This is a genomic window from Alkalibacillus aidingensis (genome assembly GCF_014595945.1).
GTDB classification, from domain to species: domain Bacteria; phylum Bacillota; class Bacilli; order Bacillales; family Alkalibacillaceae; genus Alkalibacillus; species Alkalibacillus aidingensis.
On record NZ_JABXWU010000002.1, the window covers coordinates 1 to 57322 of the forward strand.

The window sequence follows — 57322 nt, forward strand, 5'->3', positions numbered from 1 at the left end:
AAAGTTTGTCGCCTCAAAAAAGCGACCTCTTAAATATAACAAGTTTCGACATGAATGTCAATAACTTTTTTGTTTCGTTTTTTAATTAAACAAAACTAAATTCTTTTGCAAGATTGCTAAAAAATTGTAACTTAATTCAACACGAATGTCAATTTTTTAACTAATAAATATTCAGCGTCGCGCAAAAGCGTTTTTTGCGCAACGTTGAATATCATACCGTGTTTAAAATCAAAAGTCAATAACTTATTTAAAATTCTTTTTCTCCAGTCCAGTCTAGCATTCCACCTTTTAAATTATAGGTGTTATACCCTTGTTCATTTAAAAATAAACAAGCATTATGACTTCTTCGACCAGACCTGCATACCATCACGTAGTCTTGATCTTTTGGTAATTCATCTAAACGTTCAGGTAAGGTTTGTAACGCGATATGTTTTGCACCAGGAATAATCCCCGTTGCAACTTCCTCATCTTCGCGAACATCTACTATAACATATTTTTGTTCTGATTCAAGGTCTTTTTCTAATTCCTCAGGTAAGATCTCTTTCACTTCATCAGACATAACATGCAACTCCTTCACCTTGGTTTTTATAATTAAGCTCTGCTATTTAATGATTCGTTTCCAATGGACAGTTTCTGAAGACCTGGACGGTCAAATGTCGATGTTGGTCACAGGAACAGACTAATCATAACCTATATTTCCACATCAAACGTTTTAATTAGCTACTATATTAACTAACTTCCCAGGTACAGCTATAACTTTTCTAATGGTCTTTCCTTCAATCCACTCTTTAATGATTTCATTTTCAAGTGCAATGGTTTCTAATTCTTCCTTACTTGCTTCTTTAGGGACTTGTGCTTTAGCGCGAACTTTCCCCATCACCTGTAGAACAACCTCTACTGTATCTTCTTCTAATTTAGACTCATCATATGTTGGCCATGATTCATACGTAATACTTTCTTCATAACCAAGGATTGACCAAAGTTCTTCTCCTAGATGTGGAGCTATTGGTGCTAATAGCTTAACAAAGCCTTCTGCATAGTTACGTGGAACAGTATCTGTCTTATAGCACTCATTAACAAATACCATCATTTGTGATATAGCCGTATTAAAACGTAGGTCTTCAAAGTATTCAGTTACCTTTTTAACTGTTTCATGATAGACCTTATCTAAATCCTGGTTTTGATTATTAGTAATCGCATCGGATAAGCTTCCATCATCTTGGACAAATAGTCGCCACACACGATCTAGGAAACGTCGTGCACCATCAAGTCCGTTGGTACTCCACGCTACCGAAGCTTCAAGAGGTCCCATGAACATTTCATATAGCCTTAATGTGTCTGCTCCGTGTGTATTAACAATATCGTCTGGATTTACGACATTCCCTTTAGACTTACTCATCTTTTCATTACCTTCGCCAAGAATCATACCTTGGTTAAATAGCTTTTGAAACGGCTCTTTAGTTGGGACAACTCCTAGGTCATACAATACTTTGTGCCAGAACCTTGCATAAAGTAGGTGAAGTACAGCATGTTCAGCTCCACCAATATAGATATCAACGGGTAGCCACTTTTTAAGTTTTTCAGGATCTGCAAGTGCTTCATCGTTATCTGGGTCAATGTAACGCAGGTAATACCAACAGCTTCCGGCCCACTGTGGCATCGTATTAGTTTCAATACGCCCTTTCTTACCTGTTTCAGGGTCAGTGACCTCAACCCATTCTTTAATATTAGCTAATGGTGATTCCCCAGTGCCAGATGGTTTGATCTCATCAGTCTTAGGTAGTTCAAGTGGTAGATCTACTTCATTAATTGCTGACATCGTACCATCTTCCCAATGAATAATTGGAATCGGTTCACCCCAATAGCGTTGGCGACTGAATAACCAATCACGTAGACGATATGTCGTTTTACGTGTTCCTCGCCCTTGTTCTTCTAACCAATCAATAGCTTTAGTAATGGCTTCTTCTTTCTGAAGACCATTTAAGAAATCCGAGTTTACGTGTTCACCATCTTCAGTATATGCTTCTTCTTCAATGTTACCACCGGCTACGACCTCAACAATTGGCAAGTCAAATTGCTGAGCAAATTCATAGTCACGCTCATCATGTGCTGGAACTGCCATAATCGCTCCTGTACCATATGACATTAGAACATAATCAGCAATCCAGATTGGCATTTTCGCCTCACTTACAGGGTTAATAGCATATGCTCCTGTAAATACGCCTGTTTTCTCCTTTGCTAAGTCAGTTCTTTCAAGGTCACTTTTCTTCTGAACCTCTTCAATATACTGATTAACTGCTTCTTGTTGTTCTGTAGTAACAATTTGTTGTACCAATGGATGTTCAGGTGATAGCACAGCATAAGTAGCTCCAAAGATCGTATCTGGCCTAGTCGTGAACGCTTTGAAGTTCTTATCTGTTCCATCAATGTCAAAAGTGATTTCTGCACCTTCTGATTTTCCAATCCAATTGCGTTGCATGTCTTTTAGGCTTTCAGGCCAATCTAACTCTTCAAGATCCTCAAGAAGCCGATCTGCATATTCGGTAATCTTAAGGATCCATTGTCTCATCGGCTTACGGATAACAGGATGACCACCGCGTTCGCTTTTTCCATCAATCACTTCCTCATTAGCAAGGACTGTTCCTAGCGCTGGGCACCAGTTAACTGGAACTTCATCAATGTATGCAAGACCTTTTTCATAAAGTTTAATAAAAATCCATTGTGTCCACTTATAATAATTCGGATCTGTTGTATTAATTTCACGATCCCAATCATATGAGAAACCTAGCGATTTAATCTGACGCTTGAAGATTTCGATATTTTGTTGAGTAAACTCTGCTGGATCATTACCTGTATCAATTGCATACTGTTCAGCAGGAAGCCCAAATGCATCCCAGCCCATTGGGTGTAACACTTCATACCCTTGCATACGTTTCGTACGTGACAGGATATCTGTTGCGGTATAACCTTCCGGGTGACCGACATGAAGTCCTGCTCCTGAAGGATACGGAAACATATCTAACGCATAAAACTTAGGTTTCTCGGATTCCGTATTGGTTTTAAATGTTTTATTGTCTTCCCAGTACTTTTGCCATTTGGCCTCGATCTGTCGATGGTTAAATGCCATCTTTCATTTCCTCCTTTATTAACTCTTTCTATATGAAAGTCGGCTGTTCACAAGATTACACGCGAAAGCCTGGATTTCAAAAAATTACACTCTGTTAAAGTCCGTTGTTGTTATGGTGCTTCGCTTTCGGTGGACGCTTTCCGCGCACTGAACTTTAAAAGAGCCAAAAAATTAAAAAACTCCCGCCCCAAAAGATTGGGACGAGAGTTTTAACCCGTGGTACCACCCAAATTAGTACACTCATACATGTACTCACTCGAGTTCCTTAACGCGGAGAACGATGTGTACTACTAATAAGTTCATACACATAACTAAAAGGCGAGTTCAGAAGTGGCAAAAGTAACTTACACCAACCGTTACCTCTCTGGATTTGCCAGTTTTCCTACTACTCCTTTATCATTGTTAATTTTTTATTGTTTATTTCACTTTTTATTCAGTAACATTTTCATTGTGTTAGTCATTTTCAATGTTAAAATTTAGTTTAATCAAAGCGTTTTCTTTTGTCAAGTCACAACAGCCCAATAATTACGAAACCGTGCCTTGCTCGACTTCGATTCCTAAAATTTCGCCAACCTGCATTAAAGAAAACAACTCATAAACCTCTGATCGAACATTCTCTAATTTGACCTTGGTCTCCAAAGCTTTCAACTCTTCAACAAAGTGAATTAGCAAGCCAACACCTGTCGAATCAACAAAAGGAACCTCAGATAGATCTAGTTTAACACCATGTATATTAACGACTTCTTTGACTTTAGGAATTAACTCTTCTTCAAATAACTCAGTAGCTTCTAGGTCAAGGTCACCAATAAAGCTAATCTGAATCAAATCTTGTTGATGGTCAATATGAAATTTCATTATCTGCCCCCCTAGTTAAGAACGATTTCCCCATCTAAGACAATCGCGCGCACCCATCTATAGTCTTGATGAAGCTGTCTACGAAGGTTTCCGATTTGTAGAATTGTGTCTTGCCATGCGTAGTCAATCTTTATTTCTTGATTAAATGGCACGGACACCAATGTGGCTTGTCCACTTTTAGAGCCAGTCTCCTCAATATAAATATTCGACTGAGCAAAAGCCTCACCACCGATTAGTGCTCCTTTTATCGTTATAGAACCACCTGAGTAAAATTCAGTATGATAACTCCCATTCCTAATTACTTCTATATCACCTGAACAATAAATTTTACTATTCATAGCATATGGAATAATAATTTTAGAATTAGGTTCCGGTGGCATATGACTAATTGCACGTAATTGTTCAATCAGGTCTCTTAAGTTATTTAAGTCTCTAGGTTCTGAGAACGTGTCGGATGATACAAACTGGACAATCTCCTTCAAGTAATTGGCAAGTGTTAACCACTCATCTTCAAGAAGCTCCTTGTTCTCCTCAACCTTATCTACATAATTCTTCATTAATGGCTTTGCGCCTTTAAATTTTTTCTCGAGTAATATGTTAAGTAGTGGTAATATACCTTTTTGATCAAAGTCTGAACTCTTAAAGGCTCGAGCTCGAATGATTTGTTGAATAGCATGAATGATCTTATGAATATACTCAGATAGTTCCTCTAAAATACGCCCTAAATTTGAAATAAGCAAATTACTTCTACCTGCTGTTAACTCGGAATTAATTACATTCTGACTTATATAAATCCCATTTCCGGACTTAATATCTGCATGATCAACCCTTCCTGCAATCTTCACATTACCAATAGCGTCTACCTTCATCTCTTCTTCAACATTGCCGTGAACTTCTACATCACCAGTAAATGTGATGTTACCAGTCTCGATATTGACATCACCTGGATGAGTTAATGTTGGGAGAATCTGTATTTTGTAGAGTGAACCTCTTGTTTGAATCTGTGGCTTTCCTGATTCAGCTGCGACAATTTGGTCATCAATCACCTCTACACCTTTACCTGCTTTAATATTAGCTGGAAAACTTTTAGCAGGTGGAATTAATTCACCTAATACGGTTTTACCTGGCTTTCCAGGAATAGGTTCGACGATTGTGCCTAAAACTTCTCCTTGATCTACAGAAGGGATATAAGCAGTCTCACGAAAATCAACCGTTCCATCTTCATTAATTTTCGGTTTGCCTTTTTGACTAACAATATCAATATTAAAGTCGACCTTTCCGTTCTCACCAGGTTGTGGCTTTGTTCCTTCAGCAATAACTATTCGTTCTTCCTTTAATGTCTGACAGGCTTGGCGAATGTTCGCATGGTTAATTCCATGAACAACCTTTAACTGATCTAGTTTACTAATTAATGCGTTTGGTTCTAGGTGGTTTTGTATCGTTTCTGTCGGACTACCGTGGATTTCTAAAAAACGTTCTGCCTCTTGATCGACTAAGTGATATTCTTTTACTTTCTCCGGTGTAATATGGCAGACCACGGACAGATAATCATCATCAAAAGTTACATTCCATTCCATAGAATGAGTTTCCTTATCTAACTCGTATGTAAGTTCATCCTTTTCAGTAAAGATGGTTGATGTTAAAAATTGTTCACCATTCTTAAATAGTTTAACCCCAACTCCTGGCTTAATTGTTGCATAATGTTGATCACCTTCTAGTATGGTCACCTTCCCGTCTCTAATGACAATCAAATGATCATCTGGCTCCATTAAAGGATGATCGTGATTCACACTCACTTCTTCTGAATCATTAACTGACCAATCAACTACAGCCTCATCTATTAGGCTTTCGTAATCAGTAGAGGTAGGTGGTGAATCATTAGTCAAAATAGAATCCTTCTTTTCACTAACGGTTAACTTGACTTTAGCATCCTTTCCACCAACTAGTAGAATACCTTTTTTGCCGTTATCTAAAATCTCTATATCAACTTCTTCAATTGTCTTACTCAAGATATTTAACCCATTCTGGATGGCTTCATCGACATCTTTTCCTCTAGAAATTAATGTTTGGCTAATCATAATCACCTCCTCAGGTATTCATTGGGGAGTTAAACCCTTTTAAAGAGGCATTCTCAGCATCATTTTGTAAGATTACCATCGTGATATCATCTTTTTGTGGTTGGTTTTTCGTAAAGCCGAAAATATGATCAACGACGGCTTCCTCTAATTCATCGGCCGAGGAATGATAATTATTTAACAAGGTTTCTTTTAATCGGTCAAGTTTATAAAATTCACCGTGTTCGTTCTGAGCTTCAATAATACCATCTGTATAAAAGAATAAAACATCTGAATGTTCAATCTTAAAACTCTTCTCGGGATAGATTTGATCAGGTAACCCCCCGAGCATTACACCTTCAACGCTTTCAATCGGGTTAACTCGACCATTTTGAACATGCAAAGGTAACACGTGACCTGCATTAGCGTAGGTTAGGGTATTTTCCTCAGCATCCCAATCACAGCAGAAAATAGTGACAAACGATCTCAATTTTTTTAGGTCTTCATATATAGCATTGTTCATAGCAGTTAACGTTTCACCCGGTCCACTAGTACTCTCAGCAGCCGACCGAAATGCGCCCCTTGTCAATATCATCAACATGGCTGCAGGAATTCCTTTTCCCATGACATCTCCAATTACAATTCTGATTTTACCATTAGGTAGCTTATAAAAATCGTAATAGTCTCCCCCAATTAAACGAGCAGGGATTGATGAGCCTGTCAGACGTCCATTGTCTATCTCCAAATTACAACTATTTAATAACTGCATCTGAATGTTTCTAGCTAAACGGATCTCTCTTTGTAATGAGCGTTGATCTTCATCTATTTTAGTATCGGTAGAATAATAGGATTTGCTATAGTCACGGCTCACGTACGACACCTCTCTACTTGTAAACTTTCCATTATTTTAAACATCCCGAGCGTATTAAAAATTTCCTCTATTTCTAAGTTCATATTGTTGATGCTTAATTTAAATGATTGTTCTTGTGAAGCGAATATGATATCCATTATACCTCCAATACCTGTCGAATCGATAAATTCAAGATTTTTCAGATCAATCTCTAACTTATCAATTGATTCCATTTGTTGAAAAGCTTGGTCAAAAGCTGACCTAGTCGAGATATCTAAAATACCCTCAATAATGAGTTCAAAGTGAGTCGAATTGTGCTCAATTTGTTTAATCTTTAGGCTCATGGGCCATTACCTCCTGATGGTCTGGTCTTTGGTTAAAACTATCCATTTGTTCGATCATCTTCTCAGCCACATCTGATAACTCAGTTGCTTGTTGTTCAATCGTCTCTACTAAATCAGATAAGGTTAAGGTGATCGTCGTCACTTCTTCTTGCTTTTCATTAGCAAGTTCTTTTACTTTTTTTAGTTTGTATTCGATTAATTTCGTATCACCTGTTGCCTGAAACTGTAAATGAGATTCAAACGAAGCTAAAAAATCTTCGAATAACTCAAGGTCTCTACGTGTATTTTCAGTTAGTTCAATAGATACATCATAAAGTTGTTGCACGGTCTTTTCGGCATCTTCATTCATCAAAAAAGAAAGCCTTTGAACTTGATTCACATAATCATAAAACTCATTTGAACTGTTTTGAAGGTTACGTGCAAGTTGATTTATTTCTTTAATCACTTTATCAAAATAATCATTTGATCCGTATAACCGATGACTAAAAATCCCTTGATTCAATGCCTCTAATTGACCAGCAATGTTGTCCAACTGGTTAATTGAAGATTTCCAGCCATTATGAAATTTAGATAATAGCACGATAGCCACAATTATTCCGAGGACTAGAGCTAGGTTTATAATAACCATGAATTCAGTGTTACTCGAAAAAATGATTGGTTGCAGTAATAGGGTTAAGCTAACTAACCCTAACAAAATCAGGATCATGGTATAATTTTTTTGAAAACGCTTTGCTTTAGAATTCATCGACTCACCCATAACTTTTTATAATTTCATCACTAAAACCATTGAAGATCCATTTAAATCAGTATATAGCCTAATTTGATCTACTATTTTTAACATTAAAGTGAACCCCTGTCCTAATGATTGTTTAGAGGAATATCCAGATAACAGCACTAAATTTGGTAAATCTCTGATTGGGAAGCCATTTCCGTTATCTTTAATGATCACACGAACTTCCTGCTCTTCTTTAATAACCATCATACTTCCGGAATGTGCATGTTTGATCACATTAGTAACAGCTTCAGATACGACCAATAACCAGCTTTTCAATTTAGTAGTTGACACACCTAATTGCTCAAACGTATTCATCATTTTTTGCCTGCAGATAGGGATATCGTGTCTTTCCAAGATGGTATGACCAGTTAGTATAGAGCCATTATAATTTTCATCAAGTTTATAGCGATCGATTAATAAGAACTTTTCCTGTGAGGAAGCATACATAGCATCACGATAGATTTCCCATTCTTTTTGGCTAATAGCTGGTGCTTTGGGCTTACTAAGGTTAATAAGCCTCTCAATATCCTGCTGATGTTTTTGATATACATTTGTTATCGCTCTTTTCATCTGCTCAGAAGCGTCTAATTGATCGATTTCTTGACTAATATCTTGCTCATTTTCACACCACTCAAGAAGTTTAAATGTATAGTGAAAAAACAAACCATCATTTTTAGAGAATTGCTCAGTTGATGATATAGCCGTGTAAAACAAAACGTGCGATGCATCTGTTGAAAGATTCATTTCTTCTCCCATTTCTTTTGCCAGAAACCCGACTAATGCTTTATGCAACAGCTCAAATAACTTGGCGTTTGAATCTATTTCAACCAATTGTTGTTTTGAACTACTGTTAGTTTTCTTAAGTTTATTTAAAATGGATTTCATTCACCCAATCACCATCTTTCGGTAAACACCTTTTACTGTTTTAATGAAAAATTTAACATAAGCTCATTTTTACTTTTTATATCGGAATATCTAATCAAATATGAATACGACTATTAGACTATGTTTATATTATCTCATAAATCTTATCAAAAACTAGAAGGAATTGTTTTTTTCTTCCTGGAGCTTTTGTATTCTTTATCCCCCATCGCTTAAGTGTCATTATTTACCCTCATACAATTATTTCATTCTATAAGCCGATCATGATAAAATTGATTAATCGCTAATGAAGAAGGAGTTATTAAATTGGAAAATCCATTCCCTTATTCGTTCGATCACAAACGTTATCACTCATGGAATTATCATTTGAAAAGTACATTTGGTCATAAAGTCTTTAAAGTTGCCCTAGATGGTGGCTTTGATTGTCCCAATCGTGACGGTACGGTAGCTTATGGGGGATGTACTTTCTGCTCAGCAGCTGGTAGTGGTGATTTTGCTGGTGACCGAACAGAGGATATCGAAGTACAATTTCATAAAATAAAAGATAAAATGCACGATAAATGGAAAAACGGAAAGTATATGGCTTATTTCCAAGCGTTCACCAATACTCATGCACCGGTTAGTGAGTTACGTGCAAAGTTTGAAAAAGTTTTAAAACAAGATGGGGTTGTCGGCTTATCCATTGCAACTCGCCCCGATTGTTTACCGGATGATGTCGTTGAGTATCTAGCAGAGTTAAATGAACGAACTTACCTTTGGGTGGAATTAGGCTTACAAACGGCACACGATCAAACAAGTCAACTAATTAATAGAGCTCATGATTTAGATTGCTATTATGAAGGAGTTCGTAAGTTAAGGGCACACAATATTCGCGTTTGTTCCCATATTATTAATGGATTACCTGAAGAAGATTACGACATGATGCTAGAAACAGCCAAGGTTGTTTCGGCAATGGACGTTCAAGGAATTAAAATCCACCTGCTTCACCTGTTAAAAAACACACCCATGATTAAACAATACGAGAAAGGAATGGTGAAGTTTCTTACACGCGATGAATATGTTCAACTAGTCGTCGATCAATTAGAAATTTTACCAGCAGAGATGATTGTCCACCGAATTACTGGGGATGGTCCAATTGAATTAATGGTAGGACCGATGTGGAGTATGGATAAATTTGATGTCTTAAATGCGATCGATGCAGAGTTTAAACGACGGTTTAGTTGGCAAGGGAAATACTATCAACCAGTAGGAGTGACGAACTAACATGAAACAAATCATCCCATTCGCTCATCAATTGTTAAAAGATTCTATCCAACCTGGTGATACGGTAGTTGATGCAACTTTAGGAAATGGCCATGACAGTCTTTTCCTAAGCTCGTTAGTTGCAGAACATGGACAAGTGTTCTCATTTGATATCCAAGAGAATGCGCTAAATCAGGCAAAAAAACTTCTAGAGCAACATAACATCAATCAAGTAGAAATGATTCATAGAGGACACGAACATGTTTATGAAGAGCTAAGTGATCGTAACATTGGAGGTGTTGGTGGTGCAATCTTTAACTTAGGTTATTTACCGGGAAGCGACCATACGATTACCACCACAGCTGACACGACGATACCAGCGATCAATGGTCTTCTAAGGTTATTAAAACCCGAACGATACATCATATTAGTTATTTACCCGGGACATAAAACAGGAGCTGAAGAAAAAGTTGAACTACTAAACTACCTTAAGACTTTACCAGCAAATGAAGTCGACGTGGCAAGGTATCAAATGGTCAACAGAAGTGACAAAGCCCCGTTTGTGATGGCAATCTATAAAAAATAATATTTTAGTGAGAAGAAAAGGCAGAACTCATCTAATGACTATGATCGTAAAAAGATTACGATCATATAACTTAAAAATGACCTGCCCCCAAGCAGCAATTTTTTAGAACTCTAATAAAAGGAGCTGACATATTATATTTTTTAAAGAAATGTGGTGAGCTCCTCATTTATCACTTAATCCCCTTTTGCTGTATGATCTTTAAATCATGATCCTTTAAACTTTCGATAAGCTTTACCGTTCCAGTAAATAACCTTCGCGCGCCAACCCGCACGATTTAAGATTTGAGAAAAACTCCGTTTAGAAGACTTTAACTGTTTCACTTTTGGATCTGATAAATATAAACCGACTAATCCATCGACAATGAGCTGATGGAAGCGATGGTTAGGTAAATTCTCCAGTTCATATTTAGCCCTGGTAATAAAATTTGAAATTCTATTGGTTTTTTCCTGTTCATCTTGATAATATGAACAAAAATTTAAGTCGCCTTCAACTTGATCTTCATACTGATCAATAAAGTAATCAAGTAAAATATGTAACCCCTGTAATGCTGGAAAAAAAGCTTTCCAAACTTCCTCCCCCCGATGTTGATTAGCTAATCCGTATGAGATAAGGCAAAACACACCAAGGGTCGATCCAGTGGCAGCAGAAAATTCATACCACCTTAGTTGATCATCCTCATTCTCCTTATTAAACCATTCAGTTAATCTCGGTACACGTTCACTTACGGTCACATGCTTATGGACTTGCAAGTCTGCATACAAAGAAGCTAATCGATAGACATAAGGGTAAATTTGCTCATAACCTTCAATTTGTTGAACAATACCCTGACACTCACGGACTAAACTTTTTAAATAATCAGCATCATCCTGTTCCATTCGATATTGATAGTAATTAATATCACTTCCGATTTTATCAAGGGAAATGGCATCTAATAAGGACTGATGAAGCTGTCTAAAGTCTTTAGGATCTAAAGATGTACTACGATCACATAAATTATCAAGGTAATCACTAATGGATTGATAAGCAACCACAAACGAAATCGCCTCACGCCACCTTTCTTTCGCTAAGGTTGCATAAATCGCACCTCCTTCACAATGAAACGTTTTATCTTTAATACTAGCAAGTGCTTGTTTTTTTAATTCATCATTAGGAATTTGGTTCGCATGATCAATCCAATTTGTTAATTCCTTATTAACGGTTGGAAATATGTAGCGATAACTAACTGACAGTACTTGTGACAATGTACTAGGAATCTTCATATAATTTGTATTGCCCTCCTACTTCAATTCGTTTAATCGGCGTTCTATAAAGGCTAATGCATAATCTAGTACCTCTTTGCGCTCCGGCTCATTAAATACTTCATGATATAATCCTTGCCATATTTTAAGTTCTTGATCACCAATTTTTAATTGATTGAACCAATTTTCTACATTTACTACAGGAACTAATAGATCTTCGCCAGCTTGTAAGATCAAAGTCGGAATATCAGGGTACTGTCCGACCTTATTAAAAGCAATCGAAATCGCTTTTTCAAACTCGTGGTACCATCTAACAGATACTTTTTTTAAATATAATGGGTCTGAAGAATCACGAGTATAAAATGCTTTATTTCTAGTTGCCATTTCCGATTGAATATTGGAATTAAGCAGCATTGATGGAGTTAATATATTTAACAGCTTTGAAAGATAGTACAGGGGTTTACCAGGACGGTTGGAAATACCTAAAGCAGGAGATGATAAAATGACACCTTGGATTGGTGGATTTTTCTCTTGAAGTAGTCTAATTGCAGTTAGCCCTCCCATACTGTGGCCTATTAGGAAAACAGGAAGATGATACATCATTGCTTGATCTATCCACTGACTAACCACTTCAATATACTGATCAAACGCCTGGATAACCCCTTTTTTTCCTTCAGATTGCCCTTGTCCAGGTAAATCACCGTAAACAACGTGGTAACCTCGTTCACTTAGTTGGGCTGATAACCAATCATAACGACCAGCATGTTCAAAAGCACCATGAACTAAGACGATAACAGCATTTGGAGACCCACTTTCTTTAATCAGCATTCATTACTCCTCCTATTAAACCATCTGAATAATCTGTTATAATAATATTACCATAATATACAAACAGGGAGTGAAGATAATACTCTTTGTAATTCTATGAACTTTTTCGTAAACTATATTGATGATCATTAAGAAACTAAGGAGGCCAACTATGCTACTCCCTTATAAAGGACAGTATCCACAAATTGACGAAACCGCGTACATATCTGAAGATGTAGTGATTTCTGGGGACGTAACAATCGGGGCAAGAAGCAGCATTTGGTTTAAGACGGTTATCCGTGGTGATGTTTCACCGACTAAAATAGGTAACGACGTTAATATTCAAGATCAAAGCATGCTCCACCAAAGTCCTAACCAACCACTCATCATTGAAGATGGTGTAACTGCCGGTCACCAAGTTATGTTACACTCATGTACTATTCGAAAAAACGCACTTATCGGTATGGGGTCAACTATATTAGATGGCGCTGAAATTGGTGAAAATGCATTTATAGGAGCTGGGACTTTAGTTCCTCCAGGCAAAAAAATTCCCCCTAACACCCTGGTATTTGGTAGACCAGCAAAAGTGATAAGGGATATTAATGAAGAGGATCTTAAAGAGATGGATCGGATTCGCCAAAGTTATGTTGATAAAGGTCAAGTCTATAAGCACGAGCAACAAAATAGAAAGTAACATTTGGTAGATAGCTTACTATATAAGATCTTTATACTCATTAATCTAAAAAGCGTGTTTGATCAGTGCAGATCAAACACGCTTTTTCAAACCATTAGAGTTGGTTAATATATTCTTTCAACTGTTCAATTCGATCAGTTCTTTCCCAAGTGAAGTCTTCATCAGTACGGCCAAAATGACCATATGATGCGGTTTTCTTAAAGATTGGTCGTCTCAAATCTAACATGTTGATGATGCCAGCAGGTCGTAAGTCAAAAGTTTCCCGTACAGCTTCAACTAAACGGTCTTCCGATACAACTCCTGTTCCAAATGTGTTAACAGAAATTGATACAGGTTGAGCAACACCGATCGCATATGCAAGTTGGACTTCACATTTATCAGCTAAACCTGCTGCAACAATGTTTTTAGCAACATACCTAGCAGCATAAGCAGCTGAACGGTCCACTTTTGTTGCATCCTTACCACTAAATGCACCTCCACCGTGACGTGCATAGCCACCGTAGGTATCAACTATAATTTTACGTCCAGTCAGACCAGCATCACCTTGTGGCCCTCCGATCACAAAGCGACCTGTCGGGTTAATGAAAAATTTAGTTTGATCATTGATTAACTCAGATGGAACAACTGGGCGAATCACCTTTTCCATTAAATCGGATTTTATCTGCTCTAAGTCGATTTCTGGATGATGCTGAGTAGAAATGACAATCGTATCTACACGTTCAGGATGACCTTCATCGTCATACTCAATCGTAACTTGTGTCTTCCCATCAGGGCGAAGATATGGCACGACTTCTGATTTACGAACGTCAGCTAACCGTTTGGATAACTTATGAGATAAAGAGATTGGCAGGGGCATTAGTTCTTCGGTTTCATTAGAAGCAAAACCGAACATCAGCCCTTGGTCACCTGCCCCAATAGCCTCAATTTCATCATCAGACATTTGTCCTTCACGCTTTTCATAAGCTTCATCCACGCCTTGTGCAATGTCCGGTGATTGTTCGTCAATCGATGTAAGGACTGCGCAAGTTTCATAATCAAAACCATACTTTGCTCTTGTATAACCGATTTCTTTAACCGTGCTCCTTATAATAGCTGGAATATCAACGTAAGTCGTCGTTGATATTTCACCAGATACTAGCACTAGTCCTGTAGTAATAGTTGTTTCACAAGCTACACGAGCATTTGGATCTCGTGTTAAAATTTCGTCTAAAATAGCATCTGAGATTTGGTCACACATTTTATCAGGATGACCTTCTGTTACTGACTCAGAAGTGAATAGGCGACGTTGATTCGTCATATCATTTATCCTCCCCAACATATTGATCAAACGGATCTTAATCTCATATCCTAGTGAAAAGCCTTTCACTGACAATGTATAAAAATTATTAACGATTTATTTTGATGCGTGATTATAGTTTAATCAAGTTCATCATGGTCAAACGTTTATCTTTCTTCTATAATTAAATGGATTAGAGCGTTATGTTCCTAAATAAAAAACCTTTCCCCATCATAGACAAGGGAAAGGTGATTTTAGCCTTTCACTCTTATCGTCCAAGGATTGCCTTGCATCAGGATAGCACCTGTCACTAATGTGTGATGGTTGCCGAGCTTCATAGGGCCTGTTCCCTCCACTTGCTCTGGATAAGAGAAATACCGTTTCTGCATAATAATAACGCGAAGCACAAAACGTGTCAACTCATGTCTATATGTGCATTTTGTGAATTTTTTATAAATAGTATGGTTTATTAAAATTAATGTGTTATACTATTAACCAAATCGTACTAATAAGAATAACAATACATACAAATGTAAAGGGTGATATCATATGAAAACCATAAATGTTGATACGCTAATCTCTCGCTTTTCCAGCAGCGATGCCTTACAAGAAAATTTATCCGTTGCTGAGTTAGTTGAAAAAATACTAGCTAGAGATGAAGGGATTTTAACCTCAACAGGTGCGATTCGTGCTACTACTGGTCATTATACAGGACGCTCACCAAAAGATAAATTTATTGTAGAAGATGAAGAAACCAAAGACCAAGTTGATTGGGGTACTGTTAATCAAGCAATTGGTGAAGATCAGTTTCTCAACCTTTTACAAAAGGTTACCGACTATTTAGACCAACAACAAGAACTTTACTCATTCCGTGGATTTGCTGGTGCTGATGAGAAGCATCGCCTTTCCATTAAAGTAGTTACTGAATTGGCTTGGCACAATTTATTTGCTAACCAATTATTTATTCGACCAGATGATGAAGAGCTTGCTAACCATCAAACTGATTTCACCGTAATTTCTGCGCCACATTTCAAAGCGAACCCTGAAGTTGATGGCACTAATTCAGAGACCTTTATTATTATATCATTTAAACATCGAATCGTCTTAATTGGTGGTACTGAGTATGCAGGAGAAATTAAAAAGTCTATTTTTTCAGTGATGAACTATATGTTACCACAAAAAAGCGATATTCTTTCCATGCATTGTTCGGCCAATGTTGGAGAAGAAGGTGATGTTGCTTTATTTTTCGGTTTATCTGGAACTGGAAAAACCACTTTATCAGCAGATGAAAACCGTCGTTTAATTGGTGATGACGAACATGGTTGGTCACAAAATGGTGTTTTCAATATTGAAGGTGGTTGCTACGCTAAATGCGTTAATTTGTCTGAAGAAAACGAACCTCAAATTTACCATGCTATTAAATTTGGGTCGGTGTTAGAAAACGTCGTCGTTAATGAACAAACAAGGTTACCTGATTACGATGATACAAGTCTAACTGAGAACACAAGAGCAGCTTATGCGATCAATCATATTGATAATATTATTGAACCTAGTATTGCCGGTCACCCAAATACGATTATCTTCTTAACAGCAGATGCTTTTGGAGTGTTACCTCCGATTAGTAAATTAACTAAAGAACAGGCAATGTATCACTTCTTAAGTGGTTATACGAGTAAGTTGGCAGGAACAGAGCGAGGAGTTACCGAACCAGAAGCTACTTTTTCTGCTTGTTTTGGATCACCATTCCTACCATTACCTGCAGCAACTTATGCCAAGATGCTCGGTGAGAAAATTGACCAACATAAGGCTCAAGTCTTCTTAGTCAATACCGGATGGACTGGTGGATCTTATGGTGAGGGAAGACGTATGAAATTAAGTCACACTCGCTCAATGGTTCATGCGGCATTAGAAGGTGAGCTTAATAACGTAGACTTTAAACAAGATGAATTCTTTGGATTACACATGCCAACGACTTGTCCAGGAGTTCCAAGTGATGTATTAAATCCGAAGAAAACTTGGGCTGACGGGAAAGCGTATGACACAAAAGCAATTGAATTAGCCAATAAGTTCCATGAGAACTTCCGAAAATTTGATCACGTGACTAAAGATATTAGTGAGGCAGGTCCAATTTACGGTCGATAATATTCACTAATTATCATGTCATGACTTCACTTAGCCTTTTAAACATAAAAAAGCCTAGAAAGGATATAGCTATCCTTTCTAGGCTTTTTGGTTTAAACGTTTATGCACTTCATTAATGGTCAGGTTTAACACCTGATCTTTCATCATAAAACTGAATTGCCCATTTTCTTTAATATTAGAAGGTAAACTATCTAATAAAACCGGCCCTTCCGTTTCGTAATAATGGGGTTGATCGCGCAACTCCTTTACCTTAGCAAAGTAGACATTTTTTATAATATCGCCACCTTTGCCATCAACATAATATTGACCAATAAACTCTAAGCTACTAACGACCCCACCTGTCTCTTCATATACTTCTCGCCTGGCTGCATCACGAGCGGTTTCTCCGGCCTCCACCTTGCCACCAGGAAATTCAATACCACGGTCTTTATGTTTCGTCAATAACCATTTACCGTGATGAATCGCAACAACCCATACGTGCTTTGGTTCCTTTGAGAAATATTGCTCATTCATCACAAACCTTACTGTATTGTGATAGTAATCTTTAAATACTTCCACTCCAACACGATCCTTTTCCTAGTTTAATTAAAGTTAGATGTAATGTACGTCTATTATAAACGGTTGGTTCCCATCATTCAATTGTATCTCAAAAACGATCGTATATTCACCATAAAATTCAGATTGATTATTTTGTTCAACTTTAAAAGTTTGATCAGAGGTTTCTGTGACTTCATACTCATTCTCCTCTTCAAACCATGGAGGTGTAGAAGTCGGAACAATATATAATCCATCACCTTTCTCTTCATAATAAAAATCTACAAACTTATTAGTAACCTTCTCCGAAGAAATAGAAGTGAAATCACCTTTAAGATCACTCATGGTATCAAAATCTTTTACACGATAATCATCATGAACATCCTGGACTAGCTTATCCATAAAATCTCTCATCACCGACGCAATCTGTTCATGTGTAATCTCTTCTTCCTCTCGTTCGAAATCTTCAGCTTTCTCCTTCGCCAATAAACCTACTAGGTGGTTTTCCTGAAATGAACCAGTCAATTGGTGAGGAGCAGCACTTAAAGTGATATATGAATAAGGAACCACAAGTAAAAAAGTTATTGACATGAACAAATAGATTAGTTGTTTCACTAGACAAACCACCTTTCCTTTTAATATATGACGAAGTTAAGAATTTGTTAGCCAATTTCTTAATCTCTACTAATATTATTACATTTATAGAGTGCATATAAACATAATACTTTGAAGATTTTGATTTTATGATAAATCTGTTAAGTAAAATAAAAAAACCTTGACCCCATTTCGTGGCCAAGGTTTCTACACGTTATTGTTCATCAGTAATTTTGTCGAATTCCTGAAAGAATGGCATGGATTCAATATGTCTTTTAGTTGTTTCATCACCTAATTCGTAAATCATCTTGTAGCTTTTCATAAAATAGTAATCATATAGGTCATTTTCATGATCATTATGATACTCTCTAAAAGGGACATTGGCTCTAAGCGCGGTGTCTAATTCAGCACTTTGCACACTATCTAGACACTCTCTTAACGCAATAATCTCTTCTGGATCACCATAGATGATAAAATCATCATTGTTTCCAGCCTTATATTCAGATATTTCGCCTCTTTCAACGCTGACATAAAATTTTTGTTTGTCCATCTTTCCCACCTCTTTATTTAATGTGGCGAGAAATACTCAATTTATACAAATGTTAAGTTGAAATGATGTGCTCAAACTGACGATAAGTTCGTTGTTCTAACCGTTTTTGATGGACATTCACACCAATTCCAGGCTTTTGTGGCACTTTAACCTTTCCTTTTTTCACTTTAAAAGGTTTTTCGATTATGTCTTCTTCCCAATATCGCTCAGACTCTGATAAATCGCCAGGTAGAGTAAATTGTTCCAACGAAGCTAGGATGACATTATGAGCACGACCAATCCCTGTTTCTAACATACCACCACACCATAATGGAACATTGGCCACTTTAGCAAAGTTATGGATAGCCATAGCAACTTGATATCCACCAACACGACCGAGCTTAACATTAATATAATCGGCTGCCTTTAGTTCGATCGCTTGAAAGGCATCATGCTCTGATTGGACTGATTCATCTAAACATATAGGGGTATCCATTTGTTCTCTTAATTGATGATGGTAGTAAAAGTCGTCTTGACGAAAAGGTTGTTCGATCATTTGTAAATTTAAATCATCCAAATTCTTCAAATGTAACATATCCTCTGGTCCATAGCTCCCGTTACCATCAAACATAACTGGCGTATCACCTATGTATTGTCGCGCTTTTTCAATTGTTTCTCTTTCTTTTCCTTTTTGAACCTTTAATTTATAGCGTTTGTAACCTTTATTGCTATACTCTTTCACTTGTTCTTCAATATCATCGGTTAGTGAAAGAACTACTCCACTTTCAACTTCATCATACTTACCACCTATAAGCTCTTTTAGACTTTTGTTCTGCTGTTTACCATAAAGGTCCCAGATTGCCGTTTCAACTCCAGCTTTAGCCATTTGATGACCCTGAACGCCTGAAAATATTTGATGAATGTCTTTAGGATGCTCAATTTCCTTCTTATCGAGTAGTGGCAATAAAAAATATTTTAGCATATTCCAAACCGTTGTGGTTGTTTCAGGAGTGTAAAATGGATCTGAAAAAGCAACACATTCCCCGTAACCTATATTTCCTTTGTGGTCATGGGCTTCAACAATTATAGTGTCACGAACAACAACTAGGCCATTAACCGTTTGAAATGGTTTTTTTAATTTCATGGATACTTGTCGCACAATGAGCTCTTTTAAGTTCACGTCTCCCCCTCCTTTTGGTTAACCTGCTCTGCTAATCGGTGTCTTAATAACTTCTTTGCAGCATTCCTTGGCAATTCTTTAACCACGTGCCAGTCTTTCGGGATTTTATACTTAGCTAGATGTTGATGACAAAATTGCTCAAATTCATCATTGTCTATCGAACGGTCTTTAACAACGATAAAGGCAACCGGTACTTGTCCCCAGCGATCATCCTCCTTACCTACAACACCTGCGTCCTTAATTTGTGGATGTGATTTCAAAATCCCTTCTATCTCAGCCGGGTAAATATTCTCACCACCAGAAATAATTAAATCTTTACGACGATCCACGACATATAAAAAGTGATCCTCATCTAAATAACCTAAATCCCCTGTTTTTAGCCAGCCGTCATTGATCGTTCTTTTATTTTCCTCTGGTCGATTGTAATAACCTTTAGTAACAGTCGGTCCTTTCACAACGATCTCACCAACTTCATGAACACCTGCTTCCTCACCATGATGACTCATGATCTTTAACCGGTTAGAAAATAACGGTTTACCAGCTGATCCAAGCTTGTTAAACGCGTTGTTCTCATCAAGAGTACAGAACTGTGAAGCAGTTTCTGTCATTCCATATGTTTGGTAAACTGGAACTTCCTTAGCGCGACACTTCTCTAATAGTGGTTTAGATGCAGGGCCACCTCCTAAAAGCATGCAGCGGAATGTATTTGGATAGAAGTTATCACCTAACTGTTCTAGTAATTGTTCTAACATGACACTGACTACTGAAACAATCGTGATCTCATTGTACATAATATCTTTATGTATCGCCTCAACGTCAAATGTTTCATGTAAGTGAATGGGCATCCCATAAATGACACTTCGATAAATGATTGATAGGCCACTAACATGGAACATAGGTACGCTTAAAAGCCAACGATCATGCTGGTTCAATCCGAGGTTTAAGGCCGAGTTAATAGCGCTCCACCAATGGTTTCCGTAGGTTAATTGAACACCTTTTGGCTTTCCCGTTGTACCGGATGTATATAAGATATGAGAAAGTTGAGAAAGGTCAACCTCTTCATCTAATTTTACTGGTTCAGATTCTTCCATCAATAAATGGTTGAGCTTAATACTAGTCAGACCTGTAATGTTTAATTCACTTACTACATTGGAGTAACCCTCACTATACAGTAGCCACTCAACTTCACCATCTTCTAATTGAAAACAAATCTCTTGAGACGTTAATCTTGTGTTAATTAAAAAACTCACCGCCCCCAAATAATTAAGAGCATGAATCAACACCAAAAAAGGGTAGCTATTATTTGCTAGTACTCCTACGTGACTGTTGGGATGAATTCCTTGTCGTCGTAAATTGGCCGCCATACTTTTAGCGTGGATCTCTAACTGTTTAAATGTGAAGGTGTCACCGTTCGTCAAAACAACTGCTTCAGTATTAGGTGAAAAATCAGCTCGTTTGCTGAGCCAATGTCGCATGGCTGTCATGAAACTATTCCTCCTTTAGGCGTGATTAAAGCTAGCTAATTAATAAAAAGAAATCGCACCAATCATCTGGTGCGACTTATCTTTTTATTTTAAGTATTGCTTATGGGAAGCGTGGGAATTGATCGAAGTCGGGTTTACGCTTTTCTTTAAATGCGTCACGACCTTCTTTAGCTTCATCGGTTGTGTAGTATAATAACGTCGCATCTCCACCCATTTGCTGTAAACCAGCAAGTCCATCTGTATCTGCATTGAATGACGCTTTTAGGAAGCGTAAGGCAGTTGGTGATTTTTCCAACATTTCCTGACACCATTGAACCGTTTCTTCTTCAAGCTTTTCAACTGGAACTACTGTATTGACTAATCCCATCTTCTCCGCTTCTTCAGCATTGTACTGACGGCATAGGTACCAGATTTCACGTGCTTTCTTATGGCCTACAATACGTGCGAGTAACCCCGCACCATAACCGGCATCAAAACTACCGACTTTAGGTCCAGTTTGTCCAAAGATCGCGTTATCAGCAGCTATTGTTAAGTCACATACGACATGAAGAACATGTCCACCACCAATAGCATAACCAGATACCATTGCCACCACTGGCTTAGGAATCACGCGAATTAAACGTTGTAAGTCCAAGACATTTAATCGTGGGATGTGGTCAGTACCAACATAACCCCCATGACCTCTTACAGACTGATCTCCTCCAGAACAGAAAGCTTCATCACCTGCACCCGCTAATACAATGACGCCGATTTTAGAGTCGTCACGTGCATAAGCGAACGCATCGATTAGCTCTTGTACCGTAAGAGGTGTAAACGCGTTTCGTTTGTGTGGACGGTTAATGGTAATCTTAGCGATGCCATTATATGTTTCATAAATGATCTCTTCGTATTCTCTTTCTTTAACCCATTCTACAGCCATTATAATCCTCCTCGAATCATTCTATTGTTTTAAAAAACTCAATACTATTTTACCAAAAATTTCGGGATTTTCTAGGTGAACAGCGTGACCGGCACCACTTACAATTTGATGTCCTGCGTTAGGAAGTAACTTGCACATTTTTTGATTTAAATTGGTAAACTTTTGATCAAGCTCACCAGTTATTAACAAGCTAGGTGTATCTATGTTCGTTAATTCACCCCACAAGGAAGGCTGAATACCCGTTCCCATTGTCCGAAGCGATAAGGCTAAGCCAGATGCTTTCTGATTTAGTCGCTCATGTCTAATTCGCTCTTTAGCGTCATTTGGTAAATGCTCTTGTGTTTCAAATAAAGGGATCTTCTCCCAGTAGTCAACGAACGTTTGTAAACCATTTTGTTCAATATAACAAGCTAACTTCTCGTCTTGTTGAACTCTTTTGTCTTGCTCTTCACCTTCTAACCCCGGGGATGCTCCGACCAATATTAGTTTATCAATGATATTCGGAAAAAGCCATGCAAATACTAATGCTGTCCTTCCTCCCATCGAATACCCTAATAAGTTAAATGTCGATATTCCCATTTGTTGGATAACAGCTCTAAGTTCATCACAAGCCTGATTCATCCCTTCTAAAGCATAAGTAATTGATAGGCCATGTCCTGGTAAGTCAATTAAAATTAACTGATAATGCTCCTTCAGTTGTTCTTTTAATTGATCCCACGTCGATGTAGTACCCGTAAATCCGTGAAATAAAACTAGAGGCTCACCTTGTCCCTCAGTCTCCACATAATACTTATTATTCCCCACTTGATAATACATTTATTGATCCTCTCTTAAACGGTGTTCTAAATAACTATTAACTTTAGCTCTCATAGCTCTATGCCAAGCAAGATTATCATCGCGATTGGTTTGTACTTCAATAATTTCTAGACCATCGACTGGCTTCTTGGCGATCTCTTTAAGTTCATTTTGTGTGGTCACTTGTTGATAATGATAACCTAAAGCTTCGACCATTTCCTTGATTGGTGGATCATAAGGTGTCCCAAACAAATACTCAAAATGTTTACCATATTCATGCTGTGGTAGAAAAGAAAAAATGCCACCACCGTTATTGTTTATAACGATAATTCGTATGGAAAGACCATTCTTTTGCCCGATTAATAAGGCGGTATAATCATGTAAAAAGGATAAATCACCAATCAGTAACGTTACTTCTTCTCCTGAAGCAGCAACACCAAACGCAGAAGAAATAATCCCATCTATCCCATTGACACCTCGATTAGCACGAATACGAACAGCTTTGTTACATGGCAGGAAGAAGGTATCCATATCACGTATAGGCATACTATTACCAACAAATATCGTTTGTTCACCAGGAAGATTTCTGGAAATGACTGATACCGTCGACCCTTCAGTTAATTCCTCACTTGAATAGTTAGTTAATAGCTCTTTAATCCCATGATCTAACGTCAACCATTCCTCAGTCCAGGCCTGATTTATAACAGGTGGTTCTTTCTTTAACATTTCCTTTATTAAACTAGCCGTGTCACTATAGATAAAGGTTGTCTCCATCCCTGTAGGCTCACGATAGCCTGTCTGTTGGTCAACAACGATGTGAAGTTCGGGTGGATTGTTAGTGAGCCACTGCAGGTACGGTTTAGAAACAGGCATAGATCCAAATCGAATAATAAAGTCAGGCTTATAAGAATTGGCAAATGCTTGGTTCTTTAATAAGGCGTCATATGTAGAAATCACATAAGGGTTGGTATCATAGGACTGTCGTCCGTGACTTAAGACATCTGTAAGTAATGGGACTTTCCAAGCTTTTGCTAGGGCTAAGACCGCATCACTTTCTTCTTGTGTCGTTAATTCACCACAAACAATTAATCCACGCTCTTTTCCCTTTAAAATAGAAAATACTTCCTCTAGTTGGTCAGGTGTGACCAGCTCAAAACCACTTACTGACTGTATGTGAGGAGTTTCCGATTTTCCCCATAAATCAGTAAGGTTTAAATCTGGTATCAAGGGATCTCTAAAGGGAAAGTTAACTTGAACAACTCCCTGATTAGGTTTATTAGCGATCTCATAGGCCCGACTCGCTTGTCTTCTAGCATAAGCTAACATCATATCACTTGATTCTGGCAAGGCCATTTCATAAAACTGTTTTGTATATTCACCATACATCTTGATTTGATCAATGGCCTGAGGGGCCCCGTTATCTCTTAACTCGTGTGGTCGGTCTGCCGTTAAAACGACTAAAGGGACCCGACTATAATATGCTTCGACAATTGCCGGATAATAATTGGCGGCAGCTGTGCCAGATGTACAAACAAGGGCGACAGGCTTTTGTTTTGCCTTAGCAATCCCTAAAGCGAAGAAAGCAGCTGAACGCTCATCAAAATGAAGCCAATCATTTAGATGGGGGTGCTCCGCAACTAGCATTGCTAAAGGGGTGGAGCGTGAACCTGGCGAGATCACAATATCCTCCATCCCTTTTTGATAAAGCTCATCTACAAAATATGAAACATAGTACGTTTTTGCTTCCATTGTCATGAGAGTGATCCTCCTAATGCATCTAACATAGGTGTAAATTTCAAATTGGTTTCTTCGTATTCTGCTCTCGGATCTGAATCAACAACAATGCCACACCCCGCAAACAAAGTAGCTTGATTTTCGCGAATTAAACCAGAACGAATGGCAACTGCAAACTCCCCGTCCAATTGATGATCTACCCAACCAATAGGTGCAGCATACCACCCACGTTTCATTGGCTCATGTTCTTTTATATAGTCCATCGCCAACTGTCTGGGTTCTCCTCCAAGTGCTGGCGTTGGGTGAAGTTTTTTAAGGGTATCAAATATGGTATAACGATCCTTTAAAACACCCTCAACAGGTGTAAACAAATGCTGAATCTTACTTAACTTACGAATAATAGGTTCACTAGGGATATCGATCGCATCACAATAAGGATTAATGGCATCATAAATCATTTTTACGACATAATGATGTTCTTGTAAATTCTTTTCATCATTTAATAATTGCCATGCTTTCATATCATCTTCATCTACCGTTGAACCACGTGAAGTCGTCCCAGCTAGACAAGCCGATTGTAATTTTTGATTTTTAACTTCCACTAAACGTTCAGGAGTCGCACCTATAAATGTATCTTGTCCATTCTCCATCACGAATAAATAACTTTGCTCTTGCTGATCATCCAGCGCTTGCATTACAGATTCAATTGAGATCGCTTGATCGAATTTAGCTTCTAACTGACGAGCTAATACGACTTTGCCAAGTTGACCAGACTTGATCGTTTTTACAGCCTTGTTAATCAAATCTTCCCATTGTTCATATGGCAGGCGATCAACTAGTTCATCTTGCTGCTGTTCTGAATAGCCTGGTGTTGCCAGCGTTCTAACTTCCGCTATTTTTTCGTCCATTTGTTTAGCCAGGTTGTTAATCGATGAATGTTCATCTATCCATTGGTTAAAAGTAAGGAAACATTGTTGCTGACTTTGAGATAACATGTATTTAGGTAAAACCAGCTGAGCATTAGGGAAAGAACTCCAAATCCCAGCGACGTTTTCATCATTAAAAAAGGAGAATCCTCCAAAATAGATAGGGCCTGTCCCACTTAAATCATTTCCAATTGATTCAAATTGTGACAAACGCTGTTTCACTTTGGTTTCCATTTCAATGAAACGGTCAGTAGCTTCTTCAACTGATAATACATCCTCCTGACCAATTCCAACTAGTACTAACTCTTCATTGGGGCTTTTCCAAAAGAATCGTTCACCAGTCTTCGCTTGATGACTAGCAAAAAAGTCAATCGCATCCACCCAATCAATTGGTATAGTCACTGAAACAAACAAGCCAGAACCAGACTTTATTTGATTCTGTGCTGATTGTAATTGTTCATATATTGAAAGTTGTTTTGTTTTTAACATGGTCTTTTCCTCCAATTTTTCTCCACTTATGAGAAAAGACATTTATTAAAAGGCCTACCTTTTATTTTATGACTTTTTTACGAAGACGACAAGAAGAATCCATTTCCTTTGATTGACATAGGACCCCCCATTCTCTAAACTATTTTTAGTATGTGCAATACAGAAAGGGATGACAAGGGATGAGTACAGATCAATCAATCAAAGAAGCATTAGGGGAAAAGTCTGGATTTCAAGTCTGGTGGCGAATGCTTCGTCCTCATACACTTACCGCATCTTTTGTTCCAGTATTTATCGGAACTGCAGCTGCCACTATGGAAACGACACTTCATGTTGGATTATTCCTTGCCATGTTGCTAGCGTCTATCCTGATTCAAGCTGCGACAAACATGTTCAATGAATATTATGATTTCGTAAAAGGTTTAGATACAGAAGAATCCGTAGGTATAAGTGGAACGATTGTCAGAGATGGAATAGCTCCTGATAAAGTACGTAATCTTGCCTTTATATTTTATGGCATTTCCGTATTATTAGGGCTTTATATTTGTCTAGAGACAACATTTTGGATTGCTGCTATTGGCGTCGTATCCATGTTATTTGGTTACTTGTATACAGGTGGTCCCTACCCAATTGCCTATACCCCATTTGGGGAATTATTCTCTGGTTTCTTTATGGGTACGGTCATCATTGGTATTAGTTATTATATCCAAACAGAATACTTAACGACTGGTATTATTTTATTGTCTATACCACCTGCGATTTTAATTGGCGCGATTTTACTTTCCAATAGCATTCGCGATATTGAAGGTGATCAAGAAAGTGGTAGGAAAACACTAGCTATTTTAGTTGGTAGAGATAATGCCATTCGCGTTCTAGCTGGATTTTTTATCACAGCATTCGTGATCACTTTATTTTTAATCATCGACGGTTTACTACCTATTTGGGGATTCATAACCATCTTGAGTACAAAAAAGGCCTATAACGCTTATTTAACATTCAAGCAAAATCATACCCCGTTAGAAATGATGCCAGCGATGAAGTATACGGCTCAGACAAATACGATTTTTGGATTACTCTTTGGTATTAGCTTTTTAATTGAACATCTAGTTAGATTCATCAATTAGTTCATGCATATCTTCATGGTTCACTGTAAATATTAAAGGAGAGATGAGAAATGGATTTAAGCCATACACTTTTTGAAACTTTAAATATTGAAGTTGAAGAAGCCAAAAAAGACTATGTCGTTCTTTCGATGCCTGTAAATGCAACAGTTCACCAACCACTCGGTTTTTTACACGGTGGCGCTTCTGTTGCTTTAGCTGAGTCAGCAGCTAGCCTAGGAGCGTTTTTAAATGTAGATGCAGATAGATACAATGTCTTTGGCATTGAAATTAATGCTAATCATGTCAAAAGCAAGCGTGAAGGAATGGTCTATGCAACAGCCAAACCCATCCATATCGGTCGTATGACCATGGTATGGGAAATCAACATTACTGATGAAGGGGATCAGTTAATTTCTACATCTCGTTGCACAATAGGTGTCGTTGAGCGCACATAACTAATGAGGTGAAACCATGACAGATGTTCAAAAATGGGCAAAATTAAGACATGCCTTATTAGAAGAGAAAGAACAATTAGAAAAGCAAATTGCGCAATTCGAAGATACTCCAGAATTTATTGAGGAATCAGTCGGTGAGTTGAATTCCTATGACGATCAGCACCCTGGAGATATGGGTACGGAGCTAGATGAACGTCATAAAGATGTGACATTTTTTTATCGCGCACAAGAACAACTTAAGGAAATAAATAACGCGCTAACAAAAATGGACAATGGAACGTATGGCATTTGTGAACGAACAGGAGAACAAATACCTTACGAACGACTCGAGGCCATGCCAACAGCAAGATATAAACTATAAACTATATAGTCTTGATAAAAACACTGTTTTTTAAGCAGTGTTTTTATTTATATTTTTTAGTAATTAAGGTAACACTGGAAGCTAGAGAAATAGAGGTGAAAAAAGATGTACAAACTTTGGAGAGCCTATTTTCAAATGCCCGTTTTTTTAAGGTTATTACTTTCCGTACTGTTCATTATGTTGCTTTTTGGCTTCCTCATCCATCTAATAGAGCCTGATGCGTTTCCTACCATGTTTGAGGGGGTATGGTGGGCTTTTATCACTGGTTCGACTGTTGGTTATGGAGATTATGTACCTGAAACAATCATAGGCAGACTTTTTACCATATTATTATTATTAGCTGGTGGGGGATTGTTAACCTTCTACATGGTCACTATTTCAGGTGCAGCTATAAAACGTGAAGAGGATTATAAAGAGGGGAAAATCGATTATCACGGTAAAGACCATATCATCATTGTAGGATGGAATGAGCGCTCCCGTAATTTAATTGAACTAATTAATAAGCAATATGATCATGGTGAAAACATTATACTAATTGATGAAACACTTTCTAAGGATCCAATCAATCATGCCAAAATCCATTACGTTAATGGCGATCCATCTGTTGACCAAACATGGAAAAAAGCTAATATTGATCAAGCAAAAAAAATTATCATTACTGCTGATCAATCTATGATAGAACGTGAAGCAGACATTCATTCCATATTAGTGACAATTACTGCTCGAGGGTTAAATCATCGAATTCCTATTTTAGTTGAGATTCTAACCGATAAACAAAAAGCAAACGCAGAAAGGGCCGGTGCAACAGAAGTCATTTGTACGAACGAATCCACCAGTACATTACTCTTCCATGAGCTCACCGGCCATGAATATGTTAAAGCGTTTGAATATGTCATGTCACTGTTATCCAATCAACAGTTTGTTGTTCATAAAGTTGAAGACGAGTGGGTAGGACAAACGATCTTAGAGTTAACAATGTATGCCAAAAAAAATGAAAAGTTGTTATTAGGTATTATTCAAGATAACAAAATACGTATTAATCCACCAGCAGATCAGAAACTTACAAAAGAAGATCAAGTCATCGTAACGAAACAACTATTGCAATAAAGCATGTTCGACTTTTATCAGTAAATCTTGGGCTTTTTGTATATAATTTTGGTCTACTTCAGCATCTGAATCCTCAGGTGCTGAAAATTGGTTAAAGCTTGCTTGGATATTACCTGAAATACTATCATGGTCTATTCCATCTTCATAACGGTGGACTAACACAAATGGTTTACCAACGCGAACATGGGCATTTTTCTCACCAATAATCCCAATTTCAGTTGATACAGGAATACGTAAGAAGGCATACTCATGTTCATCATTATTTAACAAGCAATCAAAATAGGCATGATCGTACTCCCAATTCCCACCGACTTCGAAATTTAATCGCTTTAAAATATTTTCAATATCCTCGAAAGAATAAGCTTGATTTTCTATTCCAGAATCAAGTGCAATCATCATATCACCATCTTTTTTTATTGGATTGTTCATAGTGTGTACGGTTTATCTAAATTCATGACCTACATCCTGTTGGTAAAACTTTTATCTTAGAGGAAATAATTTTGAAGATGATTGATGATTTGTTTATGACCCCAGCAAAAATAAAGGCGCTAAGACCCCAGAGTGTTCTCTATGAACCAGGAGGCTTAGCGCATGCCCACGGAAAACAAAATATGTTTTCCCGTATTTATCATTGTGATGTCCTAGCCATATCTTAGCAAAATGACTTAAAGTGACATTTCTAAAATTTTCCGAACATCGTCTTCATGTAGTTTATTAAAATTACCAAACGGTCCACGTTTCATAGCACGATCAACCATTAAATCCAATTTAGAGTCGTCAATATCATAGTCAGCTAATCGTGTTGGCGCATCTAACGCACTCCAAAATTGTCGTAAACGATCAATGCCTTCCATACCAGTCTCAATATCGGTTTTATTGGCTGGGTTGACGCCAAAAACGCGTACAGCTAATTGTTTGAAGCGCTTCGGATCAACATTTAAATTATGCTTCATCCAATTTGGGAACAAGATCGATAAACCACCTGCGTGTGGTATATCATATACAGCTGAAACAGCGTGTTCTAAATTGTGAGTTGCCCAATCTCCACGATAACCCATCTGTAGTATTCCATTAAATGCCATTGTACCCGCATACATAATCGTTTCTCGATGTTCATAGGATTCTAAATCATTAAGTAATTTTGGTGCCGCTTCTATAATTGATTTAAGAATTCCTTCAGCCATACGATCTTGAACAGGTGAATTGGTAGGGACATGAAAGTACTGCTCTAAAATATGGCTCATCATATCTACAATTCCATATACAGTCTGATCTTTTGGTACTGAATAGGTATGTACTGGATCCAGTATCGAAAAGACCGGATATGAAAAAGGTGAGCCCCATCCATATTTTTCGTTTGTTTCCCAATTCGTTATAACTGCCCCAGCATTCATTTCAGAACCTGTTGCTGCCAAGGTTAAAACCGTCCCTAAAGGTAATGCATCCTTAGGCTCGGCCTTCTTAGTAACAAGATCCCATGCATCTCCATCATACTTAGCAGCAGAAGCGATCGTTTTAGCACAGTCAATCACGCTACCTCCACCAACTGCAAGCAGGAAATCGATCTCGTGCTGTTTACACAAATCTGCCCCCCTATTTACCGTAGATAGACGTGGGTTAGGCTCAACACCTGATAATTCATATGCTTCATAACCATTATCATTTAACTTTTTCATAACATTAGTATAAATGCCATTTCGCTTAATACTACCCCCACCATAAATGACTAAAACGCGTTTAACTCCTGCTGGAATTAAGTTAGGTAGTTGCTCAAGTTGTCCTCTTCCAAAAACTAACTTCGTCGGATTATGAAATGTAAAGTTCTCCATATCTTTTACCCCTTTCCTTCGACTACTATTTATTATGTATGATTCAATTTAAGTTAGCAAAAAAAGTGCCTTAAAGATTAAATCTTTAAGGCACTCTTATATTTACTGACGAAATGTTTTTTCACGCTCTTTAGATTGTTCAATCCAATCCTCAAGTTTGTCTTTTAACACATTAAAACCAGCTGTCTCATCTTGTTTAGGAGTCGCTGCTTTAAATGTCTGTTTTTTCTTAGGCTCCGTTTGGGGTTTTTCCTCTGTTGCACGAATGGAAAGTGAGTATTTCCCACGGTCTTCCTCAATATTTAATACTTTAACTTTCACTTCATCACCAACATTAAGGTGTTCATTTATGTCTTTGACATACCCATGAGTGATCTCAGAGATATGAACTAGACCTTGTAGGTTTTCCCCAATTTCGACAAAGGCACCATAAGGTTGAATACCCGTAACTTTACCTTCGATGACTTGTCCTTCTTCAATTACTTTTGTCATATTATACAACTCCCGATTCTATTCTTTAGCACCGACTCGTATTGTAACATAAACACAACACTTATTCAAAAGGCTGTTCAAGTACAGTGTAGTTTTTATCTGGTTTCATTGAAAATTCTTTGGGCAAAACCCCTTAGGTAACAGTTTTTCCGTAAATGAAAATAATATTTTTCTAAAAAAAGATGTTTAAAATTTTACTGACCGGTTATAACTATAAATGTAATACTTTCTCGTATTCCCCCTTTGGCAAAGTGCAGTTCACTTTGCCTCTTTTTTTTGTTTTGATATAGTGACGATATAACAGTGAAGGGGAGATTTCGATGAGTTCATTTAAACAATCAGTTGATCGTGAATTTACTAAGGCTGTAAAATATGATTTTCGTTATCGTGTTTTCGGCCGTGATGACCTCTTACCGATGTGGGTAGCTGATATGGATTTACCAGCACCTAAAGCCTTACAAGAGGCTATTATTGAGCGAGCAAAACACAACCTATACGGTTATACCACGTATGATCATCATACATTAAACGCAATTAAACAATGGATTGAAAAACGCCATCAATACGCAATTGACACAAATTTAATCTCTTTTAGCCCTGGTGTCATTCCTTCTTTACATGCTCTTGTCCAGTCCTTTACAGAAGAAGATGACCAAATTGTGATCCAACCCCCAGTTTATCCGCCTTTTTTCTCAGTGATTAAAAATCATAACCGAACAGTCGTTGAGAACCCATTAGTTCAAAAAAACCACCGTTATGAAATAAACTTTGAACAGTTAGAACAACAATTTAAAAATGGTGCTAAAGCATTTATTCTCTGTAGTCCACATAATCCAGTCGGTCGTGTATGGACTATTGGTGAGCTAAACAGGATTGCTGAATTATGCATTAAATATAAGGTCTTGTTATTTTCTGATGAAATACATAGTGATATCATTTTCAGACCTAATAAGCATACTCCGATCGCTAGTCTTAATGAAGAAATCAGTCAATTAACATTCACCTTAATGGCACCTTCTAAAACTTTCAATGTAGCCGGTCTTCAAGGGTCATATGTCATCAACCCTAACCAAGAGGCTAAGAAGCAATTTGAAAAACAATTAGGTAATCAAGGGCTAGGGATCTTAAATACATTTGCTTATACAGCGATCGAAGCTACGTATCAATATGGTGAGAAGTGGCTTGAGAAGTTAATAACTCAATTGGAGGAAAATCGAGATATTCTAATCAAATCACTTAATAACAGTGATACTCAGATTAAACCAATAACTCCAGAAGGTACCTACTTAATCTGGTTGGACTTCTCAGAAACAAGTTACACTCATAAGGAAATAGTCGACAAATTGAAAGATGAAGCTAAAGTTGGTTTAAATGACGGAGTTACTTTTGGTAAGGACACAGGGCGTTTATTTATGCGAATAAATATAGCCTGTCCTCCTTCTATCGTCGAAGAAGGAGTCAAGCGAATTATTGAGACCTTTGAACGATAAGTAAAAGAAGAGCGATGCTTACCTTCTGATAGGTAAACATCGCTTTTTTCTTGTGGTCTTTATATTAAGGGTGTTACTTCTCTGTTGTTCACATCTCTCTAACTAAAGAGTGACTTCACCCTTTGTCTTAGGCGACATGAAGGTGTGGTACTTGATCAGTTTAGCTTCTTCTGCTAGATTACCGGGAGTTGAGAGACGCTCTCTTTGACCGGACCATGCTCACCTATCTCACTACTGGGAAGAGAAAGGCTACCTCTTTGACCAGTGCATGCTCATCTACCTCACTACCGGGAAAAGAAAGGCTACCTCTTTGACCGGTGCGCACTCGCCGACCTCACTACCGGGAATTGAGAGGCTCTCTCTTTGACCGGAGCGTACTCGCCGACCTTACTACTGGGAATTGAGAGGCTACCTCTTTGACCGGTGCGCACTCGCCGACCTCACTACCGGGAATTGAGAGGCTCTCTCTTTGACCGGAGCATGCTCATCTACCTTACTGCCGGGAATAGAAAGGCTAACTCTTTGACCGGAGCATGCTCATCTTCCTCACTACAGGGAATAGATACAAGCTCTTTTTGACCAAAACACCCTTCACGCTGGCTACTGGGATTAAAGAAGCCTATAGAGATAGCCGATCATCCACGAACAGTTCCTTAGCCAAGCTAATTACTATTCTTCCTCTTCTTCACCTACATTCTCTGCTGGGTTATCAGTTTCTTCTTCGCCTTCTTCATCCGACTTTAAGATTTCAGCGCAAGCCACTCGCTCACCTGCGTCACCTGCTGGTTGACTGATCCCGTCATCCTCTTCTTCATGAATAATTAAGGCCTTTCCTCCATTTTCAGCGAAGAATGAATCTTGTCCGTCTAATAGTGTGGCATCTTCAATCGTATATTCAAATGTTGCTGTTCCATCATCTTCAACTAGTAAATTAGGCATATCACCAACATGACTACCATCAGGGTGCATTAACCCATGTTCAGCCTCCTCATCAGTTGACCAATGTCCTCCTGCTGTTTCAAAGCTTGGTGGCTCACATTCTGGATTCTCATGAATGTGAATCCCATGAAACCCTGGAGATAAACCAACAACTTCAGCCTCGATGTCAACTCCTTCTGCTCCCTCTGTAAACGTTGCCTCACCAATGACATCATGGTCACTGTTGATAATATCACCTGTCTTGACCGTTTCATCATCAGATTGACAGGCCGACATAATTAGCATGAGACCAACAAGTATCCATATTCTCATTTTCTATCACCTCAACTTCTAGTATAGGTAGACAGAAAACAATTTAAACTCTCATGTTAGAGTCAAGTTATAAAAAAAGCATAGCGACTAAATAAGTCACTATGCTTGTATATTACGGATTCTGATCGGTCTGTTCTTTTTGTTCATGTTGTTCGTTTATCTTCGTATTAGGATAGTTGTCTTGAAAGGATTGCTCTTGTTTTTTAGAGACTTTAACAACTAAACGAAACAAAAAGAAAGCAGCGATTATAAAAATAATTAACGTAATAATTGCGGGAATGTATAACGTTTTGTCTTCAGGAAAATACAAAAATTCCATCATAATAAAACACCTACTTTGGCTAGCATGTATCACTATTGTACCAAATGTAGGTGCAAATTTCATAAATAATATTGTTTCAGCTTTATGACAATATTACGATTCAAGTTGCTTAACTAAATTAGCCATTTCAATTGCTCCAACAGCTGACTCATAACCTTTGTTACCCGCCTTCGTACCAGCACGCTCAATAGCCTGTTCGATTGTATCAGTTGTTAAAACGCCGAAAATGACTGGTATGCCTGTATCTAAACTAACTGATGAAGCTCCCTTAGCTACCTCACCACTTACATACTCAAAATGTGGGGTTGCACCACGGATAACCGTTCCTAAGGTAATAACGGCATCATATTTTTTACTTTCTGCCATTTTCTTAGCTGCTAGTGGGATTTCATAAGCACCTGGAACCCATGCTACTTCGATTTGATCTTCATTTAGGCCATGTCGCTTTAAACCATCAATTGCCCCATCCAGTAATTTTTCCGTAATAAACGCATTAAATCTACCGACAACAATTCCTATTTTTAAATCGTTTGCAATTAAGCTTGCTTCATATGTTTTCATTTGATTAACCTCCTAATTTTAAAACAGATGCCCTAATTTATCACGTTTGGTATTTAAGTATTTTTCGTTATCTTTATTAGGTGTCATCTGAAGTGGGACTCGTTCCATAATTTCTAAGTCATAGCCGTATAATCCTTTGATTTTCCTCGGATTATTGGTCAGTAATCGCATTTGTCTAACACCTAGGTCTTTAAGAATTTGTGCGCCAATACCATAATCGCGTAAGTCTGCAGGATAACCAAGTTTTGCATTCGCTTCGACTGTGTCATAGCCTTCTTCTTGGAGCTTATAGGCTTTCAATTTATTTAATAACCCAATTCCACGACCTTCTTGACGCATATATAGTAAGACACCTTTACCTTCTTCTTCAATTTGCGTTAAAGCAGATTCAAGTTGTGGACCACAGTCACAACGATGTGAACCAAACACATCACCTGTCAGACACTCACTATGAACTCGCACCAACGTCGGTTCACTTGGATAAATATCACCTATCACTAATGCAATATGCTCTCTTCCGTCAACCACATTCGTATATGCAATAGCTTTGAAATCACCAAAAGATGTAGGAAGGTTGATCTCAACTTCACGATTCACAAGTTTTTCGTGCATTCGGCGATATTTAATTAAATCCTCAATCGTAATTAGCTTAAGGTTATGCTCATCGGCAATTTTACGAAGTTCGGGAACTCTAGCCATCGTTCCATCTTCATTCATGATCTCACATATCGCACCTGCTGGTTTACCACCTGCTAAAGTTGCTAAATCAACAGCTGCTTCTGTATGTCCTGCTCGACGTAACACACCACCTTCTTTTGCAATAAGTGGAAAGATATGACCAGGACGCTTAAATTCAGTTGGGACAATATCATCCTCAGCTAAACGCATAATCGATTGAGAACGTTCACCTGCACTAATTCCTGTTGTTGTTTCAACATGGTCTATACTTACGGTGAATGCCGTCCCATGACTGTCTGTGTTAACATCAGCCATTAACTCTAGTTGTAACTGTTCAGCCTTCTCTTTAGTAATAGGCGCACAAAGAAGTCCCCGGCCTTCTTTAACCATAAAATTGACCACTTCAGGTGTAGTCTTCTCTGCCAGTGCGACGAAATCCCCTTCATTTTCACGATTCTCATCATCTACAACAATAACTACTTTCCCCTGTTTTAAATCTTCAATTGCTTCTTGTATAGAATCAAACATGATTCACCCCTCCTATCGGTCAAGAAACCCTGCCTCTCGCAACATTTCTAAAGACACCCCTTGATTATTGATTTGATCATTTGGGTTTAATAGCTGATAAACATATTTTAACAGCTGATCACACTCAATATTAACAACATCACCTTCATGTTTAGTCGTTAGAATAGTTGCCTCTTGAGTATGTGGAATTAGTGAAATAGTGAACTGATGATTCTCTAGACCAAATATGGTTAAAGATGTACCATCGACACTAACTGAACCTTTTAACATCATATATTTAGATAATTCTGGATCGACTTCAATATGAAAATACTCCGCATTATCCTTAGTTTCTCGCTTTTTAATCGTCCCCATTCCATCAACATGACCAGATACAAAATGGCCTCCGAATCGACCATTTGCGCCCATCGCTCTTTCTAAATTCACTTTAGAACCTACCGATAAACTTTTTAGAGCCGTATGATGGAAGGTTTCTGGCATAATATCTGTGTTAAAAGAAGTTTTGGTATAATCGGTTACCGTTAAACACACACCATTCACCGAAATACTATCTCCTAATTGAACATCTTCGGTAATTTTATTAACGTTGATCGTTAACTCCAACGATTCAGATCCTTGCTTTATATTTTGTACCGTCCCTACTTCTTCTACGATCCCTGTAAACATTAATGAACCTCCTTCTTTTGAGGTTTGGCAGTAATTTTAAGGTCTTTTCCCACTTGTTCAACGGTTTCAAACTCGATTTGAACAGCGTCTTTCACCTCATCGAACCCTAATTGGCCATAAAAAGATTTACTAAGTGCCCCACCAATTAATTTTGGAGCCATATATACATGAATTTCATTAAATAATTTTTGTTGTATAAATGACGAATGAACCATTGATCCCCCTTCAACATATAAACTCATGATTCGTTGGTCTGCTAACTTTGTCATGAGGTCATTTAAATTGATCTTGTCAGTATTCATACGCCATACCTCGGCGTGCTCGACAGACTGAATAGCCTGTTCCTTATCTAAGTCAGCTTGTTCACCACATACTACAATCGTTGTAGCTTGGTTGTTTTTTAATAATTTGGCATCCAATGGAATTGATAAATATGTATCGAGGATGATACGTGTAGGGCTTAAACCTCCGTGGGGCAAACGGGTGGTTAATTGAGGATCATCTCGTAAAACGGTCTCACTTCCAACTAAAATTGCTTCATGTTGATGTCGATTAATATGAACATCATGTCTTGCTTCCTCACCGGTAATCCATTTACTATCACCGCTGTTTGCTGTCATTTTACCATCTAGCGAAACGGCAGTCTTAAGCGTTACAAACGGTCGTTTGTGACGCATATAATAAAAGAATTTTTCATTTAATTTCAGAGCTTGATCTTCAAGCAATCCAACATCTACATCTATGCCTTCATCTCTTAGCCATTGTACACCTTTACCAGCCACTTTTGGGTTGGGGTCAAGTGTTGCTACATACACCTTCTTAATTCCACTATCAATAACAGCTTTTGCACAAGGTGGTGTTTTCCCATAATGTGAACAAGGCTCCAGAGTGACAAACATTGTTGCTCCATCCGTTTGTCCCTTTGCTTGTTCGATTGCAAACACTTCAGCATGTGGCTCTCCTGGCTTAAGGTGTGTTCCTGTTCCAACAACTACACCGTCCTTTACGATTACAGCGCCAACAGACGGGTTAGGACGTGTTTGACCAATTGTCAATCTAGCTAACTCAATTGCATGATGCATATAAAATTCTGCGTCTTTCAATCGTTAACCCCCTTTAAGTTAGTTTCCGGTTAACGATCTGATCCTTCTCCCATCCAGACTTTCACTGTCGGCTTCAGACTTCCACTGAATCCACCGCAAGTTTATCGCGGGTCACGGACTTAGAACCACCACTGGGTTCATCACCGCCGGTCGGGATTTACACCCTGCCCCGAAAGATCTTTCCACTCGATACTAATACGAAAATATTATAGCATAATCTGTTTTATCGTAGAATTAATTAGCTTTAAAATCTTAGCTTTTCCTAAGTTGTATCGTATGTAACTGCTTCAAAAATTACTCAATTTTTGCTAGTTTCCCAATAATCACACTTCATATGATGTATACCTTGTGAATTGTTTTGCATGATAAATTATGATAGCTTAAAAATGTATGATACACTTAAGGAGGATATCGAAAATGAGTACACATATTGGTGCTAACAAAGGTGATATTGCTGATAAGATTTTACTACCAGGTGACCCACTACGCGCAAAGTACATCGCAGAAACTTTCTTAGAAGATGTTACTTGCTATAACGAAGTACGTGGAATGTATGGATTTACTGGTACATACAAAGGTGAACGCATCTCAGTTCAAGGAACGGGTATGGGTGTACCTAGTATTTCAATTTACGTTAATGAATTAATCCAAGAGTATGATGTTCAAAAATTAATCCGTGTTGGTTCATGTGGAGCCTTACAAGAGGACGTTAAAGTACGCGACGTCATCTTAGCTCAAACTTCAACGACAGACTCACAAATGAACCGCATGACATTCGGTGGCATTGATTTTGCACCTGCTGCAGATTTTAATTTACTTAAAAACGCTTACGATGTTGGCCAAGAACGTGGTCTTAACTTAAAAGTAGGAAATGTATTTACAAGTGATAGTTTTTATCGTGACAATGCAATGGAATTATTCAATAAACTAGCTGACTATAATGTACTGGCAGTAGAAATGGAAGCAACTGCTCTATATACATTAGCTGCTAAATATAACCGTGAGGCTTTAGCTGTGTTAACAGTTAGCGACCACATCTTAACGGGTGAAGAGACAACTGCTGAGGAACGTCAAACAACTTTCAACGACATGATTGAAGTTGCATTAGATGCAGCACTTAAATAAGATTTCTTGAACGTATATAAATCCACTCAGATCATATTCTGGGTGGATTTTTTATTTCGATAACTAATTGTTTACCTTTTTCAAAATAAAGTTGACAATCATGTGTAAGGTTCGTTATAGTAGAAAACAACAAAAGGGAGGAGAGAATAATGAAAAGGAAATTTAGTACTAGTGATTTAACTTTAGGATCTGTCTTTGTCGTCTTACTCATGATTGGTGCCAACATTGCAATTTGGTTTCCTTTTTTAAAAATTACATACGCGGGTGGATCTGTCCCATTATCTTTACAAACGTTTTTCGCTATCTTAGCTGGTCTTATTTTAGGTAAAAGGCTGGGAAGCTTCACAGTCGTCGTGTACTTACTTGTTGGGTTGGCGGGTGTTCCTGTATTCGCTGAAATGAAATCAGGTGCCTACTCGTTCATCTCACCAACGGGAGGATTTTTAATTTCCTTTATCGTGGTAGCTTGGGTTGCTGGTTATATAGTTGAGAAGAGCAAAAATCCTAACATTAAAGTTTATCTAGGAGCTACTTTAGTTGCTTTATTAGTTAATTATGTGATTGGCATTCCATATATGGTGGCATCAATGAACATCGTTATGGAAGTTCCCATGACTATGGGTATGGGAATCGTTTCTATGACCCCATTCTTTATTAAAGATTTTATCATTACCATGGGAGTTGCCGTATTACTACCGAAAATTTTAGGACGTCTTTCGGTAGCAAATTCAGCGTTATCCACCCATCATTCATAAATCGGGCACTAGTGATCAAAAAATCCCCTAGTTCAATACATGAACTAGGGGATTTAACTTTACTTAGCATTTATGATCGTTTTTGCTAATGTCCGTGCCATTACACCAGTAGGTCCTTTTGGTCCAAGGTCGTGCTCAGCTTCAGCCATTGCTGTACCGGCAATATCTAAGTGAACCCAAGGTGTGTCCTCGGCAAATGCTCCAACAAAGGCACCTGCTAAAATCGCATGCGCCTTGCGACCTGGTGAGTTATTTATGTCAGCAATATGACTCGTTGCCACTTGCTTTTTGTAAACGTCTAAATATGGAAGTTGCCAAATAGGTTCATCGACTTGTTCTGATGCAGTTTGAATCTCTTCATACCACTGATCATCATTAGTCATAGCACCTGTCACTTGATCACCTAATGCAACCACAACCCCACCTGTTAAAGTGGCAATATCAACGATTTTAGCTGCACCGTTTTGTTTAGCATAAGTTACCGCATCAGCCATTGCTAAACGACCTTCAGCATCGGTATTGCGAATTTCAATTGTCTTTCCACTCATCGAGACAATCACATCATCAGGTTTAAAAGCATGTCCACTAATCATATTATCAGTAGCCGGGATTAAAGCCATAACATTTTCATTTGGCTTGATATGGCCAATTGCATCCATAGCTCCAATAACAGACGCAGCTCCACCCATATCCATTTTCATCCCAACAATGCCATCTTTCGGCTTTATGGAATAACCACCTGTATCAAACGTAATTCCTTTTCCTACAAAAGCAACAGGACTTTCCCATTGATCTTTTCCTTGATATTTCATGACAATAAATCGTGGTGGCTCATGAGAACCTTGATTAACTGCAAGTAGAGCTCCCATACCTAACTCTTCAATTGCTTCTTTATCCAATATCTCGATATCAAAATGATGCTTTGTCGCAATATTTTCGGCAAAGGCTGCTAGGTCACGAGCCGTTAACAGGTTTGCAGGTAAATTAACTAAATGGCGAGCGATATTAGTACCATTTCCTAAGGCATAACCCGTATCTGCTGCCTGAGCAACCCCTGATTCCTCTTCGCTGATCATATCTAAATTAGTCAAATATACTGGAGCTTCTTCACGATCCGTATGATATGTTTCCAATTGGTGTGGTGCTATTGCAATCGCTTCACCAATAGCTTCAATATAATTTAAACGTTGCTCTTCATTAATAGCAATCAAACTATCTAATGCTAATGACGCATTATTGATTCCATCCTTAGACAGCTGCTTAAATAGTGGCCCGATTTTTTTTCTGAAGGAACCGACCGTTAATTCCGAACGTTTACCTAACCCGATTAGATATAACCTTTTAGCGGGTATTGACCCTAATGTATGTACTTTAGAAATTTTCCCAAATTGATTAGATATATCTCCACTTTTAACCAAGTCGTCCAACTGGCCATTTAGTGAATCATTTAGCTGTTGATATTCTGATTGTCCCTCTTTATTTTCTTCAAAAAGCCCGACAATCAATGCTTCTGTTTGATGCTCTGTTACTTTTTTATTTAATAGATTAAACATTCTTCACACCTCCACATAATTATTATTTATCATAACAGATTATTTCAAATATCGAAATAATTATTTAGGAAATTTGGATTTTGCCATTTTTCAATGTCGCTATTTAGGGTATCATTAGTATTAGAGAGAAAGGACGGCAATTATATGGAGATCTTAAATAATACACCTTTGATTATTGCTTTATTTGCAGTTATATTTGCACAGGTTATTAAAATTCCGATTCAATTTATAGCAACTAAAGAAATCAATCTAGGACTGGCCTTTAGTACAGGAGGAATGCCAAGCAGTCATTCTGCTGCTGTATCAGCCTTAACGACTGCTATTGCCATTGAACATGGTGCTGACTCTCCTTATTTTGCTATATCTTGCGTATTAAGTATCATTGTTATGTATGATGCAACAGGAATACGTCGACACGCTGGCCAACATGCTACGATCCTTAATCAGCTAGTAAAAGATTTCCAAAGGATCGTTGATGATGCGAAAAGTTGGCCTGAAAAAGAGGAAAGCGAAAAACAACAAGAGCTTAAAGAACTTCTTGGTCATCAACCTATTGAAGTGTTCTTTGGTGCATTAACCGGAATACTATTAGCTATCTTCGCTTATGCAATGTTTTAAAGTTTTTAATAGAAAAAAAGCCCACAACCATCATTAATTGGTTGTGGGCTTAATCTATATCACTACTCATTACGTTCTCCTGTAACAGCGACCGCTTCTGAAGTGACAGCCTGCTCCCAATAAGCAACATCAGCTTCAGTGACTTGTCCATTACCCTCTTCAATGACATAAACGTCTACTTCACGTTTACCCCATTCATTAAAGACTTCATCTACCGAATCATAATATAAATCAATTTTATTCCCTTTAATAGCTCCACCTATATCTGTGACAATTCCATACCCATAATCAGGTACGTACAAGACAGTTCCTAAAGGAAATACGTTAGGATCTGCAGCAATTGTTGATAACTCACCACGTTGAACCTCTAATCCAGAATAAGTCACCCCATAATGTGGATGGTCTTCTGTTTTACCCGTTGACTCATAACCAGCTGTATAACCGGTCGCAACCACTTTTTTAGTCGGGAATTGCCGGAAAGCTACTTCAGTTTCAGCTGATGCTAAATCAACATCATCACTTTTATCTTCCAGTACTTGTTCATACCACTCGCTTGATTTATCTGTTAATGCTATCGCCTGTTTAAAAGGCAATTCTGTCGTTACTCTCGTTTCTTCACTATGCACTGAGTTCGTTAAAAAATAGGAGAAGATTAATAACCCTAAAATAACTCCTATTAAAACAAAAGAAAAGTTTCTAATTCGATTACTCATTGCGAACACCTCTTGCCACAAAGCGTAACCATTATCAGAAACTTTTATACACAAACACAACATATTTTTCTATTTTAAAACATTTGATAGCCTTTCTTTCTTAGAATTCGAATGACAATACCAGACACGATTGTACCAATAAAGCCTGTCATTAGAATAAAGACATCAACAAATTGTAAGGCTAATAAATCAGCCCATAAAGCCGGAAAAGCTGTAATCGGTGAGGTTACATAATCAGTCATTGGAACATCATCAACGATTAAAATGACGATCAAAGGAAAGATGAAAGCCATCACCCATGTAGAACGTAATAACATATTTAAAATAAAGCCGATTCCGAAAAACAATACAAAAAACAACAATGAGAGAACAAATACTTGAATGATCCCCATATGTAATCCTCCTATAATAAGACAGTCCACACCCTCAATCATTTTACCTTAAACAAAATAAAAAACAAAGGTAGTTGCATCAACTACCTTTGCCATTTTTGTGAAACTTAATTGTTTCTTAGTGATACATATCTAGTTTACCTTTTTTCAGTAGGAGTCCAACTCCTCCTAATTTTACTAGGTAACGGTTATCAATCACTTTTTTCATAACTGATGCAGAACGGCCGTATAGCTTCTTGTCATCAAAAACGACACCAATAGCATCTGTGTGACCTAATGAAGCTACTGTACCTTTAATATCAGGTTTAAAGTCGACAAAGTCTTCGCCACCGTTAAGTAGCTGCTTTAAGTTATGACCGACTGTATCAGCCATTTGCATAGCGATTTGTGCTGTTGGTGGATATGGACGCTCAGTCTCTTCATTAAAGATCACTGCACAATCCCCTACAACGAATACATCATCGTAGTCAGGAGCACGTAAATCACCACGAACTGGTACACGACCACGGTTAACTTCAAATCCAGATTCCTCAACGATTGAGTTACCACGAACACCAGCTGCCCATACGACGTTCTTAGACTTAATTTCTTCTTGTTCATCATCTTTTTCAACAATGATTCCATCTTCATGACACTTCTTAATCATCGTGCCTAAACGGAATTCGACACCTTTTTCTTCTAAACGATTCATCGCATACTCGACAAGTTCTTCATCAAAGCCTGCTAAAGCTGTTGGACCAGCTTCCACACTAATAATTCGTACACGATCACGTGGAACATCATACTCTTGGCATAGCTCAGGGACACGGTTAACGACTTCACCGATAAATTCGATCCCTGTAAATCCTGCTCCACCTACAACAATCGTAATAAGGTCTTGACGATCTCCATCTTCGTTATTATACTGAGCAAAATTATACTCAATATGGTCTCGAATTAAGCGTGCACTATTAATGTTTGAGATCGTAAACGCATGTTCTTCTAGTCCCTCAATACCAAAAGTAGCTGATTCAAAACCTAACCCGATAACGAGATAATCGTATGTAAGCTCGCCATCTTCTAAGATGACTTTCTTTTGTTCAGGATCAATTGATTCAACTGTATCCTGGACAAAATTCACACGATTAAAGTCAACAACATCCTTAATTGGGATACGTGTACGATCATGGTGTAACGTACCTGCTGCATTTTCATGTAACCATGTTGTTTGATAGTGGTAATCATGCTTGTTTACTAATGTAATGTCAGCTTCATTAACACCTATCACCTTTTGAAGCTTAATCGTTGTCATAATACCACCGTAACCTGCACCTAAGACAACAATACTTGGCTTATCCATTCACATCACATCCATCCATAAATTTTTGCATAAGAATAAAGAACTTTGTGATTTTCTTCACGTAATTACCTAAATAAATTGTCAAAAAAACGTAAAAGTTCACCTAAAATCAATCATAGAACTTTTTATATTATTTTTCAACCCTTTAACCGATTTCTGATGTTTCAGACAATTACCATTTACTTTCTTATTAATAGTGTACAAAATATTTAATATTCAATGCATATGATGTTATAATATCTCATGGTGTTTATTGAATTTATAGGAAGTTGGAGGAATCGATATGAGTGAAAATGTTAGAGATATAGCAATCATTGGCGCTGGCCCTGTTGGTCTATTCACTGCCTTTTACGGTGGATTACGTCAAGCTGATGTTCAGATAATCGAAAGTTTACCACATATTGGTGGTCAATTATCAGCTCTTTACCCTGAAAAATATATCTATGACGTAGCAGGTTTTCCAAAAATCAGCGCCCAAGAGCTAGTCGATAATTTATATAATCAAGCAAAACCCTTTAACCCAACCATTACCTTAGAGCAATCCGTCCAATCGGTTGAAAAGTTAGAGGACAACCTGTTTAAGTTAACAACAGATAAAGATACTTTCTACGCTAAGTCTGTCATTATCACTGCAGGAAATGGAGCTTTTGAACCTAGAAAGTTACGAATTAAAGAAGCTGAACAATATGAAGGGAAAAACCTTCACTATTTCATTACTGATTTGGAATCTTTTCGCGATCGCAAAGTGTTAATTTGTGGAGGCGGCGATTCTGCAGTTGATTGGGCTTTAATGCTTGAACCGATTGCTGAAAAAGTGATGATTGTCCATAGACGTGAACAATTCCGCGCACACGAGCACAGTGTAGTACAGTTAGAAAACTCTTCAGTCGAAATCTTAACACCTTATGTTCCTACTGGTTTAGAGGGGGAAGATATGGTTGAAAAAGTGATTCTACAAAAGCCAAAAGAAGAAGAAGTGCTTGAAGTTGACGTTGACGATGTTATTGTTAATTTTGGATTTGTTTCCTCATTAGGACCGATTAAAGAATGGGGATTAGAATTAGAGAAGCAAGACATTGTTGTTAACACAAGAATGGAAACCAATATTGAAGGAATTTACGGTGCAGGTGATATTATCACTTATCCTGGTAAGGTAAAACTTATTGCTTCTGGATTTGGTGAGGGGCCAACTGCTGTTAATAATGCGATGGCTCGTATGAACCCGGGTACAAAAGTTCAGCCGAAGCACTCAACTCATATGTTTAATGATTAATCAAAAGGTGACAGGTTTATTCGATAAAATAACCTGCCACCTTTTTTCTTTTCCTAGCGAAACGCTTATTACTTCTATTTTGTTTGGCTCTATAGTCAATGTGGTGAGGTCTATTGTTACAACAGTCATGTTGAGAAGTGGTGAATGAACCGTTTTTTGACTCGCTTCCAATGGACTATTACTTTGGGCAGGGCTCAGGCCTCCTCGCCCCAAAACACCAATAACATAATAACAAAGGGGAGGACAAAGCAATCAAGTCAAGGACACATAGTAAATTGTGTGTCAGATGAGCGACCTAAGTGGAATCAAAATGCGTAGACTCCTGTGGGAACAGCACGAGCTGAAGATCCACTTGGGAAGTGCTTTTTCTTCCCAAGTTAGCTGAAGCCGTGCCCACGGAAAGCGAAGCATTTTGATGAAGCGGCATTAGAGCACACCAAGAATTTATAACGCTCAACTACGGACTACAAATTGATTTTGTCCTAACCCTATATATAAAGTATAAGTGGATGGTGAAAATTTCTACGCCACCACATTTGAAATGCAACCTTTTATTTAAGTGACGATAAGTCCATTAACAATTTTCTGGTGTTCCTTCAACACCAGGTGCTTTAAACGATGAGCCACATCCACAAGAAACAATGGCATTGGGATTATCAATCGTAAACCCGCCACCCATCATATTTTGCTTAAAGTCAATGGTTGTTCCTTCAATGATCGGAATATCCATCTCAGCAATAACGATTTTGATTCCATCCTCTTCAAACAAACGATCCGTCTCTTTAACATCGTAGTCAAAACCTAATTTATATGATAGTCCACTGCAGCCTCCACCCTTAACACCGAAGCGTAAGTAAACTTCTTCTGCTGTCTCATCTTTCATCATTTCTTTAACTTGTAAATTAGCCTGTTCAGTTAAATTAATAGCCATTCGGTAAAACCTCCCTTACTTTCAGTATACAAACTTAAACGGTGAGCTTCAATTAAGTTACCTTATCCAAAACTCACCTTCAGCAATAGTGGTTGCCGGTCCTCTCATGAGAACGTGATTATTAGTTAACCAAGTGATCCATAAGTCCCCACCTTCTAAATGAACGGTCACTTCATCACCTTTTTGCATGTGTCCATTTAAAACGGAGGCTACCACTGAAGCACAGGCACCCGTTCCACAGGCTTGTGTAATTCCTGAGCCTCGCTCCCATACTCTGAAGTTTAACTCTTGTTGATTAACAACCTCAACATACTCGACGTTAACACTTTCAGGAAAACGTGAATCACTTGTGATTTCTGGCCCTTGTGTATCAATAGGCGCCTCTTCAATTTTATCAACGTAGAAAATAGCATGAGGATTCCCCATAGATACAGCTGTCACAAATTGTTTTGAATCCATCACTTGAAAGGGTTCACTAATTACATAGTCATTTGGACTTCCTTCAACTGTAACCATTGGAATTTCACCACGTTCTAAGATCGGCTCTCCCATATCAACGGTAACACTATCTACTTGACCAGACTCATTAACGTGTACTTCTGCATCTACTACTCCGGAATTGGCTTGAATGGTAAATTTTCGCTCAGTCACATATTGATGCTCGTAAGCAAACTTAGCCACACACCTTAAGCCATTTCCACAATTCATGGCCTCTGAGCCATCTTTATTAAAAATTCGCATTCTAACTTCAGCCTCATCTGATGGTAAAACTAAAATGAGCCCATCTGATCCGATCCCCGTATAAGGATTCGAGACCCTTTTAGCTATAATTGGTAAATCTTCTTCCTGTAAATGATGTTTAAAACCATCTATATAAATATAACTATTACCTAAACCGTGCATTTTCGTGAAAGGGATTTTCATGATCTAACCTCATTCTTTACTATTAAAATAATGGATTTTCTTCTAAATGCTGGTATATTTTTTCTACGAGTTCATCCGGTGAATCAGCTGTAACACATTCACCGTTAACAATGGCGAACATCGTTTGAGCGCAGATGCCACAATGACTCGTGCACCCATATTCAATAACGTCCAAGTCTGGGTCTTGATCTAACTTCTCAAACGCCTCTTGTGATCCACTAGCTAAATTATTAACACAAAATTCAATGATTGGGTTCATTTGGTACACTCCTCGGGTCTCATCTTTTAAATAATTCTTAGAACCCTGCAAATATGCTAGCATAGCCACTTATTGGCTTGCAATTATGTTGATGTGTCGGGTTTAATTCCACGTTTTTCTAAAGCATTATAAACGGTTTTTAAACGAGGATTTCCTTCACCAACGATTTCGTCCTCAACTAAAACGACAGGATAAAACATGTCTTCTTCGATTACTCGTGTAGCAAAATGGTGATAAGGCTCCTCTTCTGGTGGTTCGTAAATATCGACATACTTATATTTCACATGGTCATGACCATATTTTCTGGAAATGGCTGCCTGCAACCATTCATATTGTTCCTTAGAACTTGGTAAATTAACACAACTAGGACACAACACGTCTGCCCCATAAACGACTAATTCAACCTGTTTCCCCAATTGAATCCCCCTAACGTTATTCAATATATATTTTTAACATCATTGTTGACTAATTACATTTTACAAAACAATCGGTCCAAGGTACAATGATAATAGTTCTCAATAATTTAAAAATCACTTCGTGTGGATAGATTTTTACTCGATTTTTAATTATAATATAAATTAGGAAAGGGGAAGGTTAGCGATGTTCGAACAGGTACAAGAAGTCATAGGTAAATTACGTCCATTTTTATTAAGAGACGGTGGCGACGTTGAATTAGTTGATGTTGACGATGGCATCGTGCTTCTTCGCTTAAAAGGGGCATGTGGTAATTGTCCAAGCTCAGCCATCACTCTTAAAGCCGGTATAGAACGTGCATTAATTGCAGAAGTTCCAGGGGTAAAAGAAGTAGAACAAATTTTTTAATAAAATAATTAATTAAGAAGGAGCTGGTTCGTCCAGCTCCTTTTTTATTGATCCAATTAACCGTAAATTTGTGATTTTAACCGTATTTCTTGCCAATTAACTGTATTTCTTGGAGTTTAACTGTATTTCAAAAAAATTAACCGTATTTCCCACATTTTAACCGTAAACAGGTGTCAAAGCCGTTTCTCCATTTAAGACTCGTATAATATTTTCAGTAGCTAGTTTAATCATCTCTGTTCTTGTTTCTAAGCTTGCTGAACCAATGTGTGGTAAAGCAACGACTTGATCTAAACTTAACAGTGGGTGATCATTGCGAATCGGTTCATTCTTGAAGACGTCTAATCCCGCTGCTTTAATATCACCATCTTTAAGCGCCTCATATAGATCTTGCTCATTAACGACTCCACCACGTGAGCTATTGATAAAAATGGCACCATCTTTCATGTTTTTAAAGGCTTCTTTATTAAACATATCTTTGGTTTCCGGTGTTAATGGTGTCATGCAAACAATAAAATCAGACTGAGATAAGAGCTCATTAAATGAGACATATTTGGCACCTAGCTCACGTTCTGCTTTTTCTTTACGTGAACGGTTGTGGTACAAAATTTCCATTTCAAACCCAGTCGCACGCTTCGCAATAGCTTCTCCGATACTTCCCATTCCTACAATACCAATTGTTTTATGATGAACATCAGACCCTGCAAGCATGTAAGGCGCCCATGAAGTCCACTGATCCGCTTTTACATAATCAACTGCTTCTGGAATTCTCCTGGCCGTTGCTAATAATAGTGCAAACGTCAAATCAGCTGTTGTATCAGTTAACACATCAGGAGTGTTTGTAACCACGACATTATGCTTTTGGGCAGCGTCCAGATCAATATTGTCGTAACCAACTGCTAAATTGGCAACGACCTTCAAATTAGGCGCTTGTTGAAATAACTCCTGGTCAATCGAGTCCGTTAACATCGTAAGAAGCCCGTACGCATGTCGACTTTTTTCAAGTAAGAGCTCTCTTGGAACGACTGTTTCTTCAGAATCCCACATTTCTACTTCATATTGATCTCTCAACTTCTCAACCAAATGATTTGGAATTTTTCTAGTTATAAATATATACGGCTTTCCCATAATTCTTCACCTCTTATCAAAATAATCAATTGCATTTTCTTTTCTTAATCGTACAATATAACAAATACTGGGCTAATCAAATATAAATACATTAGTCTAAAATTTTGAAACAGAAAGGGTTATGACATGGACACTTTAGAAAAAGTGGCTTTAGAACTGTTAAAAGAGCGTGGTGTGACATTAAATGACATGACCGAACTCGTATATTATCTACAATCTCAATATCATGATGACCTATCTAAAGAAGAGTGCTATGACAACGTTGTTAAAGTGTTAAAGAAACGTGAAGTACAAAACGCGATTATTACTGGAATCGAAATCGATCGATTAGCTGAAGAAAAGAAATTAACTGAGCCGTTACAAACGATCATTGAAAATGACGAAGGACTTTACGGTGTCGATGAAATTGTCGCTTTTTCTGTGATTAATGTCTATGGGTCAATTGGATTTACTAACTATGGCTACATCGATAAATTAAAGCCAGGCATCCTAAAAGACTTAAACGATAAATCCAATGGTTGTCACACCTTCTTAGACGATATTGTTGGTGCAATTGCAGCTGCCGCTTCTAGTCGCCTGGCACATAGTCAAGATCATGAGGTGGAAGATGATTAACTTCCTAAGGTTAAACAGTCCATTCAGCCAACGTAGTGACAGAATACGTTGGTTGAATGTCATACTGTTTTAAATCGTCCTTAGAGGTTACTCCCGTCTCAACATGTAGAGTATCTAACCCAGCTTGTATACCTGCTTGAATATCTGTTTGATAATTATCCCCTACCATAATCGCATCACTTGGTTCAATGTCTAGCTGACGAAGAGCCACTTGAATCATATGATGTTCAGGCTTACCTACTACAATTGGCTCAGTCTTAGATACATCTGCAATCAAGTTAACAAATGCACCATTACCGGGTACGAGCCCCTGCTCTGTTGGCACACGAATATCTGGATTAGTTGCAAGAAATGTTGCTCCATTTTGAATATGCAAACAAGCTCGTTTTAATTTGTCGTATGTATTATGACGGTCAATTCCAACAACGACATAGTCTGGATCTTGATCGGTCAATTCCACTCCTAAATCCTCTAACGCGCTTGTTAGCCCAATCTCACCAATCGCAAATGCGGTTGCATTCTCCTTTTGTTGATTAATGTAATTAGCTGCTGCAACTGATGGTGTTAATACTTGACCAACTTCTGCCTCTATTCCAAACGAAGCCAATTTTTCAACAGTTCTTTCCGGTGTTCTCGAGGAATTGTTAGTGACAAATAAATACGGAATTTGCTTTTCCTTTAAACGTTCAATAAAGCCTTTTGCCTCAGGGATAGGATCATTACCTCGATACATCGTCCCGTCTAAATCAATAAAATACGCTTGATATCGTTTCATACTTATAACTCCTTATTCATCGGCTCTTTTTTTAAATGCTGTTATTGGACCCATCTCTTTTTCTAAATAAGTTAGTACTTGATGTGAGAAGTTTTCCAAGGTTTCAAGGTGTTGATTCAATTGGTCTAAAATAAGCTGATGATTAATCTCACTATAATCACGAACAAGCATTGTTCTTAGGCCAATAATCGCTTTAAAACTTCCTTCTTCTTCTGCATCAATGACTTTCTCATCCACTAATATATCGATAATATCCTCATAACTCCCTGGGTCTCTCATGATAAAACCATCAATCATCATGTTACCAACATCAATAATCGACTCAATGGTCATCTGCGCAATTCGTTCTAATGCAAGTTGATGAACTTTGGTTGATGAAAAATGTTCTTCTTTATAAGTTTTTAATAACTGATCCATATAAGATAACGTCTGATCTATTTTTTCCTGCTCAACAAAATACATGATCATCACTCCTTTTCTCCGTCTAGTTTATCATATTTTTTTATGATAACTATAACTCATATCTTTAGAATGATGTGGCAAACTATTAACGATTAAACATTAGGAGTTGAATGTCATTATGATGAACAGGACCCTGTCAGATCAAACTGAACAGGCACAAATTCGCTATGTTAGCTTTATGGGAGATTCTAGGCGCTATGACATAGCTATTGTCAAAAGTGATCAACAACAGGATAAAAGCTTAATAATCGATTTACAGCGTTCACGTTATACTGAAGTCCATGATAGAGACATCGAGGACATTGATTACTTCTGCCATTTCCTACATTTGAACAATTACGAGGCAGAAGAGCTTCAAGAGTATTTAACAAACGTTTTTGACGAAGAAACAACATTACATTAGGGAAATGGAGGTGACCAAATGGCTAAACGTAAAAAAAATGACGACTTTGCAGATGTAGAGGTCCAACAGAATTACCAAATCCCACAGGAGTTTCCTGAAGGGACTTATGGGACGCCAATTAATCAAGATGAGCCGTTACAAGCCAGAGATGACGATCCTAAACGGCGACATCAGTCTGCATTTAACTATGAAAACAAACAGTTACACGAAGATATGCCAAGACAATATCCTACTTCCCATGAACCAGAAGATTTCCCACATCACGAAGGGCTAGAGGATGAAGAAAAAGAATGACCTGAATAGCTCTTCGGCTATTCAGGTCATTTATTCATCGATTCGTTTAAGAACAAAATACGAGCAGCCAAAATTACAATACTCATATAAATAATCCTCAAGCGTAGAAATTTTTGTATCATAAGTAGCTTTGGGATTTTGATCATCATAAAATCCTTTTAACCTTAATTGCCCAAAGCCCCAATCACCTACGATATAATCATATTTCGCTAAAATATCACTGAAACGTTCGTTAACTGCTTCCTCCTGAAAACCGTCACGATAATTATGTACTATTTTATATTGCTGACCCTGTATCTCCATTCATTATCACCTCAATTATCCATAGTGTACCATATATTCATTAATTGTTGCTCTCATGATTTTTAAAAATGTGAACACAATAAAACTAAGTATGAACCAGAAAAGGAGAATACCGTTCATGAAACTACATTATATCAAACATCGTCCACTATCTTGGTTATTCATGCTTGTATTAGTGTGTTCTTTTTTATTTTGTCAATCGATTGATATAAATGCTGAAGAAGAATCAGATGACAACGCTGAGGAAGAATTAAGCGAGTATGATTTACGCCTAGATCTTTATCAAAAAACAGAAACATTAACGAACATACCTTGGTACTATTTAGCCGCTATTGATCAATACGAAAGAAATGTTAATGACTTTCCGGACACTCGCCTTACGGGTATACAGGTACCCGATGAGGAGTGGTACGGTTCACTTGCTTTTGATTCTGAGTCTACCCATTTACAAAAGACGATTCAATTATTTGGTGGATCTGGCTTAGACGGAAATGGAAACGGCTTTGCTGATGATCAAAATGACGAAGACGTTTTATACACAGTTGGCACTAAACTGTTTGAACAATTAAGTAGAGGTCATACTTACGATGAAATTTTAGAAGAGTATTATGACCGTGAAAAAGCAGCCAAATTAATTAACCAATACGCTAAATTGTTTAGACATTTTGAATCAGTTGACTTAAATAAACGAGTATTTCCAATCCCTAGATACCATAATTACTCTTTCCAATCAACATGGGGGGCTGGTCGTGGATATGGTGGTAATCGTATTCATGAAGGGACTGATATTTTCGCTTCTTACGGAACCCCTGTACGTTCGGTCTCTTATGGTATAGTCGAAATTAAAGGATGGAATCGCTATGGAGGATGGAGAGTTGGAATTCGCGATACGGATAATGTTTACCACTATTACGCACACTTGAGTGGGTTTGAGAACGATATTGAAGAAGGATCGATTGTTGAACCTGGTGATGTTATCGGCTATGTCGGTTCATCAGGATATGGACCAGAAGGAACATCTGGGAAATTCCCACCACATTTACACTACGGTATGTACAGGGATAATGGTAAGCACGAATGGGCATTCGATCCTTATCCACATCTAAAAAGATGGGATTTTGAGTAAAAAAAGCTTGTGAGCTAACTTCGGCTCACAAGCTTTCTGTATTATAAGAAATATTGTAGGACATGTAAGACGAAGTAACTTAATGATTCTTCTGTTGCGATAAACATGTTGTAGAAGTTATTCCAAACGATGTATAGAATACCTAGTGGAGCAACTACTCTTAAGAACCAGATCCAAAGAGTACCGATCGTGGTATCTTGAAGACCCGTCTCACGTAGAACTTCGACCTTATTCCAACCCCATCCAACAAATAGAGCTGTAATCATACCACCAAGCGCTAATGTATATTGGTCAGTGATAACATCAACAAAGTCCAAGAATGTACCACCTGGTAGTGGAATATCACTTAAGAAACCAACAGCACCTTGTGATAAAGCAGAAGGAATACCAACAATAGTGATAATAATACCAGCTGTTAGTGTTGCCTTTTGACGACTCCAATCAAAACGACGCATAGCCCAAGAGACTCCAACCTCTAATAATGAAATCGCAGATGAAAGTGCCGCAATTCCAACTAAGAAGAAGAAGAACACTCCAAAGATTGTACCACCAGTACCCCACTGTCCAAAGGCCTCAGGTAAAGTCATAAACAATAGCCCTACACCATCACCTGGATCCATTCCGAAAGTAAAGACAATTGGGAAAATCATTAAACCAGCAAAGATAGCAAAAAGCGTGTCAAGAGCAACTACGCTCCCTGCTGCACTTGGAAGTTTTGACTCTTTAGGTAAATATGATGCGTAAGTAATCATAGCACCCATACCTAATGATAATGTAAAGAATGCCTGGCCAATTGCCATTCCCCATACATCCATATTACCTAATTGACCAAAATCAGGCGCAAACATGAAGTTTAGAGCTTCACCAGCACCTTCCATAGTTAATCCGTAAATAGCCAAGATAACAACAATGATTGCTAAAAGAGGCATAAAGAGTCTATTGGCTACCTCAATACCTTTCTTAACACCAAAGTAAACGACTCCGATTACAATAGCCATAAATAGGATCTGCCAAAAAACTGGTCCTACACTACTACCGATAAAGTTGAGGAAGAAATCTGTATATTCACCCTCTCCTACACCACCAGCAGTTCCAGTTAAGTAGGCAAAGAAATAATAGAATACCCAACCAGCGATTACACCATAGAACGTCAAGATTAACGAACCGGATAAAACACCTAAAATACCAGCTAGTTTCCATCCTTTACCTGGTGCAATTTTTTCAAAGGAACCTATAGCATCAGATTGACCACGACGACCAACTGTAATTTCAGCCAATAGGACTGGTAAACCAATTAAGAAAATACATAGTATATAAGCTAATAAGAAAGCAAATCCTCCACCTTCTCCTAATACATAGGAGAAACGCCATATGTTACCTAAACCTACAGCTGAACCTACGGCCGCTAAGATAAATCCAATCCTTGTTCCCCATTGTTCACGTCCTTGCATCTCATATTCCCCTTTCTAATTCTTTTGTATTTTGGTACATTTGATTCTTAATTGCTTGTATTCATTTTGATAATGTACCAACCCCTTCTCCCTAATTATATTTAATATTTTGTTTTATTATAATTTTTCGAATACTTTTTTTCAAGCTTTATATCGGAAGATTTCGAAAATTATAGTTAAAATGTCACATTTTTTTATGATTAGCGAGAAAGAACACTATTTATCTTAACAAAAACTAAGCAAATCCGACAGGCTTTCATCAAAATTTTAGGAATATTTAATTATATTTTTTTAGGGCTTTTTAATGAGAATCAGTCATTGATTAAACATTGTACTTATACAGCTTGTTTACCAAGATAAAAACTGCCCCACAAGTCAGCTCTAATGACTTATAGGGCAGTTTACACGACATTATATTAATTTTTTTATTAACAAGACTAATCCGATTAAGACTGAAATAGTGATAACTAATCCTATTACTAATGAACCAGTTAACGCTAAGGCTAAATACCCGACAATTGTTGATAAGGCAGCAATTAATGCATAAGGGATCTGTGTAAGAACGTGGTCAATATGATTAGACCCTGCACCTGTTGATGACAGGACGGATGTATCTGATATTGGTGAACAGTGATCACCAAAAACAGAACCGGCCAGTACAGCAGCTAATGCTGGAATAAATAAAGTCACATCAAGAGCAACTGCCATCGAACCGGCAATTGGAAGCATCATACCAAATGTTCCCCAAGATGTTCCTGTTGCAAATGCCATAAGCCCTGCAACTATAAAGATTAGTAATGGCAAGTATGAAGCATTGAAGTCCATTCTCTCTAATTCTCCAACTAAATATTGATCAGTTCCAATGTCACCAATTATCGTGACAATCATCCAAGCTAGAACCAAGATATAAATAGCTGGAAGCATAGCTTTTAAGCCTTCCCAAGTAACCTTAAAGAAATTCGTTTTCTCACCTGATTGTAAGAAATATAATAAGATAGCGGTTAGAACCGATAACACACCACCCAATACTAATGAGTAATTGACGTCAGTATTGGCAAAGATGGTAACAGCAGTAATCTCATCGTCACTTGCCTGAATTCCAGTAATAATCATCGAGGTAATTGTTGTAACCAATAACACTAAAATTGGCGCCAGCAGATGATAAATTTGACCACTTGTATTCTCAATCACTCCACCCTTTAAATCGCCAGGTACATCAGCGTTTTCTGGGTCTATTAAATCTCCTGTTTTCTCTGCTCGAACTTCATGTTTTTTCATCGGACCAAAATCCAATTTAAAGTACACAGATAAAAAGACCAATAAAATCGCAGCAATAGCATAGTAGTTATATGGAATCATTTTCATAAATGATTCAAATGCTTGCAGATTGGTTAACTCATTTGTTGCAATAACTGTGGCAATAATTCCGATAATATAAGCTCCCCAACTCGAAATTGGTGTTAATACCGTAACTGGAGCTGATGTGGAATCGATAATATAAGCTAATTTAGCGCGCGATACTTTTTGTCGATCCGTGATTGGGCGAGAAACTTGTCCAATCGTTAAACTGTTAAAATAATCATCAATAAAGATACCTAAACCTAAAACACCTGTTGTATACTGTGAGCCTTTTCTTGTTGTTACTCGGCTTACGGCCCAATTTCCAAACGCCCTAGCTCCTCCTGTTGCTGTAAGAAATGCAATTAATACACCTAGTAGTAATAGAAAAACAACAAGCTGAATACTCCAGATGTCCCATTCCCCTCCAGCATAGAATAATTCTTGAAATGATAACCAAATACGTTCTAGTGATGCTAAAGGATCAAACCAGTCGATCATAAAAGCACCTACAATAATACCTGCACCTAGTGATAATAGTACTTTTCTCGTTAACAGGACTAAGATAATCATCACTAAAGGTGGCAGTAAAGACAAAATTGTTCCTTCCATGTGTCCTCTCTCCTTCGTAAAAATTTCGAGAATCCCGATATATGACTCTTAATACTATTAGATGTTAATTATTTACCAAACATTACTAAATAATTCCATAACATTCACTAACTAG

Annotated in this window: 61 protein-coding genes, 2 riboswitches and 1 other annotated feature; of the genes, 18 read left to right on the forward strand and 43 right to left on the reverse strand. The window is 37.8% G+C overall.

The window, feature by feature from the left end:
* Positions 1-247 precede the first annotated feature (247 nt).
* The 8 genes from HWQ49_RS05145 to HWQ49_RS05180 all read right to left on the reverse strand — a co-directional run bounded on the left by HWQ49_RS05145 (position 248) and on the right by HWQ49_RS05180 (position 8890).
* Positions 248-559, reverse strand: a complete 312-nt coding sequence (locus tag HWQ49_RS05145) for a rhodanese-like domain-containing protein (RefSeq protein WP_188206539.1) — start codon at positions 557-559, stop codon at positions 248-250.
* A gap of 153 nt (positions 560-712) precedes the next feature.
* Positions 713-3127: a leucine--tRNA ligase gene (gene leuS / locus HWQ49_RS05150; protein ID WP_188206540.1), complete on the reverse strand. Its 2415-nt coding sequence runs from the start codon at positions 3125-3127 to the stop codon at positions 713-715.
* Between the two features lie 193 nt (positions 3128-3320).
* Positions 3321-3536: a binding site (T-box leader), on the reverse strand.
* 116 nt (positions 3537-3652) lie between these two features.
* Positions 3653-3982 carry an STAS domain-containing protein gene (locus tag HWQ49_RS05155; protein ID WP_188206541.1) on the reverse strand — a complete coding sequence of 110 codons (330 nt, stop codon included), beginning with the start codon at positions 3980-3982 and terminating at the stop codon, positions 3653-3655.
* A gap of 11 nt (positions 3983-3993) precedes the next feature.
* Complete coding sequence (locus HWQ49_RS05160) at positions 3994-6060, reverse strand: flagellar assembly protein A (RefSeq protein WP_188206542.1); 2067 nt, start codon at positions 6058-6060, stop codon at positions 3994-3996.
* 10 nt (positions 6061-6070) lie between these two features.
* Positions 6071-6907, reverse strand: a complete 837-nt coding sequence (locus HWQ49_RS05165; protein WP_317450912.1) for a PP2C family protein-serine/threonine phosphatase — start codon at positions 6905-6907, stop codon at positions 6071-6073.
* The gene (locus tag HWQ49_RS05170; protein ID WP_188206543.1) at positions 6904-7230 is read right to left on the reverse strand and encodes an STAS domain-containing protein; all 327 of its coding nucleotides are present in this window, start codon (positions 7228-7230) and stop codon (positions 6904-6906) included. Before HWQ49_RS05170 ends, HWQ49_RS05165 begins: the two co-directional genes overlap by 4 nt.
* The gene (locus HWQ49_RS05175; protein WP_188206544.1) at positions 7214-7975 is read right to left on the reverse strand and encodes a hypothetical protein; all 762 of its coding nucleotides are present in this window, start codon (positions 7973-7975) and stop codon (positions 7214-7216) included. The genes HWQ49_RS05170 and HWQ49_RS05175 overlap by 17 nt, the downstream gene beginning before the upstream one ends.
* An 18-nt stretch (positions 7976-7993) precedes the next feature.
* Entirely contained in the window at positions 7994-8890 is an 897-nt protein-coding gene (locus HWQ49_RS05180; RefSeq protein WP_188206545.1) for an ATP-binding protein, read from the reverse strand.
* A 297-nt stretch (positions 8891-9187) separates the two neighbouring features.
* Here HWQ49_RS05180 and HWQ49_RS05185 point away from each other — a divergent pair, with 297 nt between their 5' ends.
* Together HWQ49_RS05185 and HWQ49_RS05190 are read left to right on the forward strand one after the other, a co-directional pair.
* Positions 9188-10150: a TIGR01212 family radical SAM protein gene (locus HWQ49_RS05185; RefSeq protein ID WP_188206926.1), complete on the forward strand. Its 963-nt coding sequence runs from the start codon at positions 9188-9190 to the stop codon at positions 10148-10150.
* A 1-nt stretch (position 10151) separates the two neighbouring features.
* Positions 10152-10715 carry a class I SAM-dependent methyltransferase gene (locus HWQ49_RS05190; protein ID WP_188206546.1) on the forward strand — a complete coding sequence of 188 codons (564 nt, stop codon included), beginning with the start codon at positions 10152-10154 and terminating at the stop codon, positions 10713-10715.
* Between the two features lie 203 nt (positions 10716-10918).
* Here HWQ49_RS05190 and HWQ49_RS05195 read toward each other — a convergent pair whose 3' ends face one another.
* Complete coding sequence (locus tag HWQ49_RS05195; RefSeq protein WP_188206547.1) at positions 10919-11974, reverse strand: tetraprenyl-beta-curcumene synthase family protein; 1056 nt, start codon at positions 11972-11974, stop codon at positions 10919-10921.
* An 18-nt stretch (positions 11975-11992) separates the two neighbouring features.
* Positions 11993-12781 carry an alpha/beta hydrolase gene (locus HWQ49_RS05200; protein ID WP_188206548.1) on the reverse strand — a complete coding sequence of 263 codons (789 nt, stop codon included), beginning with the start codon at positions 12779-12781 and terminating at the stop codon, positions 11993-11995.
* A 151-nt stretch (positions 12782-12932) separates the two neighbouring features.
* Between HWQ49_RS05200 and HWQ49_RS05205 the strand changes: the two genes are divergently transcribed.
* Entirely contained in the window at positions 12933-13454 is a 522-nt protein-coding gene (locus tag HWQ49_RS05205) for a gamma carbonic anhydrase (RefSeq protein WP_188206549.1), read from the forward strand.
* A 94-nt stretch (positions 13455-13548) separates the two neighbouring features.
* Here the strand turns inward: HWQ49_RS05205 and metK are convergent, their stop codons facing one another.
* Positions 13549-14751 (reverse strand): methionine adenosyltransferase, encoded by a 1203-nt coding sequence (gene metK / locus HWQ49_RS05210; protein ID WP_188206550.1) that lies wholly within the window; start codon positions 14749-14751, stop codon positions 13549-13551.
* A 244-nt stretch (positions 14752-14995) separates the two neighbouring features.
* Positions 14996-15102, reverse strand: a riboswitch (SAM riboswitch).
* 177 nt (positions 15103-15279) lie between these two features.
* Between metK and pckA the strand changes: the two genes are divergently transcribed.
* Positions 15280-16872: a phosphoenolpyruvate carboxykinase (ATP) gene (pckA, locus tag HWQ49_RS05215; protein ID WP_188206551.1), complete on the forward strand. Its 1593-nt coding sequence runs from the start codon at positions 15280-15282 to the stop codon at positions 16870-16872.
* A 78-nt stretch (positions 16873-16950) separates the two neighbouring features.
* Here pckA and ytkD read toward each other — a convergent pair whose 3' ends face one another.
* From ytkD to HWQ49_RS05260, 9 genes are all read right to left on the reverse strand, one after another.
* A complete protein-coding gene (gene ytkD / locus HWQ49_RS05220) occupies positions 16951-17430 on the reverse strand; it encodes an RNA deprotection pyrophosphohydrolase (protein WP_188206552.1) in 480 nt (159 codons plus the stop codon).
* Between the two features lie 33 nt (positions 17431-17463).
* The gene (locus tag HWQ49_RS05225; protein WP_188206553.1) at positions 17464-18021 is read right to left on the reverse strand and encodes a hypothetical protein; all 558 of its coding nucleotides are present in this window, start codon (positions 18019-18021) and stop codon (positions 17464-17466) included.
* A 193-nt stretch (positions 18022-18214) separates the two neighbouring features.
* Positions 18215-18550: a hydrolase gene (locus HWQ49_RS05230; protein ID WP_188206554.1), complete on the reverse strand. Its 336-nt coding sequence runs from the start codon at positions 18548-18550 to the stop codon at positions 18215-18217.
* A 52-nt stretch (positions 18551-18602) separates the two neighbouring features.
* Entirely contained in the window at positions 18603-19709 is a 1107-nt protein-coding gene (gene menC, locus HWQ49_RS05235) for an o-succinylbenzoate synthase (RefSeq protein WP_188206555.1), read from the reverse strand.
* Positions 19706-21193, reverse strand: a complete 1488-nt coding sequence (locus HWQ49_RS05240; RefSeq protein ID WP_188206556.1) for an o-succinylbenzoate--CoA ligase — start codon at positions 21191-21193, stop codon at positions 19706-19708. The genes menC and HWQ49_RS05240 overlap by 4 nt, the downstream gene beginning before the upstream one ends.
* Before the next feature lie 100 nt (positions 21194-21293).
* Entirely contained in the window at positions 21294-22112 is an 819-nt protein-coding gene (menB, locus tag HWQ49_RS05245) for a 1,4-dihydroxy-2-naphthoyl-CoA synthase (protein ID WP_188206557.1), read from the reverse strand.
* Between the two features lie 21 nt (positions 22113-22133).
* Entirely contained in the window at positions 22134-22928 is a 795-nt protein-coding gene (gene menH, locus HWQ49_RS05250) for a 2-succinyl-6-hydroxy-2,4-cyclohexadiene-1-carboxylate synthase (protein ID WP_188206558.1), read from the reverse strand.
* A complete protein-coding gene (menD, locus tag HWQ49_RS05255) occupies positions 22929-24662 on the reverse strand; it encodes a 2-succinyl-5-enolpyruvyl-6-hydroxy-3-cyclohexene-1-carboxylic-acid synthase (RefSeq protein ID WP_188206559.1) in 1734 nt (577 codons plus the stop codon).
* Positions 24659-26056 carry an isochorismate synthase gene (locus HWQ49_RS05260; RefSeq protein ID WP_188206560.1) on the reverse strand — a complete coding sequence of 466 codons (1398 nt, stop codon included), beginning with the start codon at positions 26054-26056 and terminating at the stop codon, positions 24659-24661. The genes menD and HWQ49_RS05260 overlap by 4 nt, the downstream gene beginning before the upstream one ends.
* Before the next feature lie 179 nt (positions 26057-26235).
* Here HWQ49_RS05260 and HWQ49_RS05265 point away from each other — a divergent pair, with 179 nt between their 5' ends.
* The 4 genes from HWQ49_RS05265 (at position 26236) to HWQ49_RS05280 (ending at position 29079) form a co-directional block, all read left to right on the forward strand.
* Positions 26236-27177, forward strand: a complete 942-nt coding sequence (locus HWQ49_RS05265; protein ID WP_188206561.1) for a 1,4-dihydroxy-2-naphthoate polyprenyltransferase — start codon at positions 26236-26238, stop codon at positions 27175-27177.
* 50 nt (positions 27178-27227) lie between these two features.
* A complete protein-coding gene (locus tag HWQ49_RS05270) occupies positions 27228-27611 on the forward strand; it encodes a hotdog fold thioesterase (RefSeq protein WP_188206562.1) in 384 nt (127 codons plus the stop codon).
* Between the two features lie 16 nt (positions 27612-27627).
* On the forward strand, positions 27628-27972 hold the full coding sequence (locus HWQ49_RS05275; protein ID WP_188206563.1) for a TraR/DksA C4-type zinc finger protein: 345 nt from the start codon (positions 27628-27630) through the stop codon (positions 27970-27972).
* A gap of 105 nt (positions 27973-28077) precedes the next feature.
* Positions 28078-29079, forward strand: a complete 1002-nt coding sequence (locus tag HWQ49_RS05280; protein ID WP_188206564.1) for a potassium channel family protein — start codon at positions 28078-28080, stop codon at positions 29077-29079.
* On the opposite strand, the gene HWQ49_RS05285 is transcribed toward HWQ49_RS05280, so the two are convergent.
* The 3 genes from HWQ49_RS05285 to yugI all read right to left on the reverse strand — a co-directional run bounded on the left by HWQ49_RS05285 (position 29068) and on the right by yugI (position 31400).
* Positions 29068-29475, reverse strand: a complete 408-nt coding sequence (locus HWQ49_RS05285) for a YugN family protein (protein WP_188206565.1) — start codon at positions 29473-29475, stop codon at positions 29068-29070. The two genes, HWQ49_RS05280 and HWQ49_RS05285, sit on opposite strands and share 12 nt — an antisense overlap.
* Before the next feature lie 269 nt (positions 29476-29744).
* Entirely contained in the window at positions 29745-30908 is a 1164-nt protein-coding gene (locus HWQ49_RS05290; RefSeq protein WP_188206566.1) for an iron-containing alcohol dehydrogenase, read from the reverse strand.
* Positions 30909-31010: 102 nt separating this feature from the next.
* On the reverse strand, positions 31011-31400 hold the full coding sequence (gene yugI, locus HWQ49_RS05295; protein ID WP_188206567.1) for a S1 domain-containing post-transcriptional regulator GSP13: 390 nt from the start codon (positions 31398-31400) through the stop codon (positions 31011-31013).
* A 320-nt stretch (positions 31401-31720) separates the two neighbouring features.
* On the opposite strand from yugI, the gene HWQ49_RS05300 reads away from it, so the two are divergent.
* Positions 31721-32890, forward strand: a complete 1170-nt coding sequence (locus HWQ49_RS05300) for a MalY/PatB family protein (RefSeq protein WP_188206568.1) — start codon at positions 31721-31723, stop codon at positions 32888-32890.
* Positions 32891-33559: 669 nt separating this feature from the next.
* On the opposite strand, the gene HWQ49_RS05305 is transcribed toward HWQ49_RS05300, so the two are convergent.
* The 6 genes from HWQ49_RS05305 to ribD form a co-directional block, all read right to left on the reverse strand.
* Positions 33560-34141, reverse strand: a complete 582-nt coding sequence (locus HWQ49_RS05305; RefSeq protein WP_223155041.1) for a superoxide dismutase family protein — start codon at positions 34139-34141, stop codon at positions 33560-33562.
* A gap of 112 nt (positions 34142-34253) precedes the next feature.
* Positions 34254-34463, reverse strand: a complete 210-nt coding sequence (locus tag HWQ49_RS05310; RefSeq protein ID WP_188206569.1) for a hypothetical protein — start codon at positions 34461-34463, stop codon at positions 34254-34256.
* A gap of 93 nt (positions 34464-34556) precedes the next feature.
* On the reverse strand, positions 34557-35024 hold the full coding sequence (gene ribH / locus HWQ49_RS05315; RefSeq protein ID WP_188206570.1) for a 6,7-dimethyl-8-ribityllumazine synthase: 468 nt from the start codon (positions 35022-35024) through the stop codon (positions 34557-34559).
* 18 nt (positions 35025-35042) lie between these two features.
* Entirely contained in the window at positions 35043-36230 is a 1188-nt protein-coding gene (locus tag HWQ49_RS05320; protein WP_188206571.1) for a bifunctional 3,4-dihydroxy-2-butanone-4-phosphate synthase/GTP cyclohydrolase II, read from the reverse strand.
* Between the two features lie 12 nt (positions 36231-36242).
* The gene (gene ribE, locus HWQ49_RS05325) at positions 36243-36896 is read right to left on the reverse strand and encodes a riboflavin synthase (RefSeq protein ID WP_188206572.1); all 654 of its coding nucleotides are present in this window, start codon (positions 36894-36896) and stop codon (positions 36243-36245) included.
* Positions 36896-37999 (reverse strand): bifunctional diaminohydroxyphosphoribosylaminopyrimidine deaminase/5-amino-6-(5-phosphoribosylamino)uracil reductase RibD, encoded by a 1104-nt coding sequence (gene ribD / locus HWQ49_RS05330; RefSeq protein ID WP_188206573.1) that lies wholly within the window; start codon positions 37997-37999, stop codon positions 36896-36898. The genes ribE and ribD overlap by 1 nt, the downstream gene beginning before the upstream one ends.
* A 37-nt stretch (positions 38000-38036) precedes the next feature.
* A riboswitch (FMN riboswitch) is annotated at positions 38037-38180 on the reverse strand.
* Between the two features lie 236 nt (positions 38181-38416).
* Between ribD and deoD the strand changes: the two genes are divergently transcribed.
* Both deoD and HWQ49_RS05340 read left to right on the forward strand, forming a co-directional pair.
* Positions 38417-39124 carry a purine-nucleoside phosphorylase gene (gene deoD, locus HWQ49_RS05335; protein ID WP_188206574.1) on the forward strand — a complete coding sequence of 236 codons (708 nt, stop codon included), beginning with the start codon at positions 38417-38419 and terminating at the stop codon, positions 39122-39124.
* A 149-nt stretch (positions 39125-39273) separates the two neighbouring features.
* Positions 39274-39879 carry a biotin transporter BioY gene (locus HWQ49_RS05340; protein ID WP_188206575.1) on the forward strand — a complete coding sequence of 202 codons (606 nt, stop codon included), beginning with the start codon at positions 39274-39276 and terminating at the stop codon, positions 39877-39879.
* A gap of 59 nt (positions 39880-39938) precedes the next feature.
* Here the strand turns inward: HWQ49_RS05340 and HWQ49_RS05345 are convergent, their stop codons facing one another.
* Positions 39939-41432 (reverse strand): leucyl aminopeptidase, encoded by a 1494-nt coding sequence (locus HWQ49_RS05345; RefSeq protein WP_188206576.1) that lies wholly within the window; start codon positions 41430-41432, stop codon positions 39939-39941.
* Between the two features lie 144 nt (positions 41433-41576).
* Between HWQ49_RS05345 and HWQ49_RS05350 the strand changes: the two genes are divergently transcribed.
* Positions 41577-42050 carry a divergent PAP2 family protein gene (locus HWQ49_RS05350; RefSeq protein ID WP_188206577.1) on the forward strand — a complete coding sequence of 158 codons (474 nt, stop codon included), beginning with the start codon at positions 41577-41579 and terminating at the stop codon, positions 42048-42050.
* A gap of 62 nt (positions 42051-42112) precedes the next feature.
* Here HWQ49_RS05350 and HWQ49_RS05355 read toward each other — a convergent pair whose 3' ends face one another.
* The 3 genes from HWQ49_RS05355 to HWQ49_RS05365 all read right to left on the reverse strand — a co-directional run bounded on the left by HWQ49_RS05355 (position 42113) and on the right by HWQ49_RS05365 (position 44494).
* Complete coding sequence (locus tag HWQ49_RS05355; protein WP_188206578.1) at positions 42113-42763, reverse strand: 3D domain-containing protein; 651 nt, start codon at positions 42761-42763, stop codon at positions 42113-42115.
* 74 nt (positions 42764-42837) lie between these two features.
* Positions 42838-43155 (reverse strand): YuiB family protein, encoded by a 318-nt coding sequence (locus tag HWQ49_RS05360; protein WP_188206579.1) that lies wholly within the window; start codon positions 43153-43155, stop codon positions 42838-42840.
* 118 nt (positions 43156-43273) lie between these two features.
* Entirely contained in the window at positions 43274-44494 is a 1221-nt protein-coding gene (locus HWQ49_RS05365; protein ID WP_188206580.1) for an NAD(P)/FAD-dependent oxidoreductase, read from the reverse strand.
* 283 nt (positions 44495-44777) lie between these two features.
* Here HWQ49_RS05365 and HWQ49_RS05370 point away from each other — a divergent pair, with 283 nt between their 5' ends.
* Positions 44778-45767, forward strand: a complete 990-nt coding sequence (locus HWQ49_RS05370; protein ID WP_188206581.1) for an NAD(P)/FAD-dependent oxidoreductase — start codon at positions 44778-44780, stop codon at positions 45765-45767.
* Positions 45768-46341: 574 nt separating this feature from the next.
* Here the strand turns inward: HWQ49_RS05370 and HWQ49_RS05375 are convergent.
* From HWQ49_RS05375 to HWQ49_RS05390, 4 genes are all read right to left on the reverse strand, one after another.
* Entirely contained in the window at positions 46342-46698 is a 357-nt protein-coding gene (locus HWQ49_RS05375) for a HesB/IscA family protein (RefSeq protein WP_188206582.1), read from the reverse strand.
* Between the two features lie 57 nt (positions 46699-46755).
* Positions 46756-47625: a diaminopimelate epimerase gene (gene dapF, locus HWQ49_RS05380; protein ID WP_394810763.1), complete on the reverse strand. Its 870-nt coding sequence runs from the start codon at positions 47623-47625 to the stop codon at positions 46756-46758.
* Positions 47626-47644: 19 nt separating this feature from the next.
* On the reverse strand, positions 47645-47881 hold the full coding sequence (locus HWQ49_RS05385; RefSeq protein WP_188206584.1) for a YuzB family protein: 237 nt from the start codon (positions 47879-47881) through the stop codon (positions 47645-47647).
* Positions 47882-47964: 83 nt separating this feature from the next.
* Positions 47965-48297 carry a YuzD family protein gene (locus HWQ49_RS05390; protein WP_188206585.1) on the reverse strand — a complete coding sequence of 111 codons (333 nt, stop codon included), beginning with the start codon at positions 48295-48297 and terminating at the stop codon, positions 47965-47967.
* Positions 48298-48481: 184 nt separating this feature from the next.
* On the opposite strand from HWQ49_RS05390, the gene HWQ49_RS05395 reads away from it, so the two are divergent.
* Positions 48482-48703 carry a NifU family protein gene (locus HWQ49_RS05395; RefSeq protein ID WP_188206586.1) on the forward strand — a complete coding sequence of 74 codons (222 nt, stop codon included), beginning with the start codon at positions 48482-48484 and terminating at the stop codon, positions 48701-48703.
* Positions 48704-48859: 156 nt separating this feature from the next.
* Here HWQ49_RS05395 and HWQ49_RS05400 read toward each other — a convergent pair whose 3' ends face one another.
* Entirely contained in the window at positions 48860-49828 is a 969-nt protein-coding gene (locus HWQ49_RS05400) for a 2-hydroxyacid dehydrogenase (protein ID WP_188206587.1), read from the reverse strand.
* Between the two features lie 126 nt (positions 49829-49954).
* Here HWQ49_RS05400 and HWQ49_RS05405 point away from each other — a divergent pair, with 126 nt between their 5' ends.
* A complete protein-coding gene (locus HWQ49_RS05405) occupies positions 49955-50443 on the forward strand; it encodes a phosphatidylglycerophosphatase A family protein (RefSeq protein WP_188206588.1) in 489 nt (162 codons plus the stop codon).
* A gap of 10 nt (positions 50444-50453) precedes the next feature.
* Here HWQ49_RS05405 and HWQ49_RS05410 read toward each other — a convergent pair whose 3' ends face one another.
* Together HWQ49_RS05410 and hepT are read right to left on the reverse strand one after the other, a co-directional pair.
* Positions 50454-51218, reverse strand: a complete 765-nt coding sequence (locus tag HWQ49_RS05410) for a TIGR01457 family HAD-type hydrolase (RefSeq protein WP_188206589.1) — start codon at positions 51216-51218, stop codon at positions 50454-50456.
* Positions 51219-51230: 12 nt separating this feature from the next.
* On the reverse strand, positions 51231-51680 hold the full coding sequence (hepT, locus tag HWQ49_RS05415) for a type VII toxin-antitoxin system HepT family RNase toxin (protein ID WP_188206590.1): 450 nt from the start codon (positions 51678-51680) through the stop codon (positions 51231-51233).
* Between the two features lie 118 nt (positions 51681-51798).
* On the opposite strand from hepT, the gene HWQ49_RS05420 reads away from it, so the two are divergent.
* Positions 51799-52083, forward strand: a complete 285-nt coding sequence (locus HWQ49_RS05420) for an SAV0927 family protein (protein WP_188206591.1) — start codon at positions 51799-51801, stop codon at positions 52081-52083.
* Positions 52084-52101: 18 nt separating this feature from the next.
* The gene (locus tag HWQ49_RS05425; protein ID WP_188206592.1) at positions 52102-52377 is read left to right on the forward strand and encodes a cytosolic protein; all 276 of its coding nucleotides are present in this window, start codon (positions 52102-52104) and stop codon (positions 52375-52377) included.
* Positions 52378-52407: 30 nt separating this feature from the next.
* Here HWQ49_RS05425 and HWQ49_RS05430 read toward each other — a convergent pair whose 3' ends face one another.
* Positions 52408-52680 (reverse strand): YutD family protein, encoded by a 273-nt coding sequence (locus tag HWQ49_RS05430; protein WP_188206593.1) that lies wholly within the window; start codon positions 52678-52680, stop codon positions 52408-52410.
* Between the two features lie 118 nt (positions 52681-52798).
* Here HWQ49_RS05430 and HWQ49_RS05435 point away from each other — a divergent pair, with 118 nt between their 5' ends.
* The gene (locus HWQ49_RS05435) at positions 52799-53806 is read left to right on the forward strand and encodes a M23 family metallopeptidase (RefSeq protein ID WP_223155042.1); all 1008 of its coding nucleotides are present in this window, start codon (positions 52799-52801) and stop codon (positions 53804-53806) included.
* Between the two features lie 41 nt (positions 53807-53847).
* Here HWQ49_RS05435 and HWQ49_RS05440 read toward each other — a convergent pair whose 3' ends face one another.
* The gene (locus HWQ49_RS05440) at positions 53848-55257 is read right to left on the reverse strand and encodes a sodium-dependent transporter (RefSeq protein ID WP_188206594.1); all 1410 of its coding nucleotides are present in this window, start codon (positions 55255-55257) and stop codon (positions 53848-53850) included.
* Positions 55258-55668: 411 nt separating this feature from the next.
* Complete coding sequence (locus tag HWQ49_RS05445) at positions 55669-57207, reverse strand: Na+/H+ antiporter NhaC family protein (protein WP_188206595.1); 1539 nt, start codon at positions 57205-57207, stop codon at positions 55669-55671.
* Positions 57208-57322 lie beyond the last annotated feature (115 nt).

Excerpts from the sequence above, each read along its gene's own strand:
- hepT (WP_188206590.1), bottom strand. The coding sequence starts at position 51,680 with ATGTATTTTGTTGAGCAGGAAAAAATAGATCAGACGTTATCTTATATG.
- HWQ49_RS05300 (WP_188206568.1), top strand. The coding sequence starts at position 31,721 with ATGAGTTCATTTAAACAATCAGTTGATCGTGAATTTACTAAGGCTGTA.
- HWQ49_RS05440 (WP_188206594.1), bottom strand. The coding sequence starts at position 55,257 with ATGCAAGGACGTGAACAATGGGGAACAAGGATTGGATTTATCTTAGCG.
- HWQ49_RS05240 (WP_188206556.1), bottom strand. The coding sequence starts at position 21,193 with ATGACAGCCATGCGACATTGGCTCAGCAAACGAGCTGATTTTTCACCT.
- leuS (WP_188206540.1), bottom strand. The coding sequence starts at position 3,127 with ATGGCATTTAACCATCGACAGATCGAGGCCAAATGGCAAAAGTACTGG.
- HWQ49_RS05420 (WP_188206591.1), top strand. The coding sequence starts at position 51,799 with ATGATGAACAGGACCCTGTCAGATCAAACTGAACAGGCACAAATTCGC.
- HWQ49_RS05200 (WP_188206548.1), bottom strand. The coding sequence starts at position 12,781 with ATGCTGATTAAAGAAAGTGGGTCTCCAAATGCTGTTATCGTCTTAGTT.
- HWQ49_RS05155 (WP_188206541.1), bottom strand. The coding sequence starts at position 3,982 with ATGAAATTTCATATTGACCATCAACAAGATTTGATTCAGATTAGCTTT.
- HWQ49_RS05410 (WP_188206589.1), bottom strand. The coding sequence starts at position 51,218 with ATGAAACGATATCAAGCGTATTTTATTGATTTAGACGGGACGATGTAT.
- HWQ49_RS05275 (WP_188206563.1), top strand. The coding sequence starts at position 27,628 with ATGACAGATGTTCAAAAATGGGCAAAATTAAGACATGCCTTATTAGAA.
- HWQ49_RS05205 (WP_188206549.1), top strand. The coding sequence starts at position 12,933 with ATGCTACTCCCTTATAAAGGACAGTATCCACAAATTGACGAAACCGCG.
- HWQ49_RS05345 (WP_188206576.1), bottom strand. The coding sequence starts at position 41,432 with ATGTTTAATCTATTAAATAAAAAAGTAACAGAGCATCAAACAGAAGCA.
- HWQ49_RS05195 (WP_188206547.1), bottom strand. The coding sequence starts at position 11,974 with ATGAAGATTCCTAGTACATTGTCACAAGTACTGTCAGTTAGTTATCGC.
- HWQ49_RS05360 (WP_188206579.1), bottom strand. The coding sequence starts at position 43,155 with ATGGGGATCATTCAAGTATTTGTTCTCTCATTGTTGTTTTTTGTATTG.
- HWQ49_RS05180 (WP_188206545.1), bottom strand. The coding sequence starts at position 8,890 with ATGAAATCCATTTTAAATAAACTTAAGAAAACTAACAGTAGTTCAAAA.
- HWQ49_RS05395 (WP_188206586.1), top strand. The coding sequence starts at position 48,482 with ATGTTCGAACAGGTACAAGAAGTCATAGGTAAATTACGTCCATTTTTA.
- menD (WP_188206559.1), bottom strand. The coding sequence starts at position 24,662 with ATGACAATGGAAGCAAAAACGTACTATGTTTCATATTTTGTAGATGAG.
- HWQ49_RS05350 (WP_188206577.1), top strand. The coding sequence starts at position 41,577 with ATGGAGATCTTAAATAATACACCTTTGATTATTGCTTTATTTGCAGTT.
- HWQ49_RS05170 (WP_188206543.1), bottom strand. The coding sequence starts at position 7,230 with ATGAGCCTAAAGATTAAACAAATTGAGCACAATTCGACTCACTTTGAA.
- HWQ49_RS05445 (WP_188206595.1), bottom strand. The coding sequence starts at position 57,207 with ATGGAAGGAACAATTTTGTCTTTACTGCCACCTTTAGTGATGATTATC.
- metK (WP_188206550.1), bottom strand. The coding sequence starts at position 14,751 with ATGACGAATCAACGTCGCCTATTCACTTCTGAGTCAGTAACAGAAGGT.
- HWQ49_RS05160 (WP_188206542.1), bottom strand. The coding sequence starts at position 6,060 with ATGATTAGCCAAACATTAATTTCTAGAGGAAAAGATGTCGATGAAGCC.
- yugI (WP_188206567.1), bottom strand. The coding sequence starts at position 31,400 with ATGACAAAAGTAATTGAAGAAGGACAAGTCATCGAAGGTAAAGTTACG.
- HWQ49_RS05280 (WP_188206564.1), top strand. The coding sequence starts at position 28,078 with ATGTACAAACTTTGGAGAGCCTATTTTCAAATGCCCGTTTTTTTAAGG.
- HWQ49_RS05340 (WP_188206575.1), top strand. The coding sequence starts at position 39,274 with ATGAAAAGGAAATTTAGTACTAGTGATTTAACTTTAGGATCTGTCTTT.
- HWQ49_RS05310 (WP_188206569.1), bottom strand. The coding sequence starts at position 34,463 with ATGATGGAATTTTTGTATTTTCCTGAAGACAAAACGTTATACATTCCC.
- HWQ49_RS05190 (WP_188206546.1), top strand. The coding sequence starts at position 10,152 with ATGAAACAAATCATCCCATTCGCTCATCAATTGTTAAAAGATTCTATC.
- menB (WP_188206557.1), bottom strand. The coding sequence starts at position 22,112 with ATGGCTGTAGAATGGGTTAAAGAAAGAGAATACGAAGAGATCATTTAT.
- HWQ49_RS05305 (WP_223155041.1), bottom strand. The coding sequence starts at position 34,141 with ATGAGAATATGGATACTTGTTGGTCTCATGCTAATTATGTCGGCCTGT.
- HWQ49_RS05370 (WP_188206581.1), top strand. The coding sequence starts at position 44,778 with ATGAGTGAAAATGTTAGAGATATAGCAATCATTGGCGCTGGCCCTGTT.
- HWQ49_RS05265 (WP_188206561.1), top strand. The coding sequence starts at position 26,236 with ATGAGTACAGATCAATCAATCAAAGAAGCATTAGGGGAAAAGTCTGGA.
- HWQ49_RS05320 (WP_188206571.1), bottom strand. The coding sequence starts at position 36,230 with ATGTTTGATTCTATACAAGAAGCAATTGAAGATTTAAAACAGGGGAAA.
- HWQ49_RS05430 (WP_188206593.1), bottom strand. The coding sequence starts at position 52,680 with ATGGAGATACAGGGTCAGCAATATAAAATAGTACATAATTATCGTGAC.
- ribH (WP_188206570.1), bottom strand. The coding sequence starts at position 35,024 with ATGAAAACATATGAAGCAAGCTTAATTGCAAACGATTTAAAAATAGGA.
- HWQ49_RS05285 (WP_188206565.1), bottom strand. The coding sequence starts at position 29,475 with ATGATTGCACTTGATTCTGGAATAGAAAATCAAGCTTATTCTTTCGAG.
- HWQ49_RS05145 (WP_188206539.1), bottom strand. The coding sequence starts at position 559 with ATGTCTGATGAAGTGAAAGAGATCTTACCTGAGGAATTAGAAAAAGAC.
- HWQ49_RS05175 (WP_188206544.1), bottom strand. The coding sequence starts at position 7,975 with ATGAATTCTAAAGCAAAGCGTTTTCAAAAAAATTATACCATGATCCTG.
- HWQ49_RS05385 (WP_188206584.1), bottom strand. The coding sequence starts at position 47,881 with ATGAACCCAATCATTGAATTTTGTGTTAATAATTTAGCTAGTGGATCA.
- HWQ49_RS05375 (WP_188206582.1), bottom strand. The coding sequence starts at position 46,698 with ATGGCTATTAATTTAACTGAACAGGCTAATTTACAAGTTAAAGAAATG.
- deoD (WP_188206574.1), top strand. The coding sequence starts at position 38,417 with ATGAGTACACATATTGGTGCTAACAAAGGTGATATTGCTGATAAGATT.
- HWQ49_RS05435 (WP_223155042.1), top strand. The coding sequence starts at position 52,799 with ATGAAACTACATTATATCAAACATCGTCCACTATCTTGGTTATTCATG.
- menH (WP_188206558.1), bottom strand. The coding sequence starts at position 22,928 with ATGTATTATCAAGTGGGGAATAATAAGTATTATGTGGAGACTGAGGGA.
- HWQ49_RS05365 (WP_188206580.1), bottom strand. The coding sequence starts at position 44,494 with ATGGATAAGCCAAGTATTGTTGTCTTAGGTGCAGGTTACGGTGGTATT.
- ribE (WP_188206572.1), bottom strand. The coding sequence starts at position 36,896 with ATGTTTACAGGGATCGTAGAAGAAGTAGGGACGGTACAAAATATAAAG.
- HWQ49_RS05230 (WP_188206554.1), bottom strand. The coding sequence starts at position 18,550 with ATGGACAAACAAAAATTTTATGTCAGCGTTGAAAGAGGCGAAATATCT.
- HWQ49_RS05260 (WP_188206560.1), bottom strand. The coding sequence starts at position 26,056 with ATGTTAAAAACAAAACAACTTTCAATATATGAACAATTACAATCAGCA.
- HWQ49_RS05355 (WP_188206578.1), bottom strand. The coding sequence starts at position 42,763 with ATGAGTAATCGAATTAGAAACTTTTCTTTTGTTTTAATAGGAGTTATT.
- HWQ49_RS05425 (WP_188206592.1), top strand. The coding sequence starts at position 52,102 with ATGGCTAAACGTAAAAAAAATGACGACTTTGCAGATGTAGAGGTCCAA.
- HWQ49_RS05290 (WP_188206566.1), bottom strand. The coding sequence starts at position 30,908 with ATGGAGAACTTTACATTTCATAATCCGACGAAGTTAGTTTTTGGAAGA.
- pckA (WP_188206551.1), top strand. The coding sequence starts at position 15,280 with ATGAAAACCATAAATGTTGATACGCTAATCTCTCGCTTTTCCAGCAGC.
- HWQ49_RS05400 (WP_188206587.1), bottom strand. The coding sequence starts at position 49,828 with ATGGGAAAGCCGTATATATTTATAACTAGAAAAATTCCAAATCATTTG.
- HWQ49_RS05405 (WP_188206588.1), top strand. The coding sequence starts at position 49,955 with ATGGACACTTTAGAAAAAGTGGCTTTAGAACTGTTAAAAGAGCGTGGT.
- HWQ49_RS05270 (WP_188206562.1), top strand. The coding sequence starts at position 27,228 with ATGGATTTAAGCCATACACTTTTTGAAACTTTAAATATTGAAGTTGAA.